At 62.4% G+C, this 49,564-nt stretch carries 35 protein-coding genes, 2 tRNA genes and 1 riboswitch (1 of these 38 only partly in view); of the genes, 27 read left to right on the forward strand and 10 right to left on the reverse strand.

Features of this window, described 5'->3' with window-relative positions; translation table 11 throughout:
* Positions 1–507, forward strand: partial view of a peptide-methionine (S)-S-oxide reductase MsrA gene (gene msrA / locus F8O05_RS09695; RefSeq protein WP_158052525.1) — the 3' portion only. Its footprint begins 18 nt before the window's first position; only the last 507 of its 525 coding nucleotides appear in the window; its start codon lies beyond the left edge, outside the window; its stop codon occupies positions 505–507.
* A gap of 9 nt (positions 508–516) precedes the next feature.
* Here the strand turns inward: msrA and F8O05_RS09700 are convergent, their stop codons facing one another.
* Positions 517–1,983: a glutamate synthase subunit beta gene (locus tag F8O05_RS09700; RefSeq protein ID WP_158052527.1), complete on the reverse strand. Its 1,467-nt coding sequence runs from the start codon at positions 1,981–1,983 to the stop codon at positions 517–519.
* The gene (gene gltB / locus F8O05_RS09705) at positions 1,976–6,544 is read right to left on the reverse strand and encodes a glutamate synthase large subunit (RefSeq protein WP_225735833.1); all 4,569 of its coding nucleotides are present in this window, start codon (positions 6,542–6,544) and stop codon (positions 1,976–1,978) included. Before gltB ends, F8O05_RS09700 begins: the two co-directional genes overlap by 8 nt.
* A gap of 349 nt (positions 6,545–6,893) precedes the next feature.
* Between gltB and F8O05_RS09710 the strand changes: the two genes are divergently transcribed.
* The 9 genes from F8O05_RS09710 (at position 6,894) to F8O05_RS09750 (ending at position 16,244) form a co-directional block, all read left to right on the forward strand.
* A complete protein-coding gene (locus tag F8O05_RS09710) occupies positions 6,894–7,466 on the forward strand; it encodes a single-stranded DNA-binding protein (RefSeq protein ID WP_158052528.1) in 573 nt (190 codons plus the stop codon).
* 175 nt (positions 7,467–7,641) lie between these two features.
* Complete coding sequence (locus F8O05_RS09715; protein WP_158052529.1) at positions 7,642–8,139, forward strand: DUF6993 domain-containing protein; 498 nt, start codon at positions 7,642–7,644, stop codon at positions 8,137–8,139.
* A 73-nt stretch (positions 8,140–8,212) separates the two neighbouring features.
* Positions 8,213–9,895 (forward strand): energy-dependent translational throttle protein EttA, encoded by a 1,683-nt coding sequence (gene ettA / locus F8O05_RS09720; RefSeq protein ID WP_158052530.1) that lies wholly within the window; start codon positions 8,213–8,215, stop codon positions 9,893–9,895.
* A gap of 56 nt (positions 9,896–9,951) precedes the next feature.
* Positions 9,952–10,422: an acyl-CoA thioesterase gene (locus F8O05_RS09725; RefSeq protein ID WP_404811367.1), complete on the forward strand. Its 471-nt coding sequence runs from the start codon at positions 9,952–9,954 to the stop codon at positions 10,420–10,422.
* 2 nt (positions 10,423–10,424) lie between these two features.
* Positions 10,425–11,159, forward strand: a complete 735-nt coding sequence (locus F8O05_RS09730) for a hypothetical protein (RefSeq protein ID WP_158052533.1) — start codon at positions 10,425–10,427, stop codon at positions 11,157–11,159.
* Positions 11,160–11,256: 97 nt separating this feature from the next.
* On the forward strand, positions 11,257–12,603 hold the full coding sequence (gdhA, locus tag F8O05_RS09735; RefSeq protein WP_158052580.1) for an NADP-specific glutamate dehydrogenase: 1,347 nt from the start codon (positions 11,257–11,259) through the stop codon (positions 12,601–12,603).
* Positions 12,604–12,689: 86 nt separating this feature from the next.
* A riboswitch (TPP riboswitch) is annotated at positions 12,690–12,793 on the forward strand.
* Positions 12,794–12,838: 45 nt separating this feature from the next.
* Positions 12,839–13,885, forward strand: coding sequence for a thiamine ABC transporter substrate-binding protein (locus F8O05_RS09740; protein ID WP_158052534.1), 1,047 nt, complete (start codon positions 12,839–12,841; stop codon positions 13,883–13,885).
* Between the two features lie 17 nt (positions 13,886–13,902).
* Entirely contained in the window at positions 13,903–15,576 is a 1,674-nt protein-coding gene (locus F8O05_RS09745; protein WP_225735834.1) for an ABC transporter permease, read from the forward strand.
* Entirely contained in the window at positions 15,570–16,244 is a 675-nt protein-coding gene (locus F8O05_RS09750) for an ABC transporter ATP-binding protein (RefSeq protein WP_158052536.1), read from the forward strand. The genes F8O05_RS09745 and F8O05_RS09750 overlap by 7 nt, the downstream gene beginning before the upstream one ends.
* On the opposite strand, the gene F8O05_RS09755 is transcribed toward F8O05_RS09750, so the two are convergent.
* From F8O05_RS09755 to F8O05_RS09765, 3 genes are read right to left on the reverse strand one after another with little or no spacing between them, the layout of a single operon-like run.
* Positions 16,210–17,460 carry an MFS transporter gene (locus tag F8O05_RS09755; RefSeq protein WP_158052537.1) on the reverse strand — a complete coding sequence of 417 codons (1,251 nt, stop codon included), beginning with the start codon at positions 17,458–17,460 and terminating at the stop codon, positions 16,210–16,212. The two genes, F8O05_RS09750 and F8O05_RS09755, sit on opposite strands and share 35 nt — an antisense overlap.
* Positions 17,461–17,494: 34 nt before the next feature.
* Positions 17,495–17,902, reverse strand: a complete 408-nt coding sequence (locus F8O05_RS09760; RefSeq protein ID WP_158052538.1) for a globin — start codon at positions 17,900–17,902, stop codon at positions 17,495–17,497.
* A 9-nt stretch (positions 17,903–17,911) separates the two neighbouring features.
* Entirely contained in the window at positions 17,912–18,886 is a 975-nt protein-coding gene (locus F8O05_RS09765) for a mechanosensitive ion channel family protein (protein WP_158052539.1), read from the reverse strand.
* A gap of 169 nt (positions 18,887–19,055) precedes the next feature.
* Between F8O05_RS09765 and F8O05_RS09770 the strand changes: the two genes are divergently transcribed.
* Positions 19,056–19,235 carry a hypothetical protein gene (locus F8O05_RS09770; protein ID WP_158052540.1) on the forward strand — a complete coding sequence of 60 codons (180 nt, stop codon included), beginning with the start codon at positions 19,056–19,058 and terminating at the stop codon, positions 19,233–19,235.
* Positions 19,235–20,410, forward strand: a complete 1,176-nt coding sequence (locus F8O05_RS09775; RefSeq protein ID WP_158052541.1) for a YeiH family protein — start codon at positions 19,235–19,237, stop codon at positions 20,408–20,410. The genes F8O05_RS09770 and F8O05_RS09775 overlap by 1 nt, the downstream gene beginning before the upstream one ends.
* A gap of 138 nt (positions 20,411–20,548) precedes the next feature.
* Here F8O05_RS09775 and pepN read toward each other — a convergent pair whose 3' ends face one another.
* Positions 20,549–23,104 carry an aminopeptidase N gene (gene pepN / locus F8O05_RS09780; RefSeq protein ID WP_158052542.1) on the reverse strand — a complete coding sequence of 852 codons (2,556 nt, stop codon included), beginning with the start codon at positions 23,102–23,104 and terminating at the stop codon, positions 20,549–20,551.
* Between the two features lie 221 nt (positions 23,105–23,325).
* Here pepN and F8O05_RS09785 point away from each other — a divergent pair, with 221 nt between their 5' ends.
* Genes F8O05_RS09785 through F8O05_RS09805 form a run of 5 tightly spaced genes read left to right on the forward strand, consistent with a single transcriptional unit; the run spans position 23,326 to position 29,235 of the window.
* Positions 23,326–25,212 (forward strand): ABC transporter ATP-binding protein, encoded by a 1,887-nt coding sequence (locus F8O05_RS09785; RefSeq protein WP_318655821.1) that lies wholly within the window; start codon positions 23,326–23,328, stop codon positions 25,210–25,212.
* Positions 25,202–27,097: an ABC transporter ATP-binding protein gene (locus tag F8O05_RS09790; protein WP_225735835.1), complete on the forward strand. Its 1,896-nt coding sequence runs from the start codon at positions 25,202–25,204 to the stop codon at positions 27,095–27,097. The genes F8O05_RS09785 and F8O05_RS09790 overlap by 11 nt, the downstream gene beginning before the upstream one ends.
* Before the next feature lie 19 nt (positions 27,098–27,116).
* Complete coding sequence (locus F8O05_RS09795) at positions 27,117–27,734, forward strand: mycothiol-dependent nitroreductase Rv2466c family protein (RefSeq protein WP_158052543.1); 618 nt, start codon at positions 27,117–27,119, stop codon at positions 27,732–27,734.
* A complete protein-coding gene (locus F8O05_RS09800; protein ID WP_158052544.1) occupies positions 27,734–28,279 on the forward strand; it encodes a ribose-5-phosphate isomerase in 546 nt (181 codons plus the stop codon). Before F8O05_RS09795 ends, F8O05_RS09800 begins: the two co-directional genes overlap by 1 nt.
* Positions 28,280–28,281: 2 nt before the next feature.
* Positions 28,282–29,235, forward strand: a complete 954-nt coding sequence (locus tag F8O05_RS09805) for an Fpg/Nei family DNA glycosylase (RefSeq protein WP_158052545.1) — start codon at positions 28,282–28,284, stop codon at positions 29,233–29,235.
* Between the two features lie 4 nt (positions 29,236–29,239).
* Here the strand turns inward: F8O05_RS09805 and F8O05_RS09810 are convergent, their stop codons facing one another.
* Positions 29,240–34,180 (reverse strand): SCO7613 C-terminal domain-containing membrane protein, encoded by a 4,941-nt coding sequence (locus F8O05_RS09810; RefSeq protein WP_158052547.1) that lies wholly within the window; start codon positions 34,178–34,180, stop codon positions 29,240–29,242.
* 214 nt (positions 34,181–34,394) lie between these two features.
* Here F8O05_RS09810 and F8O05_RS09815 point away from each other — a divergent pair.
* The 9 genes from F8O05_RS09815 (at position 34,395) to F8O05_RS09860 (ending at position 47,262) form a co-directional block, all read left to right on the forward strand.
* Positions 34,395–34,465 (forward strand) — tRNA-Gly (locus F8O05_RS09815).
* A 199-nt stretch (positions 34,466–34,664) separates the two neighbouring features.
* Positions 34,665–35,834, forward strand: coding sequence for an acetyl-CoA C-acyltransferase (locus tag F8O05_RS09820; RefSeq protein ID WP_158052548.1), 1,170 nt, complete (start codon positions 34,665–34,667; stop codon positions 35,832–35,834).
* 312 nt (positions 35,835–36,146) lie between these two features.
* Positions 36,147–39,503, forward strand: coding sequence for a YncE family protein (locus F8O05_RS09825; protein WP_158052550.1), 3,357 nt, complete (start codon positions 36,147–36,149; stop codon positions 39,501–39,503).
* A gap of 156 nt (positions 39,504–39,659) precedes the next feature.
* The gene (locus F8O05_RS09830) at positions 39,660–40,670 is read left to right on the forward strand and encodes an ABC transporter substrate-binding protein (protein WP_225735836.1); all 1,011 of its coding nucleotides are present in this window, start codon (positions 39,660–39,662) and stop codon (positions 40,668–40,670) included.
* Positions 40,667–43,114: a hypothetical protein gene (locus F8O05_RS09840; protein ID WP_192497119.1), complete on the forward strand. Its 2,448-nt coding sequence runs from the start codon at positions 40,667–40,669 to the stop codon at positions 43,112–43,114. Before F8O05_RS09830 ends, F8O05_RS09840 begins: the two co-directional genes overlap by 4 nt.
* The gene (locus tag F8O05_RS09845) at positions 43,114–44,229 is read left to right on the forward strand and encodes a hypothetical protein (RefSeq protein WP_158052552.1); all 1,116 of its coding nucleotides are present in this window, start codon (positions 43,114–43,116) and stop codon (positions 44,227–44,229) included. Before F8O05_RS09840 ends, F8O05_RS09845 begins: the two co-directional genes overlap by 1 nt.
* The gene (locus F8O05_RS09850; RefSeq protein WP_225735837.1) at positions 44,226–45,233 is read left to right on the forward strand and encodes a FecCD family ABC transporter permease; all 1,008 of its coding nucleotides are present in this window, start codon (positions 44,226–44,228) and stop codon (positions 45,231–45,233) included. Before F8O05_RS09845 ends, F8O05_RS09850 begins: the two co-directional genes overlap by 4 nt.
* Before the next feature lie 53 nt (positions 45,234–45,286).
* A complete protein-coding gene (locus F8O05_RS09855; RefSeq protein ID WP_225735838.1) occupies positions 45,287–46,468 on the forward strand; it encodes a FecCD family ABC transporter permease in 1,182 nt (393 codons plus the stop codon).
* Positions 46,465–47,262, forward strand: a complete 798-nt coding sequence (locus F8O05_RS09860; RefSeq protein ID WP_158052554.1) for an ABC transporter ATP-binding protein — start codon at positions 46,465–46,467, stop codon at positions 47,260–47,262. Before F8O05_RS09855 ends, F8O05_RS09860 begins: the two co-directional genes overlap by 4 nt.
* Positions 47,263–47,266: 4 nt before the next feature.
* Here the strand turns inward: F8O05_RS09860 and F8O05_RS09865 are convergent, their stop codons facing one another.
* Complete coding sequence (locus F8O05_RS09865; protein ID WP_158052555.1) at positions 47,267–47,920, reverse strand: MBL fold metallo-hydrolase; 654 nt, start codon at positions 47,918–47,920, stop codon at positions 47,267–47,269.
* A gap of 178 nt (positions 47,921–48,098) precedes the next feature.
* On the opposite strand from F8O05_RS09865, the gene F8O05_RS09870 reads away from it, so the two are divergent.
* A tRNA-Pro gene (locus F8O05_RS09870) sits at positions 48,099–48,175 on the forward strand.
* A gap of 181 nt (positions 48,176–48,356) precedes the next feature.
* Here the strand turns inward: F8O05_RS09870 and F8O05_RS09875 are convergent.
* A complete protein-coding gene (locus F8O05_RS09875; protein ID WP_404811368.1) occupies positions 48,357–49,160 on the reverse strand; it encodes a transposase in 804 nt (267 codons plus the stop codon).
* A 20-nt stretch (positions 49,161–49,180) separates the two neighbouring features.
* Positions 49,181–49,483 (reverse strand): transposase-like zinc-binding domain-containing protein, encoded by a 303-nt coding sequence (locus F8O05_RS15370; RefSeq protein WP_449727775.1) that lies wholly within the window; start codon positions 49,481–49,483, stop codon positions 49,181–49,183.
* Between the last annotated feature and the right edge of the window lie 81 nt (positions 49,484–49,564).

Raw genomic sequence — 49,564 nt, forward strand, 5'->3', positions numbered from 1 at the left:
CTTGCTGGCGGCTGTTTCTGGTGTCTGGATGCCGCGTACCGCAACGTTCGAGGGGTGCAGGACGTCGTGTCTGGCTACACCGGGGGTGATGTCGCGAATCCCAACTACGAGCTCGTCTGCGCAGGTCGCACCGGGCATGCCGAAGCGGTTCGGGTTGACTTTGACGAAACCGTCGTCCCCGCTGAGGTCATCCTCGACATGTTCTTCACGATGCACGACCCGCGCCAGCTCAACCGGCAGGGCAATGACATTGGCACGCAGTACCGTTCCACGATGTTTCCGGCGGATGCCGAGCAGCGGGCACTCTTTGAAGCCGCACGGGACCGAGCGGAAGAGGCCTGGGGCGGTGGCGTAGTCACCACGATGCAGCCGCTGGAGGAATTCTGGGTCGCCGAAGAGGCTCATCAGGACTTCTTCGCGAAGAACCCAACGCAGGGCTATTGCCTCGCGGTCGCGGTGCCGAAGGTCAATAAGATCCGCGCTGGGTTCTCCGAGTACGTGTTGTAGGGACCTGAGCTACCCCCGCAGCGAAATCGCCATATCCGAAGCGGCAACCGGTGCCGGAAGCATCGAGCTACCCAGCAGATACTTCTCCACCGCCGCAGCGGCAGCGCGTCCCTCAGCGATCGCCCAAACAATCAGCGAGGCACCGCGGCCAGCATCCCCGGCCACGAAGACACCGGGGACGTTGGTCGCGTAATCGTCCTCGCGCGCGACGTTGCCACGCGCAGTGAACGCCACATCCAATTGCGAGGCGAGGGCATCCTGTTCGGGGCCCGTGAAACCCATCGATAGCAGCACGAGATCCGCCGGAATGGTCCGCTCGGTACCGGCCTTGGGCACCCGGCGCCCGTCTTCGAGGAAGTCAGTGTCCGCGAACTTCAGCGCAACCACGTGACCATCCGCATCCGAAACGAATTCGACCGTGGAGGCCTCGAAGAGCCGCTCACCACCCTCTTCGTGTGAGGTCTGCACTTCGAATACTCGCGGCGTCATCGGCCAGGGCTCACTCGGAGTGCGGTACTCCGGCGGCTTCTTGCCAATAGCAATGTTCGTGACGGATGCGGCACCCTGACGGTGCGCCGTGCCGATGCAGTCAGAGCCGGTGTCGCCGCCACCGATAACAATGACGTGCTTACCCTCCGCCGTGATCTGGCCGGGAACCTCGTCGCCCGCAACCGCATGGTTGGACTGCACGAGATATTCCATGGCCTGATGGACGCCCGCAAGGTCCCGCCCCGGCACATTGAGCTCGCGCCCGACCGGGGCGCCGGTAGCGATCACGATCGCGTCATAGCGACGCCGCAAATCCGACCAGCTGATATCGCGACCGATCTCAATCCCGGGACGGAACCGCGTGCCCTCTTCGCGCATCTGCTCGAGTCGTCGATCGAGCACGATCCGCTCCATTTTGAAGTCCGGAATCCCATAGCGCAGCAGCCCGCCAATGCGGTCATCCCGTTCGAATACGGCGACGGTGTGCCCCGCCCGGGTGAGCTGTTGTGCGGCCGCGAGCCCCGCCGGACCTGACCCGACCACAGCCACCGTTTTGCCGGTGAGTCGCTGGGGCGGATGAGGTTCGATCCAACCCTGCGCCACCGCTTCATCGGCAATCGACTGCTCGATGCGTTTGATGGTCACGGCCGGTTGCGAAATCCCGAGCACACAGGCTGACTCACAGGGTGCCGGGCACAGTCGCCCGGTGAATTCGGGGAAGTTATTAGTTGCATGCAGCCGCTCGGACGCCGTCCGCATATCCCCGCGGTAGGTCAGATCATTCCACTCGGGGATGATGTTCCCGAGCGGGCAGCCCTGGTGGCAGAATGGGATACCGCAGTCCATACAGCGGCTCGCCTGCGATTGCAGCTGCTTCTTGTCCTGCTGCTCATAGATTTCCTTGTAGTCCATGAGCCGCAGCGGCACCGGCCGTCGCGGTGGCAGTGCGCGTTCGCGCTCGTTGAGGAAGCCTCTCGGATCAGCCATGGGTTGCCTCCATAATTTCGTTCCAGGTTTCGTCGCCGTCGGGGTCGATACCCGCTTCGACGGCGTGCTGGCGGATGCTCGTAACCGTCGCGTAGTCGCGCGGCAGTACCTTGGTAAATTCGGTTCGGATGCGGTCAAAATCGGCGAGGATGCGTTGGCCGAGTTCGGAACCGGTCTGCTCGACGTGCTGGTGGATGAGATCCTCGAGTTCGTCAGCATCCGCATCGGAGAGCGGCTCGAGGCGCAGCTCGCCGGATTTCAGGGCGCTCGGGTTGATGAGCCCGGTGTCGAGGTTTCGGATATAGGCGATACCCCCGGACATCCCGGCCCCGAGGTTGCGCCCGGTTTCGCCGAGGATGACCGCGAGCCCGCCGGTCATGTATTCGAGAGCGTGATCGCCCACGCCTTCAACCACGGCGGTGGCGCCCGAATTGCGCACCAGGAATCGCTCTCCGACAACGCCGCTCAGGAACATGGTGCCGCTGGTTGCGCCGTAGCCGATGACGTTGCCGGCGATGACGTTCTCTGCCGCAGCAAAGGTGGCCTGTTCATCCGGTCGCAGCACGATCTGGCCGCCTGAGAGCCCCTTGCCGACATAGTCATTGGAGTCTCCGTAGAGCTTCAGCGTGACTCCCGAAGGCAGGAACGCACCGAGTGACTGGCCGGCGGTGCCGGTGAGGGTGATGTTAATCGTGTCGCGGGCGAGGCCGTGTTCGCCGGTGGCGACCGTCACTTCGTGCCCCAGCATGGTGCCCACCGCGCGGTCGGTGTTCTTTACCGGCAGGCTAATCTGCACGGGTTCACCCTCGCGAAGCGCGGGCTCCGAGAGCGCGATGAGCGTGCTGTCGAAGTGTTCGTCGAGTTCGTGATCCTGATCGCGCAGACGTCGACGCGGCGCATCCGCGGGAAGCTCCGGCCCCTGCAGGATGGCGTCCAGGTCGAGCCCGTCAGCCTTCCAGTGGCGTTTGGCCTCATCGGTATCGAGGAGGTCATCGCGGCCAATGATTTCGTCGAGGCTGCGATAGCCGAGCTCGGCGAGGTATTCGCGCACCTCCTGCGCAATGAACTCAAAGAAGTTCACGACGTGTTCGGCCTTACCGGTGAAGCGCTCACGTAGTTCGGGGTTTTGGGTGGCGACGCCCACAGGGCAGGTGTCCATGTGGCACACGCGCATCATGATGCAGCCTTCGACCACGAGCGCGGTGGTCGCGAAGCCGTATTCTTCGGCACCGAGGAGCGCCCCGATCACGACATCCCGGCCGGTTTTGAGCTGCCCATCCACCTGCACATTCACGCGATCACGCAGCCCGTTGATGCGCAGCGTCTGCTGCGTCTCGGCAAGACCGAGTTCCCACGGGGTACCGGCGTGCTTGAGCGAATTCAGCGGTGAGGCACCCGTGCCACCGTCGTGCCCCGAGACGAGAATCACGTCGGCGAGCGCCTTCGTGACCCCGGCAGCTACCGCACCGATCCCGTTTTCGGAGACCAGCTTCACGTGGATGCGTGCCTTCGGGTTCGCGCGCTTGAGGTCGAAGATGAGCTGCTTGAGATCCTCAATCGAGTAGATGTCGTGGTGGGGCGGGGGAGAGATGAGTCCAACACCGGCCGTTGCGTGACGGGTTTTCGCCACCCACGGGTACACCTTCTGCGGCGGCAGCTGCCCACCCTCACCGGGCTTCGCGCCCTGGGCGAGCTTGATCTGAATGTCATCGGCGTGGGTGAGATACATGCTCGTCACCCCAAATCGGCCCGAGGCAACCTGCTTGATGGCGCTGCGGCGCTCAGGGTCGAGGAGCCGATCGACGTCCTCGCCGCCCTCACCAGTATTCGACTTGGCGCCGAGCCGGTTCATCGCAATCGCGAGGGTCTCGTGTGCTTCCTTGGAGATCGAACCGTAGCTCATCGCGCCGGTCGAAAAACGCTTGACGATCTCAGAAACCGGTTCCACTTCATCCACCGAAATCGGTTGCCGATCGCTCGCAAACTTGAACAGGCCACGCAGGGTCGAGGTCTCCTCGGCCTGGCTGTCGACGCGGCGCGTGTAGTCCTTGAAGATGTCGTAGCGGCGCTCGCGGGTGGCGTGCTGGAGTCGGAAAACCGTGTCCGGGTTAAAGAGGTGCGTGGGGCCTTCGCGGCGCCACTGGTATTCACCGCCAATTTCGAGCGGTCGGTGCGGCGGTTCGCCACCGTCCACCGGGTAGGCCGCCTCGTGGCGTGCCTGCACCTCGACAGCGATGATGTCCAGATCAATACCGGAGATCTTCGAGGCAGTGCCGGTGAAGAACTCATCAATGATCTCCTGCGAGAGTCCGACCGCTTCAAAGGTCTGGGCGCCCGTGTAGCTCGCGATGATCGAAATGCCCATCTTGGACATGATCTTCAGCACGCCCTTGCCAAGAGCCTGTAGGTAGTTCTGCACGGCCTGCTCCGGGGTGATGCCCTCGATGCGACCGGAGGCCACCATGTCCTCGACCGACTCCATGGCGAGGTAGGGGTTGACGGCACTCGCGCCATACCCGAGCAGCACCGCAACGTGGTGCACTTCGCGGACCTCACCGGTCTCGATCACGAGCCCCACGCGCAGGCGGCGCTGCGTGCGGATCAGATGATGGTGCACCGCGCCGGTCATCAGCAGCGAGGGAATTGGTGCCCAGTCGCGATTCGAATCGCGGTCCGAGAGCACGATGAACTTCGCGCCGTTATCGATGGCCTTATCGGCTTCCGCACAGAGTTTTTCGAGCCCCTCTCGCAGACCCTCCACGCCACGATTCACGCGGTACAGACCGCTGAGCGTGACCGTCTCATCAATACCGGGTCGGGTTTCCAGGTGCTGCAGTTTCGCGAGCTCATCGTTATCGAGCACCGGGAAATCAACAATGATTTGCCGCGCGTGATCGGGACTGATGTGCAGCAGGTTTTCCTGCGGCCCGATGGAGGTGACCAGGCTCGTTACGACTTCCTCGCGAATCGCGTCCAACGGCGGGTTCGTCACCTGCGCAAAATTCTGCGTGAAGTAGTCGAACATGAGCCGCGGCCGGTTAGCGAGTACCGCAATCGGCGTATCGCTACCCATTGCCCCCAGCGGCTCGGCACCGGTGCGAGCCATGGGCTCGAGCAGGATGCGCAGCTCCTCTTCCGTATAGCCAAACGAGCGTTGGCGGCGCACCACCGAAGAGCGGGTGTGGCTCACGTGTTCGCGCTCGGGGAGCTCTTCCAAACGGATGCGACCCTCATCAAGCCAGTCACCCCAGGGTTGCAGCTCGGCGAGGTCGTGCTTGATCTCTTCGTCTTCCACGATGCGACCGACCTCGGTGTCGACCACGAAGACACGGCCCGGACGCAGCCGACCCTTGCGGACAATGCGCTCAGGGGCTGCTTCGAAGACACCAACCTCAGAACCAACAATGACCAGTCCGTCATCGGTGACCACGAAGCGACCGGGGCGTAGGCCATTGCGGTCGAGAGTGGCGACGAGGCGGCGACCGTCACTGAACGCCATCGAGGCGGGGCCATCCCAAGGCTCCATGACGAGCGAGTGGTATTCGAAGAAGTCGCGCACCTCGGCAGGCATATCGTCGCTGCGTTCCCAGGCCGCGGGCACCATCATATGGACGGCATGCACGAGCGAGCGGCCGGAAAGCGTGAGCAACTCCAGGACCTCGTCGAAGCTCGCCGAGTCGCTATTGCCCTCGGTGATAATTGGCAGCAGGTCGCTGACCTCGCCGAGATAGTGACTTTCCAACTGCGACTCTCGGGCACGCATCCAATTTCGATTGCCGCGGACGGTATTGATCTCGCCGTTGTGCGCCATCATGCGCATGGGCTGGGCGAGCGACCAAGACGGGAAGGTGTTCGTCGAGTAGCGCGAGTGCACGATCGCGAGCTTCGAGGCGAAGCGAGGATCGGACAGGTCGGGGTAGAAGGGCTGCAGCTGCAGCGTGGTGACCATGCCCTTATACGTGATCGTGCGACTGCTGAGCGAGCAAAAGTATGCGCCGAGCTGGTGCTCTAGGCGCTTGCGTAGGCGGTAGGCCTGGCGGTCCAGGACGATGCCCTTGCGGGGATTGCCGCGATAATTCTGGCGTTCGGAACGGATGAACAGCTGCTCAATGACCGGCATCGCTTCGCGTGCGAGCGGCCCCAGCTGCTCGACGTCGACGGGGACTTTGCGCCAGCCAAGCACGCGCAGCTCTTCCTCCGCGCAGAGCGCTTCGATGCCCTCGCGCATTGCCGCCCGCTCGACGCTGTCGACGGGGAAGAACACATTGCCCACCGCATAGCGCTCTGCCGGTGGCAGTTCGAAGTCAACCACGGCGCGGAAGAATTCGTCCGGCACTTGGAGCAGGATGCCCGCGCCGTCACCGGTGCCCGCGTCGGACCCTACCGCACCGCGGTGTTCCATGTGCCGTAGTGCTTCCAGTGCGATCTCGACGACTTCGTGGCTCGGGTGGCCCTGCATGGTGGCAACCGAAGCAATACCGCAGGAATCGCGCTCGTTTGCAGGGTCATACATTCCGGCAGCAGCGGGAAGACTGTTGAAATGGTGCGCGAAAGCGTTCATTATTCCCCTAGTAGTTGTCATGAGCCCACGGTGGTGGACTTTTAGCGTAGAGGGTGAATTCCCATTTGAAAAGTCACATCTTTGTAGAGCTGTCCGCTAGGTGATAGTTCGGCAGGGTGTTTGAGTGCGAGTTTTTCCTGCTGTCCGGCACTTTTTTGTTGCCAGGGTGGCGTGCACGCGGCCTGTGGATTCGTAGATATTCACAGGTGAGCCGGTGGGATGAGCGCAAATCTGTGCGCGGTCCCAAACTGATGACGGGCTCCGGCGGGCAGCAAATCACGCACGGTGCGGTTCGCCGGAGCACCACCCATTAGCGAACACAGCAACACTCCTGAGAAAGGAGCCAACGATGACTGACTTCATTACCGTTACCGGCACGATCGGCACCGACCCAGACCATAAGGTGGTCGGCGATCAACTCAGCCGCACCACCTTCCGGCTTGCCTGTAGCGAACGGCGGCGCACAGCCGATGGCCAGGGTTGGGAGGACAGCCACACGAACTGGTACAGCGTGACCAGCTTCGGTCGCCTCGCTGCCAATGCGATTGCTTCAGTTGCGAAGGGGCAGCGAGTCATTGTGAGTGGCAAGCTGCGGATTCGCACCTACGCCCGCGAAGACGGGTCACAGGGCACGCAAGTCGAAATCATTGCCAACACCATTGGGCACGACCTGGCCTTCCAGATCTCCACCGCCGCAAAGTTCGGTTCTGGCGATCGCTCCAATGGTGGGGCGAATGGCACAGCGGAGGATCCCACGCCATCGAACGACTCCCTTGCAAGTGCGATGGGTGCCCCGTCATCGACGAGTGACGCGCCCTATCCGGGTGAGCAAGAAACTCGAAGCTACCTGCCAGAGGACGTGGAAGTTGATGGCGTCTCTGTTGACGAGGAGACCGGGGAGGTATTTGCGGCCACTCACTGATCCGTCCGCCGCTGCATTCCATTGCACGCCGCATAATTTGGAATGTGATCGTGCCAAGACACACTAAGTTTTCCCAACCGCCGGGTGCTCGGCCAAGCGAAGTCTCGCCAAAGCTGAGCACCCGGCGCAGACATCCAGCCTTGCGATCACTTCTTTCTCTTATGATTTGCAAGTTGTGTCTGCAAACGAAGGGAAGCCGGTGCGTCTGGTTCGAACACTCTCCGCCGTCGCCATGATCGCGGTTGCCGGAATGTCACTGACAGCCTGCTCCCTGTTCGACGGCGATTCGAGGCCCGGGCCCACCGATGGGGCAACCACCGCAGCAACTCCGACTCCGGAAGCAATTTTCGTGCCCGACGGTGGTGCCGAAGAGAATAAGGCCTACTTCGACAAGACCTTGCAGGATCTGCTCGATGCTAATCCGGAGGCGGGTTCGCATGAAATGGTCAATGCTCTCACCGAGGCCGGTTTTGACAAGTCGCAGATGGAAGTCACTCCCGATAAGACGGCCGTGGATTTGGACGCCGCCTTCGTCGTTGTTTCGGTAAAAATGCCCGACAATATGTGCCTCATTGGCCAGACCGGCACCCACGGATACGCATCGATGGTTGCGGAGCCGATGAAGAGTACCGATACCTGCCTCATCGGTAAGAACCAAGAGATCGACTGGTAAAGTCTGGGCAGGCCCGCGTTAGGGCCACATTGCTTTATCCACTCGCCCGGACTGGGCTCAAAGACTGGAAGTTATGGCTGAGTACATCTACCAAATGGTCCGTGCCCGAAAGAAGGTGGGCGACAAGCTCATCCTCGACGACGTGACGATGTCGTTCTTCCCCGGCGCCAAGATCGGTATGGTTGGCCCGAACGGTGCCGGTAAGTCGACCATCCTCAAAATCATGGCTGGACTCGACACCCCGTCTAACGGTGACGCAACCCTCACCCCGGGGTTCTCCGTGGGCATCCTGCTGCAGGAGCCGCCGCTGAACGAGGAAAAGACCGTTCGCGAGAACGTTGAAGAGGGTGTTGCTGAGATCAAGGGCAAGCTCGACCGCTTCAACGAGATCTCCGCCGCCATGGCCGATCCGGATGCCGACTTCGATGCGCTGATGGAAGAAATGGGCACCCTGCAGACCGCCATCGACGCGGCCGATGCTTGGGACCTCGACTCGCAGCTCGAACAGGCGATGGATGCACTGCGCTGCCCGCCCGCCGACGAGCCGGTCACGAACCTCTCCGGTGGTGAGCGTCGCCGCGTGGCGCTGTGCAAGCTGCTGCTCGAAAAGCCCGACCTGCTGCTCCTTGACGAGCCCACCAACCACCTTGACGCCGAGAGTGTGTTGTGGCTCGAGCAGCACCTGCAGAAGTACCCCGGCGCAGTCATTGCGATCACCCACGACCGGTACTTCCTCGACCACGTCGCACAGTGGATCGCTGAGGTCGACCGCGGTCGCCTCTACCCGTACGAAGGCAACTACTCTACCTACCTGGAGACCAAGGCACAGCGTCTCGAAGTGCAGGGTAAGAAGGATGCCAAGCTGCAGAAGCGACTCAAGGAAGAACTCGAGTGGGTTCGCTCGAACACCAAGGGTCGTCAGGCGAAGTCGAAGGCCCGTCTGGCCCGCTACGAGGAGATGGCTGCGGAAGCAGAGCGCACTCGGAAGCTTGACTTCGAAGAGATCCAGATCCCACCGGGGCCGCGCCTCGGCAGTATCGTGCTGGAGGCCAGCAACATCAAAAAGGGATTCGGGGACCGCGTCCTCTTCGACAACCTCTCCTTCTCGCTGCCGCGCAACGGCATCGTCGGCATCATTGGTCCGAACGGTGTGGGTAAATCCACCCTCTTCAAGACCATCGTGGGCATTGAGGAACTCGACGGCGGCGATCTGAAGATCGGTGAGACGGTCGAACTGTCCTACGTCGACCAGAGCCGCGCCGGTATCGACCCGGAGAAGAACGTCTGGGAAGTTGTCTCCGACGGTTTGGACTACATCCAGGTCGGCAAGGTGGAGATCCCCTCGCGCGCCTACGTTTCCTCCTTCGGGTTCAAGGGACCGGACCAGCAGAAGAAGTCGGGCGTACTCTCCGGTGGTGAGCGCAACCGTCTCAACCTCGCACTGACGCTGAAGCAGGGCGGCAACCTGCTGCTCCTTGACGAGCCGACTAACGACCTCGACGTTGAGACCCTTTCGAGCCTCGAGAACGCGCTGCTGGAATTCCCCGGTTGCGCCGTGGTGATTACCCACGACCGTTGGTTCCTCGACCGCGTGGCCACCCACATCCTCGCCTACGAGGGCACCGATGAGAACCCCTCGAACTGGTACTGGTACGAGGGTAACTTCGAAGGCTACGAGGCGAACAAGATTGAGCGTCTTGGGCCGGAAGCTGCGAAGCCTTCGCGAGTGACCTACCGAAAGCTCACGCGCGACTAATGCAGGTGGGCTGGGTCTCCGGGGAAAAAGATGGCGAGCGTCGTTACCACGTATCGATGCCGGTTCGTTGGCGCGATCTCGACGCCTATAACCACGTGAACAACGCCACGATGCTGACGCTGCTCGAAGAAGCACGCACGATTGCATTTTGGAAGGTTCACCCGGATGATCCCAGCCCCCAGCGGCCAATGGCCGTGGTGGACGCACAGGCGAATTCGGCGACGAATACGCTGATCTCACGGCAAGAGGCCGAATATAAAGTCCCGATTCCATACGGCCACGAGCCCCTCGATATCCAAATCTGGCTCAGCGAGATAGCTGCCGCCTCGGTCGAGGTCTCCTATGAGGTGTGGAATCCCGTGAACTCACCTAAACGGATCCTGCACACGCTCGCACGCACGACCATCGTCTTTGTTGACACCGCAACCGGTAGGCCCCGTCGCGTCAGTGAATCCGAACGCGCTGCCTGGCAACCATTCCTCGGCGCGCCCTCGCGGATGCGCGTCGATCGACAGCGGCGAGACTAGCCATGCCCGCCATGCTCACGCTTGCGAACCCGCAGGTTCGCGAGGATCTCGCCACCTTCCTCGGCAGAGCGGGCCGCATCGAAGACTCCGGTCTGCGCCTCCAGGAAGTACCCGGCGGGGTTGCCTGCTGGGTACCGGTATTGCGCCCGGCGGGGCTCCTCACCGATTCGCCACTCGTAGTCGGGGTTCGCGGCATCCCTGCGCGGATTGAAAGCACCGAGGCCGATGATTTCGTGGGCGACCGCGTCGATATCCTCGTGCCAATGCGGGGAATGCTCGATCGTCTCGCGCGCACACCGAACAGCGAGCAGGAGGCACTTCGTCTCGCGCTGCCCGTTGAACGACCTCACGAGTCGTGGACGGGTGTGACTCCGCCGCTGTCGGGGTGGCAGCCCACCGCGGAACTCTCGAGCGACATCCTCATCCACGTTGCCGAAGACGGCATCGCCGAAGTGGGGGAGCGGGCCGGAGGCGGGCTGGGACAACTCCTCGCCGAAGAAATTCGCACCAACACGTGGACTCGCGCGCTGCCGGAAATGGCGCGTAAGAAGGCCCCTTCCATAACTTCCCCGAGCGACCATGCCATTGCACCTACGCCTCTTCCACCCGCCGGGGCAGCATTCGCCGCGCATGCGCTCGGCTTCCTGAAATCCGGCGAGACCGGGCAACTTTCTGAAGCGCCAGGGTGGTGGCGCATCGCCTTCCCCGCAGGGCAAGTTCTGATTCGTCGACGATAGATCGCAAAAAAGGTGCGAACTTCTCATGATGCGGACTACTATTCAATTCGGTGGCTGAACACAACGGCCCAGAAAGGAAATCCCTCCTGTGACTTCAATGCACTCGACTATTGAGAACCTGAAGCGTGAAATCTTTGCCCGCAACTCCGGAGAACCGGAATTCCAGCAGGCAGTCGCGGAAGTTCTCGACTCGCTGGCTCCCGTTCTTGAGCGCCACCCCGAGTACCTGGATCAGGACATCGTGCACCGCCTCGCGGAGCCCGAGCGTCAGATTATCTTCCGAGTGCCCTGGATCGACTCTGAGGGCAAGGTCAACATCAACCGCGGCTTCCGCGTGGAATACAACTCTGCGCTCGGCCCCTACAAGGGCGGTCTGCGGTTCCACCCGACGGTGAACCTCAGCATCGTGAAGTTCCTCGGCTTCGAGCAGATCTTCAAGAACGCCCTCACCGGTCTACCGATCGGTGGCGGTAAGGGTGGCTCGGACTTCGACCCCCGCGGTCGCTCGGACCGCGACATCATGACCTTCTGCCAATCCTTCATGACTGAGCTCTCGCGCCACATCGGTGAGTACACCGATGTTCCCGCCGGTGACATCGGTGTCGGCACCCGCGAAATCGGCTACCTCTTCGGGCAGTACAAGCGCATCCAGAACCGCTTCGAAGCCGGTGTCCTCACCGGTAAGGGCCTGTCCTGGGGTGGCTCGCTGGTTCGCCCGGAGGCAACCGGTTACGGCACCATCTTCTTTGCCCGCGAAATGTATGGCACGCGCAACGAGTCCTTCGAAGACAAGACCGTGTCGGTCTCAGGCTCGGGCAACGTCGCGATCTACGCCATCGAGAAGGCTCAGCAGCTCGGTGCGAAGGTCGTCACCGCATCCGACTCCTCGGGTGTCATCTACGACCCCGATGGAATCGACCTGGACCTCCTCAAGCAGGTCAAGCTCGAAGAGCGCGGTCGCATCCGCGAGTACGCCGACCGTCGCAGCAACCGCGTGGAATTCCACGAGAAGCTCGCCGACGTGTGGCAGATCCCCGTCGACGTTGCCCTACCCTGTGCCACCGAGAACGAACTCGACCTCGAGTCGGCTCAGGCGCTCATCAAGAACGGTGTGCAGGTTGTCGCCGAAGGTGCGAACATGCCCTGTACCGCGGATGCCGCAACGCTCCTGCGCGAGACCGACTCGGTACTCTTCGGCCCAGCAAAGGCCGTGAACTCCGGCGGTGTCGCCACCAGCGCCCTCGAAATGCAGCAGAACGCTTCGCGTGACTCCTGGTCCTTCGAATACACCGAAGCTCGTCTCGACGAGATCATGGTGTCGGTACACGAGCGCTGCCGTGCCACAGCAGCCGACTACGGTGCACCAAACGACTACGTGCTCGGCGCCAACATCGCCGGCTTCACGAAGGTCGTTGAAGCGATGATCGCCCAGGGCGTCGTCTAAGCCCCAAGGCAACCCCATACTCGGGCCCCGACATGTGCAGCAAACCTGCGCATGCCGGGGCCCGAGTCATTCATTGCTAAGCTGGTGACTCACGACAGGGGAGCGCCCACCGGCGCTGAGAGTGCGCGCAGCCGCAGACCCTCGAACCTGCCCGGTTAGCACCGGCGAAGGAAGTCGAGATTCTCTCCTTGTATCGCCCAAGCGATGCAAGCCCTCCATACCCTATGGAGGACAGATGAAACGTCGCATCACCATGACCGCAACGATCGCCGCGGCAGCGCTCACCATGACCGGCTGCTCGGCAGTGGATCAAGTCGACAGCACCGGCAGCACCGAAAGCGCCGGCGGCACGGTGACCATCCTGACCCACGATTCCTTCGTGATCACCGATGAGCAGATCGCCGCCTTTGAAGAACAGAGCGGGTACACGCTGCAAACCACCGCTCCCGGGGATGCGGGCGTGATCACCAACCAGCTGATTCTCTCCGGCGATGCCCCCACCGTCGACGGCGTCTACGGCATCGAAAACTACTCCACGCAAACCCTGCTCGACGCCGGCGTGCTCGCGAGCTACACCTCACCGAACCTGCCGGAATCCGCCACGGACCTCGCAATCGAGGGTACCTTCACCCCGATCGACCAGGGCCAGGTCTGCGTCAACATCGACCACGCCTGGTTCGAAGAAAACGGCGTGGCCGAACCGACCACGCTGGATGACCTCACGAAGCCCGAGTATGCATCCCTGCTGGTAACCATGAACCCCGCAACCTCCTCGCCGGGTCTGGCCTTCCTCGTCGCAACCGTGACCGAACAGGGCGATGACTGGCAGAGCTACTGGCAGTCACTGCTCGAGGGCGGCACCAAGGTTGTCTCCGGTTGGTCGGATGCTTATTTCGTTGACTTCTCGGGCGCCGAAGGCCAGGGCGACTACCCGCTCGTGCTGAGCTACTCATCCTCGCCTGCCGAGGCTGACGGCCAGACTGGCGTGCTCGAGGCAAGCTGCACCCCGCAGGTGGAGTACGCAGCCGTCGTGGAAGGCGCGGCCAACCCCGAAGGCGCGCAAGCGTTTATTGACTTCCTGCTGGGCGAAGACTTCCAGTCGGGTGTGGCCGAAAACATGTACATGTACCCGGTGGACTCGGAAATCGCGCTCCCCGAAACCTGGGCACAGCACGCGACGCTCGTCGAAAACCCGATTCAGCCGGACCTCGCGCAGGTCGCGCAGAACCGCGACACATGGATCGCTGACTGGACCGAGCTCTTCGAAAACCACAGCAACTAACCTCGCTGGCACAGCAGTTGCAGACCACCACGCGCGCGACCGGCGCGCTCGGAAAGATCGCTTGGACGGCGGCGGCCGCAGTGCCGCTCGCCTTCCTCGCGATCTTCTTTGTGTGGCCGGTCGGCGCGATTATTACGCGCGGCTTCGTTCAGGATGGCAGCCTCAGCCTCGCGATCTTCGGCGAGGTCCTCGGCGAGACGCGCACCTGGCGGATTGTCGCGCAAACCCTGTGGATGGCCGTTGCCGGAACGCTGGGCTCGGTGATCCTCGGTATCCCGGGCGCATACATCCTCTATCGCTGTCGGTTCCCGGGCCGGGGGATTCTGCGCGGCATCGCGACCGTGCCCTTCGTGCTGCCCACCGTGGTGGTGGGCGTCGCGTTCCGCGCGCTATTAGCCGACCGCGGCCCGCTGGGTTTCCTCGGCCTCGACGGCACCACCACCGCGGTCATCCTCGCGATGATCTTCTTCAACTACTCGATCGTGGTTCGTCAGGTCGGGACCCTCTGGGCGAGCCTCGACCCGCGCATGCCGGAAGCGGCCCGTTCTCTCGGCGCATCCCCGCTGCGAGCATTCCGCACCGTGACGCTGCCGCAGCTTGGCCCAGCTATCGCCTCGGCTGCGAGCCTGGTCTTTTTGTATTGCTCAACCGCGTTCGGCATCGTGATTACCCTCGGGCAGCCCGGCTACGGCACGCTCGAGACCGAAATCTATCTGCAAACTCGGGTGTTCCTGAACCTGCCGGGCGCCGCGGTGCTTTCAATCCTGCAGTTCATCATCGTGCTGATCGCAGTAGTGGTCTCCAATCGCGCTCGCCGCGGTACCGAAACCTCGCTCAAGCTCGGTGAGGCGAAGGATGCGCGGCTCGGCCGGGGCGATCTGTGGCCAGCCGTCGTGACTTTCGTGACCATTGCCACGCTGATCATCGCGCCGCTACTGGCACTGGTGCTGCGCTCCCTGCAGCGCGGCGGGGAGTGGAGCCTCGCGAACTACGCGCTGCTGACGACCAGTGGCTCGGGATTCTCGGGTGGTGCCACCGTCATCCAGGCGCTCGAGCACTCCCTCAAAATCGCGCTCGATGCGACCGTGATTGCGCTCGTAATTGCGGTGCCCCTCGCGCTGGTACTCTCGCGGCGCACCCGCAGTCGACGCTTTCAGCGCGCCCAACGGCTGATTGATGGCGCCGTGATGCTCCCGCTCGGGGTCTCCGCGGTGACGGTCGGATTCGGGTTCATCGTCTCGCTCCAAGCGACGGTGCCGCAATTAGCGATGTCAGGGCTGCTCGTGCCGCTCGCACAGGCCGTGGTGGCGCTGCCGCTCGTGGTGCGCTCGCTCGTGCCGGTACTTCGCGCAATTGACCCGCGGCTGCGGGAAGCCGCCGCGACCCTCGGGGCATCCCCCTCGCGCATCCTGCTCACAGTCGATGGACCGTTCCTTGCGCGCGGACTCGGCCTTGCCGCCGGGTTCGCCTTCGCGGTATCGCTCGGGGAGTTTGGCGCGACCAGCTTCCTCGCCCGACCCGACTATGTGACACTGCCGGTGCTCATTGTGCGGCTGCTTTCACGCCCCGGCGCGGATAATTATGGAATGGCGCTCGCCGCCGCAGTGCTCCTCGCCGCCGTCACGGCCCTCGTGATGACCGTGTGCGAGAAACTGCGCCCGCGTGGCGCCGGAGAGGTAACCGGATGGTAGACCCGAAACTGACTGCCCCAGCGCTCGAATTGCGTTCGGTGGGGATCGCGTTCGAAGACGAATACGAGTGGATTAAAGACGCCAACCTGCGCGTGGCAGACGGCGAAGTGGTGGCACTGTTGGGCCCCTCGGGTTCGGGAAAATCAACGCTGCTGCGTGGCATCGCCGGGCTCGAGTCGCAGACTGCGGGGGAGATCTGGATGCGCGGCCAGCTGATGAACGGTGTTCCCACGCACAAACGCAATTGCGGGATGGTCTTCCAAGACGGCCAGCTCTTCCCGCATCGAAACGTGCGCCGCAATGTCGCCTATGGACTTGAGGCGGCGGGTTGGTCGAAGTCGGCTATTGCCGAGCGGGTGGATGCGATGCTAGAGCTCGTGGGACTCGCGGGCTTCGGTGAGCGGGCGGTGCAAACCCTCTCGGGCGGGCAGGCGCAGCGGGTGGCGCTTGCCCGCTCGCTAGCCACGAAACCGCAGCTGCTGCTCTTGGATGAGCCGCTCTCGGCCCTCGACCGCGAGCTACGCGAACGCCTCGCGAAGGATCTGCGGCGCATCCTCACCCAGACTGGTTCGAGTGCGGTGCACGTAACCCACGATCTCGAGGAAGCGCGCACGATCGCCGACCGGACGGTGTTTATTGATCAGGGCCAGCTGCACGCGGAACCGTGACCTGCTCATAGTCATTCGGGCGCCCGATGAGATAGGCGGCGGGTAACGCGACCACGCAGGTGCCGATCAAGAACCACAGCGGTAGCACCCAGTCGCCGGTGGCGGCGTACACCATCGACACGATGAAGGGGCCGCCCGCGGCGAGCATGTATCCGAGGCCCTGCACAAAGCTGCTGAGCCGTGCGGCACCGAGGACTGTGGCGGCTTTCACTCCGACAAGCCCAAGCGACATCGAGAACAGCAACTGTCCCGCACCGATCAGGGTCACGGCCCAAAAACTCTGTAACCCGGGCACCAGCAGGATGAGCAAATAGCCGAGGACGAAACACGCTAGGCCGATGAACGCGGCCGGACGCACCCAGGTGCCGCGAGCCGCAATGAGCGGCGAAATGAAACCCACCGGGATGCCGACGAGCGCGAACCAACTTAGCTGCAGATTGGCTGTGGTCTGCGAGAGGCCATTGAATTCGACGAGGATCTGCGGGAGCCACGCAAATACCGAATAGGAATTCAGCGAGCACACCGAAAAGAGCATCATGATCGCCCAGGCAGTGCGGGAGCGGAATGGCGAAGCATCGCTCGGTTGGCTATTCGAATCGACCACCGTGATGGCGGCGGTTTCGGCGGGGGATGCGTAGCCGGCATTGCGGTCTGTGAACCACAGCGTGATCCACGGCACCATCGCGACCACAGCTAGGGCACCCCAGATCGCGAGCGAATAGCGCCAGCCTTGATCCATCGCGACCTGCGCGGCAAGTAGCGGCGGGGCAGATGCCGAGATCGCAATGATGACGATATACATCGACGTGACGATTCCGATCTTTTTCGGGAATCGCGCTTTGACAATCGGCGGCATCAGGATATTTCCCGTGCCGAGGGCAGCCAGCGCGAGTGCCGTCCCGAGGGTGATGCCCCACGCATCCATCGCCAGTGCACGGATCGCGAACCCGCACGTGGCGAGCGCCAGGCTCACGATGATGATGCCCTCGAGCGAGAACTTCCGCGTGAGCGGGCGGGCGATAAAACCGGCGGCGGCGAAACACAGCGGTGGGAGCATCCCAATCACACCCAGCGCGAGGCCAGGCAGCGGGAAGGACGCTTCTACGAATGAGACGATCGGGGAGAAGCTTGAAACCGGTGTGCGCAGGTTCAGCGCGAGCAGCGCAATGGCTATGAGACCGAGGATGCTGATCCCCAGCCGTGAACGACGAGACAAAGTACCTACGATTCTGGAACTTGCGATGTTGTAGCTAGGCCCGGCCGGGCGTGGGTTCGAAGGTGTTGACCATCGCAGTGGCGGCACGATCGAAATACGCGAGCATCTGCGTGCGCACAATCGGCGGGAATTCCATGGACTTCACGGCCGCGGTCATGTGCCGTAGCCAACGATCACGCGCATCCGGGTTCACGTGGAAGGGGACGTGGCGCATCCGTAACCGCGGGTGACCGCGCTGCTCCGAGTAGGTGCTCGGGCCGCCCCAGTACTGACCGAGGAAACGGCTCAACCGCCAGATTGCACCCTCGAGGTCGTCTTGGGGATACATCGGCCAGAGCACGGCATCGGTCTGGACATCGTCATAGAACCGTCGAACGAGTTCCTCAAACGTGTCCATGCCACCGACCTCGTCATACACGGTCAGCGCGGAGGAATCAGTCATGCCTCTACCTTAGGCCTCGCCTTCGTCGACACGGCGCTGCTCGTCGATCTTGCCGTCGATGCCGGTGGTCTGGCGGATGTCGATACCGTTTGGGCCATCAAAGACGATGGTGTTCATCGCCGGTAGGTCGATATGCTCGCGCTTGAGCGCATCCTGGATGCGCGCGCGCATTTCGCGCTCGACGCTCCAGCGGTCGCCCGGCGTGGTCTTCACCGCGAGACGCACAATGATCGCCTCCTTGGAGAGCGTCTGCAAGCCCCAAATGCTCGGCTCTTCAAGGAGCTTGAGCATCCAGTCTGGGTCCTCCGCGAGTTCCTTCGCTGCCTGCAGCATGGTGCGCTGGGCCTTATCTCGGTCGCTATCGAAGGGGATTGCCAGGTCGATGATGGCGCGGTTCCAACCCTGCGAGTTATTCCCCACGCGCTGGATTTCACCGTTTCGGACATACCAGAGCTGCCCGTACACATCGCGCACCTGGGTGACCCGGACGCCCACGGCTTCCACCACACCACTGGCATATTCCATGTCGACCTCGTCACCGACACCGATCTGGTCCTCAATCACCATAAAGAGGCCGTTGAGCACATCGCCGACGATCTTCTGCGCACCGAAACCGAGACCCGCACCGATCGCCGCCGAAAGCACCGTGAGCGACGACAGGAAGCTCGGGCTGATGATGCCAATGCTCCACATAAACGCGACGACCCAGATGATCACCTTGAGGATATTGGTCAGCACCTGGCCGATGGTGCGGGTGCGCTGCACGGTACGAACGGACGCGAGGGGGGACTTGAGCGCGAGCATCTGCGTGTCGGCAACGCCACGCTTCTTCTTGACACCCTCGACGATTTGGCCCACGGAGCGATTAATGATCCAGGCGAGGATGCGACTGACGAGCCAGGCGCCAATGAGCACGAGGGCGACCTGGAGGATGGGGAGAAAAGGACCGAGAAACTCGGCCACGGTATCGAAAAATTCCTGCATAGCGCCGTCGAGTGTATTGATACCGACCGAGTGGAAGCTGGTTCTTCCCCGTTTACTTGTGGGATGCTTAGCGTGGTTACAATGCCAACTTGTTGGGTCACCAATATTCCTTGTAACTGAGGCGCGAATCGGTGGCCGGACTCCCTACCCGCTGATTTTGAGGATGCATATGTCTCACTCGAACGCGCGAGATGGCGATTTCGTCGATATCCCGCCCCATGAAGTAGAAGCTCCAGACTCGCACGGCAAGTTTTCGCTCAATGAGGACTGGTGGGCCACGATCGTCGGTACGGCACTCGTACTGCTGTGCCTGGCAGGCGTAGTTCCGAACATCGGCGGGTGGTTCTAGTGGCACCACAATCGCAAACCGAATCCGCAGGCGCCACCACCAAACCGCAAGAAGGCGGCGCAGGGTGGTGGACGGTCGCTGGCCTGCTGCTCGTCGTCGCACTCGCGATCGTCGTGCAGGTTCTCACTTCGAATATGCCCGACTGGACGGCCGAGACCTGGTTCGGACCCCTCGCGAAATCGGTGGAGTTCCCCGTGTACGCCATCGCGATCGGCTTTGCCTTCAACGGCATCCTGTCCCTGGCGAAGGTGCGCGACAGGATGTCGGCAGGCTTTCGCACCGAGTTCTTTATCAAGATCGGCCTGGTGCTGCTTGGCACCACGGTAAACGTGAATGTCATTCTCGATCTCGGCCTGCCCGCGGTCATCCAAGCACTGCTGCTGATCACCGTGGTGTTCTTCTTCACGTGGTGGTTCGCGGGAATCGTCGGTCTTGCCCCGCACCTACGGGCACTGCTCGCTACGGCGCTTTCCATCTGTGGCGTCTCCGCGGCGGTTGCTGCCGCTGGCGCGGTGCACGCAAAGAAAGAGCAACTCGCCTATGTCGCGGGTCTGGTGATCGTGTTCGCCTTGCCAGCGATCTTCCTGTTGCCGTGGCTTGCGCAAGTAATGGGGCTCTCGCCAGTGGTCACCGGTGCCTGGATTGGCGGGAATATCGACACCACCGCCGCCGTGACGGCGGCCGGCGCGATGGCCAGCGAAGAGGTGTTGCAGTACGCCTCGGTGGTCAAAATGATCCAGAACGCGCTGATTGGTTTCGTCGCGGTGGCGCTTTCGATCTACTTCACCCTCAAAGTTGACCGTCCGGCGGATGCAGTCAGCAGCAAGGTTGTCGCGAAGGCCGGCTGGGGACAGGTCTGGCAGCGCTTTCCGAAGTTCGTGTTCGGCTTCCTCTTCGCCTCGGTCCTCGTCTCCACACTCGCGGCGATCTTCCCGGCAGCCTTGGCGGATGGCGCCTGGCTCGATAGCGGAGTGAATGCCGCGAAGTCGCTGCAAACCATGTTCTTCACAGTGGCGTTCGTGTCGATCGGGCTTGAGTTCCGATTCGGAGCGCTCAAGGAAGCCGGCTGGAAGCCGATCCTGGTGTTCTTTGCCGGGACCGTGATGAACCTCGTTGCGGGTCTACTGCTGTCCTGGCTGCTATTCGGCGTGCTCTTCGCCGGAAACTTCAGCTAATACGCTCACTGAGTAGCGCGTATCGAAGTGCCTGATAAGTAGGCGATTTCGATACGCGCTTCTTGTTCCCCTTCGATACGCTGCGCTACTCAGGGCCGCCCTTCGATACGCTGCGCTACTCAGGGAGCTAAAGAGGGGTTAGCTCTGGTCGGCGTCGCGCTGTTTGACGTAGAGCGCGCGAGCCGTGTCGTCGAGACCCTCGGCGATGAGCCGGCGCAGGGCATCCGGCGCATCCTGGTGCTGCTCGAGCCAGGCCGAGGCCGCATCCACAACCTCTTGCGAGACAATCGCGCGGGGGAAGAAGCCCTCGACGAGGTACTCCGCAATGTGGAAGCTGCGAGACTCCCAAATCGAGAGCAGACCGTCGAAGTACGGCGCAATGAAGGGCTTCAGCAGATCGGTGTCGTGGGTCTTCCAGAACCCTGCGAAGGTCGCGCGCACAATTTCATTCGCGGCGCCCGCGGTGGTCCACACCGAATCCCAGGCGGCCTGCTTGCCTGCGGCGGTGGGGATCGCGGCTCGGGCATGGGCTGCCGAGCGCTCGCCGTCGGAGGTGCGGTCCTCTTCGAGACGAGCGGCAATCTCCGCCTCACCGGCGCGGCCACCCGAGACGAGCGAGAACAACAGCTCCCAACCGAGGTCGGTGTCGATGTCAAGGCCCGGCAGTGTGCGAGTGCCCGTGAACAGGTCTGACACTGCCTGTAACTGCACATCGGTGCGCGCGAATTCCGCGAAGGTACGCACAAACGCGAACTGCGCATCCGACCCGTGTTCCGCCTCGGTCGCGAGGACGAGCAACTCATCAGCAACCACGTCGAGCACCTCGTCGCGATCCTCATCGCAGACATAGCGGTTCGCGGTGGTCGTGAGCTGGCCCAGCAGCTGTCGACGAGTGGTCGACTCGGTCTCGGGCGCAATGTGCTCGAGCAACAGTCGAACGAAATCGCGGGCGCGGAACTCTCCGTCACGGGTGGCATCCCAGATGCTGCCGAGCACGAGGCCGCGGGCCAGCGGGTCAGTGATGCGGCTCGCGTGACGCTTCGCGGTCTCGAGCGACTGTTCATCGAGGCGGATCTTCGCGTAGGCGAGGTCCTCGTCGTTGAGCAGAATGAGGTCTCCGCGCAGCTGGCCAACCAGTTCCGGTACCTCGGTGAATTCACCGTCCACGTCGAGCTCCACCTTGTGCACGCGCACCAGCTGCTCGGAATCATCCAGCGCGTAGATGCCGACCGCGAGACGGTGCGGGCGCAGGGTGGGGTAGTCCTGCGGGGCCGACTGGCTGATGCCGAAGGAGGTGAAACGACCCTCTGCATCCACCTCGAAGACGGGGCGGAGCGTGTTCACGCCCGCAGTCTGCAGCCACTTGGCCGACCAGTCCTGCAGATCGCGACCGGAGGCGGCCTCGAGTTCGCTGAGTAGATCGTTCAGCTCGGTGTTGCCCCAGGCGTGCTTCTTGAAGTACTCGCCGACGCCCTTGAAGAAGGCCTCGCGGCCCACCCAGAAGAACAGCTGCTTGAGCACCGAGCCGCCCTTGGCGTAGGTGATGCCGTCGAAGTTTACGAGCACATCGTCGAGGTCACGGATCTCGGCGACGATCGGGTGGGTCGAGGGCAACTGGTCCTGCCGGTATGCCCAGGTCTTTTCACTTGCGAGGAAGGTGACCCAGTTGTTCTGCCACTCGGTGGCCTCGGCGGTCGCGATCGTCGAGATGAACTCGGCGAAGGACTCGTTGAGCCACAGATCGTTCCACCAGCGCATGGTGACGAGGTCGCCGAACCACATGTGACCGAGCTCGTGCAGGATCGTCACCACGCGACGCTCGCGGACGGCATCCGGTACGCGTGAACGGAATACGTAGTTTTCGGTGAAGGTTACGCAGCCCGCGTTCTCCATTGCGCCCATGTTGTATTCGGGGACGAAGAGCTGATCGTACTTCTCGAAGGGATAGGGCACGCCGAAGTGCGATTCGAAATATTCGAAGCCCTGTTTGGTGGTCGTGAAGATGTTTTCTGGGTCCATGTATTGCGCGAGCGAGGAACGCACAAACACGCCGAGGGGTATGGTCCGGCCATCGATCGAGGTGAGCTCGTCGCGGTATTCCACGTACGGCCCGGCAACAAGAGCGGTGATGTAGGTGGAGATCCGCGGGGTCGCAGGGAAGGCCCAGGTGGCAGACGTCTCGTCAACCGGTTGCGGCTCGGGAGTGGGCTGGTTCGAAACGACCTGCCAGTGCTTCGGTGCGGTGACTGTGAACGCGAAGGTCGCCTTCAGATCCGGCTGTTCGAAGCACGGGTACATGCGGCGGGCGTCGGGCACCTCAAACTGCGAGTAGAGGTACACCTCGCCATCGGCTGGGTCCACAAAACGGTGCAGACCCTCTCCGGTGTTCATGAAGAACATATTGGCGTCGATCACGAGGGTGTTTGTGGCTTCGAGACCGGGCAGGTGGATGCGCGAGTCGGCATAGACCTCAGCCGGGTCGAGCTCGCGGCCGTTGAGGGTGACCGCGTGAACCTCGCTCGCAATGGCGTCAATAAACGTGCTCGCACCTGCAGTGGCGGAGAACGTAACCGTTGTGATGCAGCGGAAGATCTCTTCGGACACCGTCAGATCGAGCTTGATGTCGTAGTGGTCGACCGCAATAAGGCCGCTGCGCTCCTGTGCTTCGGCGCGGGTCAGATTCTCTCCCGGCATGCTGCTCCTGTCTTGAATCAAAGCCGCGCAGAATGTGCGGCAACTCTCGCGAGCATAGTGCGCAAGGACCCTAGATCTCCAAGCGACATGGGGTTTGTGGAACGCGGCCGCGAGCCGTCGCAACGCTGCCAGCAGTTCACGCGGGGGCGTATTCTGGCTGATCGGAGAGAACGCGCGTGCGCACCAGCGGCACAGCGCGCATCCGAAGGGGGGAGTGTGGCGTGGTCAATTCGCTTCGCCGGGTGTGGACACTTGTCTATCCAATTCGCATTCGAGTGCTGTTCGGGATGCTCACCGCGATGGCGGCGACGCTCACGGCGCTCGCCATGCCGCAGGTGCTGTCCTGGCTCGTGAACGACGTGATCGCCGGCGGAGCTGCGATGACCGTGGTGCTATTGGCTGGTGTGATCGTGGCCGCCCTGGGCCTACTCGAAGCGGCCTTCCTCTACCTTCGCCGCACTTTCACGATCGAACCGGCGGCCGGCGTCGAATATGGCATGCGCATCCGCCTGTTCTCCCACCTGCAGCGGCTGCCACTGGCCTTCCACGACGCATGGGAATCCGGCCAGTTGCTATCGCGCACGATGACTGACCTCAATTTCCTGCGCCGCTGGCTCGGCTTCGGCCTGATCATGCTCTTCACGGACGTCGTGACGATTGTCGCGGGCATCGTGCTGATGTGGGGATCCGCGGGGATTCTGTCGTTGATTTATTTCTGTGGGGCATTGCCGTTGGTGGTGATGGTGTGGCAGTTCTCCTTACGCTTCCAACGGATTTCGCGCTTGAGCCAAGATCAGGCTGGCGACCTCGCCACGAATGTTGAGCAATCGGTCCACGGCATCCGCGTCATCAAAGCTTTCGGCCGTGCCGATGACGCCCTCGAACAGTATTCGGAACTCGCCGACACCGTGCGCAACACCGAAGTCCGCAAGGGCAGGCTGAGCGCCACCTTCGATTCGCTGCTGCTGCTCCTTCCCGAACTTGCACTCGGTGTGGCCCTGTTGGTGGGACTCTTCCATGTCGCGGACGGTCAAATCACCGTCGGCGGGCTCTCCGCATTTTTCGCGACGGCGATGATTCTCACCGGCCCCGTCACGATGCTCGGACAACAACTTGGCAATGCGGCCGCGGCCATCGCCGTGCTCAACCGCCACGACGAAGTCGCCAACGAAAAGCCCACGATCGTCGAGCCCGAGCACCCCGCGCCGTTTATCGCGGCGGATGCTAAGGGAGACCTGTCGTTTCGCGGGGTGGCCTTCCGCTATCAGGATGCGCCCGAGGGCAGCGAGACGCTTCGCGATATCACTCTCGATGTGCGCCGGGGTGAGACCCTCGCGATCGTCGGCGTGACTGGCTCAGGGAAGTCAACGCTGCTGCAACTTGTGCCGCGCCTGTATGACGCCACCGCGGGGACGGTGCTCGTCGACGGGCAGGACGTGCGAGCGCTACCGCTTGCTCAACTTCGTGCGGCAACCGCCATGGCGTTTGAGGATGCCACGCTCTTTTCCGGTTCGGTGCGAGAAAACGTGCTCCTCGGTGCCGACCCCGAACTCAGCGACACCGAGGCCGAGGCACTGCTCGATCTCGCGCTGCGCACCGCCGATGCTGGGTTCACCTACGACCTCCCCGAGGGGCTTGACACCAGAATCGGCGAGCAGGGGCTTTCACTCTCCGGCGGGCAACGACAGCGCATTGCGCTCGCCCGCGCAATTGCCGTCCGACCGAAAATTCTGCTGTTGGACGATCCGCTCTCGGCACTGGATACCGCCACCGAGGAACGGGTGACCGAGCGTCTGCGTGAAGTGCTTCGCGGCACCACCACCCTGGTGGTGGCACACCGCACCTCCACCGTGGCGCTCGCGGACCGCGTCGCGCTCCTCGACGACGGCCGAATCGTGGCGGTGGGCACGCACGCCAGCCTGATGCAATCCGACCCTCGCTACCGCTTCGTCATGGCGGATCTCCAGAGCGAACGGCTCGATGTGGAACGCCTTGCGGATCAAACCGGTGCGATCGAAATCACCGGCATTTCAGCAGCCGACCCCGGCGAGGAATCGACGAATCACGGGAAGCGTGACCTGCGAGGAGGCGCGAGCAATGACCTTTAGTCGCCCCGGTGGGCCGCCACCGATGAATAGCCAGGGACAGCCCAGCCAGGGTCAGCACCGCCGGGGTCAGCTCGATGGTGTGGAGGACACCGGCCTTGCGGCCGATCAGCTTAGTGATCAAGAACGCCGCAAACGATCCTTCGGGCTGCTTGCCGAGATTATGCGACCGGTGAAGTGGCAGTTCTCGAGTGCCGCCGTTTTCATCGTGATTCAACAGCTCGCGACGGTCGTGGGCCCGGCGCTGATCGCCTGGGCGATCGACACCGCGCTTCCCGACCTCATCGACGGGGATGCATCCCTCGCGATTCTCGCAGGCATCGCCTACCTCGCCACGGCAGTGCTCCGAGCTATCACCACCTATCTTGGAACTTGGCTCACCACCCTCGCGGGACAAAAAGTGCTGTACGGACTGCGGCGAAGGATCTTCAGTCACACGCAGCGGTTAAGTCTGGGTTTCCACGAGCGATACACCTCTGGCCGGGTGATCTCCCGTCAGACCAATGACACCGAATCCCTGCGGGAACTGTTGCAGACCGGGCTCGACGTCATCGTCGGCGCACCGCTGCTGATGGTGTTCACCGCAATCGCCATCCTGTCGATGGACTGGGTAACCGGCTTGCTGATGCTGTTGATGCTCATCCCCGGGGTATTTCTCACCCGCTGGTTCCAACGAAAGTCTGCAGAGGCCTACCGGGATATTCGCACCCACTCGGCTCGGCTCACGGTCGACTTTGTGGAGACCATGGGAGGGATCCGTGCGGTGCAGGGTTTCCGGCGCGAAACCGAAAACGACGAGCGGTTTGCGGCGGTGGGCCTTGACTATAAGAATGCGGCGCTGCGCTCGATTCGCATCTTCGGTATCTACCAGCCCTCCTTGAAAGTTCTCGGCAACCTGATTGTCGCCATTGTGCTCGTCGTCGGTGGTTGGCGGGTGCTGTCGGGACAGTTAGATGTTGGTGTGCTGCTCGCGCTAGTGTTGTACACGCGTCGCTTCTTCCAGCCCATCGATATGATCGCGAGTTTCTACAACTCGCTGCAGTCGGCGGTGGCCGCACTTGAGAAGATTGCTTCGCTGCTGGCCGAGGAACCCACGATTCGTGAGCCCGCGCATCCGGTTGCCTTACCAGCGGAATCGGAACTCGGTGGTGTGGGCGGGACCCTGGAATTCCACGGGGCGAGCTTCAAATATTCCGCGACCGGGCCGACCGTGCTGCACCCGCTTGAGCTGCGCATCCCGGGCGGGCAGACCATCGCACTGGTGGGGCAGACCGGCGCGGGCAAATCCACCGTCGCCAAGCTCGTCGCGAGGTTCTATGACGTCACTGACGGGCAGATCACCCTCGACGGTGTTGACCTGCGCTCGCTGACAAGTCAGTCGCTGCGGGACGCGGTGGTGATGGTGACGCAAGAGTCGTACCTGTTCTCCGGCACGATTGCCGAAAATATCGCCATTGGTCGCCCCAACGCGACGCGGGAAGAAATCGAGGCGGCCGCTCGCACCATCGGTGCGGATGCGTTCATCCGCAGGCTGCCGCAGGGGTACGACACCGATGTGCAGACCCGCGGCGGTCGGCTTTCGGCGGGGCAACGCCAACTGGTGTCCTTTGCGCGCGCCTTTCTTGCCGACCCGCGGGTGCTCATCCTGGATGAAGCGACCAGTTCGCTTGACCAGCCCAGCGAACGCGCGGTGCAGGACGGGCTCACCACCCTCCTCGGTGACCGGACCGCGCTGATCATCGCGCACCGACTGGCCACCGTGATGGTCGCTGACCGGGTGCTCGTGATGCACGACGGCCGAGTGGTGGAGGACGGTACTCCTGCGGAATTGATCGCGGCCGGTGGACGCTTCGCGCAGCTGCACCGTGCTTGGCGGGAGTCGATTTAAACGCGCTAGCCTGGTGTTCATGGCTGAAAACACCGTGACTAAGGTCGATTTCTGGTTTGATCCCGCCTGCCCCTGGGCTTGGATGACTTCCCGCTGGGTTGATGAGGTGGCTACACTTCGCGACAATGTCGAGGTCGAATGGCACATCATGTCGCTCGCAATCCTTAACGAAAACCGCGAGATGGATGACGCTCACCGCGCATCCCACCAGCGTTCGCTGCGTGCCTGCAAAGTTGCCGCCGGTGTTATCGCGGAACTCGGCAATGACAAAGTAAAAGCCTTTTACGACGAGATCGGCACTCGCAACCACCCGGAAAAGCGGGCCAAGGAAGAAGGCGTGCTGGAGGAAGCCATGGCGGCTGCCGGAATTGACGAGTCCTATCTGACTCGTGCGGATGCTGGTGAGTTTGACGCGCAGTTGCGTGAGTCACACGATGACGGCATCGGACGTGTCGGCCAGGATGTTGGTACCCCGATTATTGCGGTCAACGGTGTCGCGTTCTTCGGCCCGGTTATTTCTCCCGCACCCAAGGGTGACATGGCGTTGCAGCTCTTCGACGGCGTCGTCGCGGCGGCCGGTTACGATGGCTTTTTCGAGCTAAAGCGCAGTCGCACGCGCGGACCGGAGTTCAACTAATGCGCATCCACATCGCCACTGACCACGCAGGTCTGGAATTCTCGCAGCAGCTGCAGGAGCACCTCGCCGCTGCCGGCCACGAGGTCATTGACCACGGCCCTCAGGAATACGACCCGGTTGACGACTACCCCTCGTTCTGCATTAACGCGGCGCAGGCCGTAGCGAATGACTGGGCTGCTGGCACCGAGTCGCTCGGGGTTGTCTTCGGCGGCTCCGGTAACGGCGAGCAAATTGCCGCCAACAAGGTGGCGGGTGTCCGTGCCGCGCTGGTGTGGAATGACGCCACCGCAACGCTCGCGCGCGAACACAACAATGCCAATGTGATTTCCATCGGTGCCCGGCAGCACGATGTGACCGAAGCTATTCGCTTCATTGACCTGTTCATTGCCGAACCGTTCCCCGGTGATGAACGCCACGTCCGCCGCATTTCCCAGCTGGCCGAGTACGAGCGCACCGAGAAGATTGCCGGTAAGGATGTGCTGGCCGCTTCGGGTGCGCAGGTGCCCGTGCAGCTGGCGACCGCGGTGAGCTCCGAGGACAAGTAGGGATGCCTGAAGGGCATTCCGTACACCGCATCGCCCGTCAATTCCAAACGAATTTCGTTGGCCAGATCTGCGAGGCTTCCAGTCCGCAGGGACGGTTCTCGGACGGTGCCGCGGTGCTGACCGGACGGGTGATGGATGAGTGCTTTGCCGTCGGCAAGCACATGTTCGCGCGTTTTGAAGGTGACTTTTGGTTGCGGGTGCATCTCGGCATTTACGGTGCCTGGGACTTTACCGGACAGGTGCACTCCACCCTTGGACAGACGGGGGAATACTCCCGTCCCACGGTCGAGGACTCTCGCGGTGAAAACTCGCTCACCTCTATCGGTGCACCGCGGCTGGCGCGTGTGCGGATGGCGGAACAGGAGTCCGAAAGCGATGTCGCCGACCAGTGGCCTCCCGAACCTGTCGGCGCCGTGCGCTTGCGGCTGTTGACTGCGACCACCTGCGGTGACCTGCGCGGGCCGACTGCCTGCGAAGTGCTGGAACAGTCGGGGGTGAATAAGGTCCTTGACCGCTTGGGTCCCGACCCGTTGATCGTCGACTATGACGATGGCGAGCGCGCATTCATCGAGAAGGTTCAGCGGCGGGCGACACCGATTGGCCAACTGCTGATGGATCAGTCGGTGGTGGCCGGAATCGGCAATATTTACCGGGCGGAAATGCTCTATCGGGCGGGCCTCGACCCGTATACGCCGGGCAAATTGGTCACCACGGATACGCTGCGCGAAATGTGGGCGGACTGGTGGAAGCTCCTGCGCATCGGCGTTGAAGTCGGCCAGATGATGACGATCGACGGCCTCGAAGGTGAAGCCTACGAGCGCGCCCTGCGGCATCGAGAGGACCGCCACTGGGTGTACGGTCGCGCAGGTGAGCCGTGTCGCACCTGCGGGACGCCCATCATGCTCGCGGAAATGCAGAACCGCAAACTTTACTGGTGCCCCAGCTGCCAGAAGTAGTGCACTACCGCAACTGCGAGATTGAGGTCACCACCGCCTTCGCGTTCTTGATTCGTGATTCGTAGGTCGCCGCGACAAAGATCAGCAGCGCACCGGCCGCCCCGAGCCAGATCCACCAGGGCACCGAGAGCTCGGGCAGCATCCACCGAATAGCTACGATCAGGTGTGCGACGGCGGCGATTGTGCCGAGGACCAGTGGCGCCTGCAGCTTGCCGAGCGCTCCCACGAGCACCGCGGTGAGAACGAGCAGCGTGTAGATCCCGATTCGTGCCGCGGTCGGGTCATTGGCTTCGTAGAACCACAGCGGGAGCAGCATGATGACCAAGCCCGGGCCGAGGGCGGGGAAGCTGCGTAGGGCGGGGCGCGAGCGCATCCAGAGCGCCCCGACCGCGGTGAGAGCGAGCCCGAAGGCGAGGAAATACACGTCGCCCGGAGTATCGGATTCTTTGACGATCGCGGCGATGAACGTCACAACCGCGGCAATGCCGCTACCGACCGCAAACAGTTGCAGCGGGAAATGCAGCTCCGGTCGTTTCGTCTCGGTGAACCAAAATCCAGCGATTGCTCCGACACTGAGACAGAGCATCACGATCATGATGACCGCGAAGGTATTTCCAGTGATCACCGAGGCCGCGGCCACCGCAACCCCTGCGAACCACAGCGGGGCTGCCAGCGCATAGGCTCCGGCCTCGAACTTGCTCATAGTGCGGGCTTGTTTGCCACTGAGCGCACCAATGATTGCCATGCACAGCAGGAGCGCGCAACCGGGTGCCGCGACAAACAGCACGGAAGCGTTTGGCGAATCTGGCCACAGCAGGATTGCCGAGGACACCAGCGCAAGCGCCATGCCAGCCCCGCGCAGGAATCCCGCCAGCGTGTGGCGGATTGCAAAACCGTAGATCACCAGTGAGATACCCACGATGAGCCAGGTGAACGGCCACACTCGAATCCTTGCATCCGTCACCGCCAGCGCTGTCGCCACGGGCAGGAGCGCACTTACTCCGGCTGCTGCCAATGCCGACACTTCGAGACGGTTGCGCTGGAGTGCCACGGCGAGGGCGGCGGCGACTGCGATCACGGCCGCGACCGTGGGCATCCACCAGGACCACGCCACTGGGACGGTGATCAGCCCTGCCCATGCGGTCACCGGCACCACCACCATGGACAACACACGGTAGGCGGTTCGGTGCCGTTCGCTCGTGGGATGCGTGGGCATTGATTGTGCGCTTCGTCGGCTGCTCATGAACAGCAGCAACGCCAAGGCGAGCCCGGCGAGCGTCGTGCCGGTGGATAGTGCGGGGTACGCGAGATGCTGATCAAGAGTGGCCGCGTAGAGTGCGCTGATCGCGGCAACGAGGACTGCGCCGGCAGCGAGCGCCCGCAGAATGAATGCGATGAGGGGTGCCCATTCGGATGCATCCGCGGCTGTGGGTTTCGGCGTCAAGACGAGGGCGATGGCGATTGCCCAGGCCGCAAGCGCGATCTCGATCGACAGCGGGGGCAGCATGAGTGCTGCGAAGCCGCTCATTGCGAGCGTGGCGATGCTGAGCAATGTGAGTATCTGCGTGGGGGTGAACGCAGGGACCCCGCCTTGTGCTGGTGTCGCTGCGGACGAGGACACTCCGCGCGAGACCAGTGCGAGTCCGAGCCAGATGGCAACGCCAATGCCCGCGGCAAGCGCATACCCGGTGGCCGTGGGGGCGAGGGGGCCTGCATCCGCAAGGGTCTCGAGGAGGTCGCTCACTGCTGTGATGAGCGACATCGCCCCAAGCGGTGCCAGCAGCGTCACTAGCAGTAGGCGTGCGGTTGCCAGGGCCGGGTTGCCTTGCCAGAACGCGCAGAGTGTGGCTATTGCCAGCGCGAGCACCGCGACGATTGTGCTTACCGGCCACGTGAGGCCATCGAATACTTGCTCTCGGCTGCCGAGTAGGGAAGCGAGGGGGATCGCGGTGCCGAGTGCGAGCATCCCACCGAGCGGCCAATGGCCGTGATCGATCCGTGCCGCTGACCCCGAAACACCGAAGACGAGTGCGCTCACCAAGAGCGAGAGTGCGATGGGTGCGGTGACGAGCACCGGCCACGGAGCTTCGACAAGACGCTGCACGAGGACCGGGCCGAAAAGCGCGAGGAAACCGGCGGCGATCCAGGGGAAGGTACCCCGGAATTTGCCGCGGTGTGGTGCTCCTGCTGAACGCACCGTTACGGTGAGGGGCACCGCAATAGCCAATGCGAGGGCGAGGACTGCCCAATACGTGAGCCGCTCATTGGAGAGTAACTCGAAGCCAAGCAGATTCATCATGGCAAGGAATGCGGCCACAACCGCGATGCAGTCCGTAGCGCGAGTCCACACACCCGGTACGGATCGCTGCCGCAAGAGAGTCAGGAGCGCGGTGGCCAATAGTGCGCCGGTCACCAGTGCCCAGACGAACAAGACCTCGTAGATCGCCGCTCCGGTGATCCGAGCGAGCAATTGCACAAAGGGGCTCATCACGATGTAGCCGAGGGGCATGGCAGCGGTCAGTGCCACCGAGTGCGTAATGAGATCACAGTTCTCAAACCGAGTCGATCGGACACTTACCAAGAGCAGTGCCCCGAGTGCGATCAAAGCGATGACCATGCTGAGAATGAGGGGCCAGACGTCCCCGCTGAGCGGCCCACCTGGATCAGCCAGGGCGAGGGGAATTTGCTGCGCCGCGGTGATGAAAAGCAAGCTGGAAGCCGTCCAGGCCAGCACCCGACGATCGGTCACGTCGAGCTTCCTGGCACTGACCGCAATCAGCAGCATCACGATGGGGAGAGCGGGTGCAAAGAGGACGGACGCATAGGGGAAGTCGATCGGTGCCCAGGCTACTGCGGTGGTGAGCGCGGCAAACAGCGCGGCCGCGAGCGTCATGAGGACGGGGCCGCGCGCACCGAGCAACAACCGGATCGCGAGGAAACCCAGGCCGATCGCCGCAAAGGCAAACATCACCAGTGGGCGGTGCAGGAAAGTGACTAGGGCAAGGCCTACTGCGGCGGTGGTGTATGCGGTCAAGATGACGGTTCGCAAAGGCGAAGGATTGTGGCGACAGAATGCGCCGATCGCGACCATGGTAGCGACCAGCAGCAGCCCGAGCACCACGAGTGATGCCCACAGCGGCAGGGCAATGGCCGTGACCGTGAGGCCGACCGCAATCACAATTGCGGCTGACATGAGCCTTCGCCCGGCGATGCTCGTCGCCTCTGGGAGCGTGCGGTAGACAAGGAATGCCACGGCGGCGGCGACAATAAGCGCGATGCCGGTACCGAAGACGGACCACTCGATGCTGTATTCCCAGAGGGTGGTTGACGTCGCGCGGTGCAGCGGAAGTTGCAAGATTGCCGCGCCGAGCCATAACGTCGGTGGCCCAATGATGACGGCGGTGGTGATGACGCCGCTGAGCCACCGCGTGCGATCGGCGCGGTTAGTGCGAAGATATCCGAAGTCCCAATACACCGCCGCCAGCGCAATTACGGGAAGTGCCTTCCAGACTTCGCCAAAGTAGACGGAGTTGGTGGCGGGGGCAAGAATTTCCATGGCCGCCACCAAGATCGCGGTGGCCCACAGCAAGGTTGTCAGGATCGTTGCCGAGATCCGCTGCCATTGGATGGGGGCCAGGGAATCGTGGTTGCGCAGTTGCTTCAAAAGCCACAGCAGGGCGGCGATGCCGATTCCGGCGGTCACGATGGCCACGATCGGCTCTTCAAGCGGGTGCGGAGCCGCAGTGAGTAACGCGTTCGAGCTGCCTGCATCATTGCCGGCGAAGGTTCGTCCCAGTGCTTGGAAGACCAGCGCCAGTGCACCAAGCTGGCCAATACCGAAAACGATGCCGACTTCCAGCGCATCGGGTCGGTCCGCTCGCTTGTGCAGGATGGGTGCCAATACCGAGGCGATTGCGAGGCCAGCGAGGGCGATCAACGTGGACGAGTGCTCGGTAAATACCCAGTCGAAAATCCACCGCAGCATCGCCACGATGCCGGGCCCGATGGTGAAGGTGCTCGCGATTCTTGGCGCCCGAAGGCTCGCGAGCTTGCCCCAACCGAGCAGGATGCCGGTCATCAGCAGAAGCCCAACACCCCAGAAAAGGTTGCCCTGGATTTGCTCGAGACCGAAGAGATTGAGAGAGCGGATGGCCCACAGGTCGAGGATTAGCAGGACCACGCCCAGGATGGCGATTCCCTCGGCAGTGGTAGTGAGTCGCCTGTGCTTCAGCCAGCTCGCGAGCGCAATGACCGCAGCGGTGACACCGGCGGTGATGAGCGATTTGACGACGAGATCGAAGAGCACGAACGCGACGGTGAGGAACACAATGGCCGCAATGCTGACGAAAGAGACGCCGAGGACGAGCAGCGTCAGCTGAATTCCGGAGCGCCGCGGTTTTGCGGGGGCCGTCGGTGCGGCAGTCGCGGGTACCTGAGATTGGGTTGCGTGGGCCGGGGCAGCTGGATGCGGGGCTATTTGAGGCTGTGCAAGTTCCTGGTGGGTAGCTTGCTGTGCCTGGACCGGCGTCGCTACGTACTGCGGCTGTGCTTCAGCCCAGGCCGACACGGGAGCCGATGTTGGTTCCGCCTGTGGCACCCGGTGATCTGCTGGTGCTGGCGGGGCCGGTTCCTCAGCGGCCGCGGGCGGTACCGGGGGAGCGGACGGCGTTTGTGCGTATTCCGTGACCTCATGCCTCGGCGACTCGTGCCATGCCTTGGCGACGAGATTGCCTCGGGCGACCAGCGCATCCGCCGCGATCGTAGATTGGGTGAAAACTTCGGCAAGCCGCGAGTCTTGCAGGTTCAGACCGCATGAGGGGCAGGCCTGCGCCCGGTGGGTCTGCGCGAAACACATCGGGCACTTGTCAGTTGACCGAAGGTCATCGAGCCCGGTCGGGAACCCGGGTACCCGAGCTGATTTAGCGGAGTGATCTTGCGAATTCACGGCGCCCTCTCTTCCGAAACGTCGCGGCCAACGACTTGTTCTAGGAAGATAAGCAGAAATCGCATCCGGGCCGGAGAGTTATGCACAGATTTGCATCCGGGGGATCACAAGGTTGAGCCGAATGGAATAGACGGAACCGTTTTTTAGGCTCCTGTACGCACGAACGGAAAACGTCCGCTACACTTGCTAAGTCCGCTTCGTGCGACACCTTTTCGGGGCTGTAGCTTAATGGTAAAGCCTCTGTCTTCCAAACAGATGACGCGAGTTCGATTCTCGTCAGCCCCTCGGAATATTGGCCCGACTTCTGCAACACAATGCGGAAGTCGGGCCAATTGCGTTGGTGCGCTTGCTGGTGAGGAACAACGTTGTTCCCCGCGTAACATCGCCGTTGCCGTGTTGGTGGGTGGCTGTATATGAGAGATGATGAACCTGCGTATGCGTCGTTGCTGCGTGCGAATCTGACTCGATATTTGAGGAGACCCCGTTGACCGTTCTTATCGCTGGCTATGCACGGACCCCGTTCACAAAATTCACCGGACAACTGTCGGCTCAGCCTGCGACGGTACTCGGTGCGCACGCAGTGAAAGCGGCTCTGAAGAACGCAGGGGTGGCACCGGAGCAGGTTGAGCGGGTCGTGGTGGGGCAGGTGCTGCAGGCGGGTGCCGGTCAGAACCCCGCGCGTCAAACAGCTATCGGAGCTGGGATACCAATGCAGGTTCCGGCTGTCACGGTGAACGCGGTATGTCTCTCCGGAGCAGAAGCCGTGGCAGATGCCACACGCCTGATTAACAGTGGCGAGGCTGAGATCGCGGTTGCGGTGGGGCAGGAGTCGATGTCGCTCGCGCCGCACGTGGTGCAAATGCGTGCCGGTACGAAGTACGGTCCGGTCACAATGCTCGACACCGCAGACCACGATGGTTTGACGGACGCATTTGACGGTGTCGCTATGGGTAAGCTCACCGAAGAAGGCAATCCGGCCCGCTCGCTCACTCGTGAGCAGCAGGACGAAGTTGCCGCTGCATCCCACCAGCGAGCCGCCCAATCGACCGCATTCTTTGCGGAAGAAATTGCGCCATTTACGGTGACCTCCCGCCGGGGCGACACGGTGGTGGATGCGGATGACGGCATTCGCGCGGACACCACGGTTGAATCGCTCGGCAAATTGCGACCGGCCTTCGAGAAAGACGGCACGATTACCGCGGGGAACGCCTCGCAGATCACGGACGGCGCTGCAGCCTTGGTCCTCGTGAGTGAGAAAGCTGCTGCCGAGCTCGGACTGAAGCCCCTCGCAAAGGTTGAAGCGCACGCGCTGGTCGCGGGGCCTGACACGAGCCTTCACAATCAGCCGGCAAACGCCATCGAAGCGGCGCTTGCCAAGATCGGCGCGACTGCGGCGGAACTGGTGGTGGCTGAGATCAATGAGGCTTTCGCCGCGGTCGCCGTGGCGTCAACCGATCAGCTCGGTATTGACCCGAGCATTGTGAACCCGCACGGTGGCGCGATTGCGCTAGGGCACCCGATCGGCGCTTCGGGTGCCCGCCTGGTGGGCACGCTCGCACGGCAGCTCGTGGAGCGCGGTGCCGGCGCACTCGGTGCCGCGGCACTGTGCGGTGGCGGCGGGCAGGGGAGCGCGATTATCTTGCGAGCTCTCTAGTAATTTTCAATAGCGTGGCCTCCCTGGGAATTCACTCCGGGGAGGCCGCGCTTTTCTGTGCCCGAGGCGATGAATAAACCCTGGTCACAACCCAAAGCAGGGTCAAGGGTGACCATTAAGTTTGAAAATAGCGCAATCGTTACGCAATTTAAGCCAAAAAGTTAGGTAAGGCTTTCCTTCGCAACAAATGTGCGATAAAACCTTTCATAGCTAACTCATAGCTTAGCCTCACCTAACTCCTAGGTGATCGCAAGTCGGACAGCACCGCTGTATGCCGACCAAGTGGATTATCGACACTCAAGGAATCGAACTATGAAGCGATCGGATGCGATCGGACGCAGTTGCTCACTGCGGTCGTCGTGGACCAAGCGGGGACTTGCCGTCACCGCTGTGGCCGCCGTTGCCACTACCAGTGCCTTCGCCGCCAACCCGGCAATGGCAGATGAAGCTGACTGGACCTACGATGTGACGTCGCTCGAAACCGGCGTCAACAACGGGTACCAGCTCGCCTACGACGACGACAATGACAAGGTCTACTTCACCGACGCCGCATGGCGCTCGGAGACCCGAGTGGAAGGCACCGCGGACAGCGAACCCCTCGACTGGAGCAATGTCGAAGACGATGTCACGAGCCAGTCCAGCATGCGCACCACCTTCTCGCCCTACGGCGTTGCGGTGGATGGCAAGCTCGATGGCGGCACGATCGTGACCACCACCGCTCGCGCTCGCGATGGCCAGTACGGCGGTGCCGTGGTGATCTATACCGCTTCCCAGGGTGCACCGACCAATGAGGACCGTGTCTACCAGTGGGAAGACGGCACCCCAATCTTCTCGGGCGTTCGCCGCATTGCGGTGGATGAGACCAACCACCTCGCCTATGTCACGAACCTTGGTAACTCCCGCGGCAGTGGCCCTGACGGTTGGATCACGGTGCTTGACCTGACCAAGCGCGGCCACGAGTCGGTGGTTGCCCAGATCACCGTTCCGGATGCATCCGGAGCGGTTGGTGTGGCCGTGGATGAAGCCAACAACAAGATCTACGTCGGTGGTTACGCTGGCGGTCTCTACATGATCGACGGTAACGCGATCGACACCTCGAACCCGAAGAGCTTTGACCTCAACAACGGCGCCATCACCAAGCTTGAAGATGCTGGTGTCGGTGAGAACCCGCGTCCGACCTACAACGCAGACCTCAAGCGCCTCTATGTCTCCGAGTGGGCTTCGCCGACGGCGAAGATCACGGTGGTGGATGCAGACCCCGCTTCCTCGACCTACGGGGAACAGATCGACCAGATCGAAACCGGCCCGAGCAATGCCGTTGAAGTCGATGGCGAACTGGGCATCCTCTACTCGGCAAACCTGGGTGACCAGGAAGTTGTCGCCTTCGATACTGAGACCCACGAGGAACTCTTCACCGTTCCGACCTCGGGTAACGCGTTGAACCTCGGCATCAACCCCGACAACAACGACGTCTGGGTCTCGAACTTCTCCAACTCGGGCAAGACTGACGTCATTTCGGTCAGCGAAGCCACCGGTGAGACGGAAGAGCCGACCGAGCCCGAGACCGTCGAAACGCCCTATGGCTCTGGGGACACCATTGCCTACGTGAACCACCCCTCCGAGTGGGTCGAGGGCACGACACTCAAGCTTTCCGGAACGAACTGGAAGCACCCGGATGGCACCGGCTCCACCATTGCGTTGAAGCTCAACGCCGGCAGCATTGCTCCGAAGACTCCGATCGGTGGTGACGTTCCGGATGACGTTTGGGCACTGATTGAAGCCGATGATGACGGTACCTGGACTGCTGAGATCCCCTTCCCGAGCAGCGAGAACACGAACGCTGACGTATCCGGTCTTGTTGCTGGTGGCGAAATCAAGTTCGCGTTCTTGACCGGCTCGATGAAGCCTGGCGACGCTATCCGTGGCGGACAACTCCCAATCAGCATCGGAGCCGCACCGGCTGCCGAGGAAGAAGCACCGTCCGAGGCCGACCCGGCTGCGGAGTACGACTGGACCGTGAACACCTACGACACCGGTGTCACCAACGGGTACCAGCTCGCATACGACGACGACAACGACCGCGTGTACTTCTCGGACGCTCAGTGGCGCTCGGAAACCCGCGACGCGGACACCGGTGAGATCACCGTCACGCAGGAAGCTACCGGCAAGATCGTTGAATTCAACGCGAACTCCTACGAGCTCGTCGCGAACCACGACTACACCGGCCTGTACCGCAACGATGACTCCTACACCATCAACGTCACCCAGGAAGCATCGGGCAAGGTTGTCGAGTTTGACGCGAACGCAAAGTCGCTCACGCAGAACCACGACTACACCGGCCTCACCCGCAACGACGGTTCGGGCCTGACCGACGCTGACCCCTTCGACTGGAGCAACGTCGAAGACGATGTCACCAGCCAGTCCAGCATGCGCACCACCTTCTCGCCCTACGGTATTGCGGTGGATGGCAAGCTTGACGGCGGCACGATCGTGACCACCACCGCGCGCGCTCGCGATGGCCAGTACGGCGGTGCAGTTGTTGTCTACAGCGCGCAGGACGGCGCACCGACTGACGCAGACCGCATCTTCGAATGGGAAGACGGCAGCCAGATCTTCTCGGGGGTTCGCCGCATCGCGGTCGACGAGACCAACCACCTCGCGTACATCACGAACCTTGGCAACTCGCGCGGCAATGGCCCCGACGGTTGGATCACGGTGCTTGACCTGACCAAGCGTGGTGCCGAATCGGTTCTCGCACAGATCACCGTTCCGGATGCAGCCGGTGCAGTCGGCGTCGCAGTCGATGAAGCGAACAACCTCATCTACGTCGGTGGTTACGCTGGCGGACTGTACGTGATCGACGGTAACGCGATCGACACCTCGGACCCGCGCAGCTTTGACCTCAACAACGGCGCCATCACCAAGCTTGAAGATGCTGGTGTCGGTGAGAACCCGCGTCCGACCTACAACGCAGACCTCAAGCGCCTCTACGTTTCGCAGTGGGCTTCGCCCCAGGCAGCCATCAGCGTCGTTGACGCTGACCCTGAGTCGGACACCTACGGCCTGCAGATCGAAGAGATCATCACCGGCCCGAGTAACGCGGTTGAGGTCGATGGCGAATACGGCATCCTCTACTCGGCCAACCTGGGTGACCAGGAAGTCGTAGCCTTCGACACCGAAACCCACGAAGTACTCTTCACCGTTCCGACCTCGGGTAACGCGCTGAACATCGGCATCAACCCCGACACCCACGACGTCTGGGTTTCGAACTTCTCCAACTCGGGTATCACCGACATCATCTCGGTGAAGCCTGCTGGTGAAGAAGAGCCGGGCAAGGGCGACGAAAACGGTGACGAAAACGGCGCTGAGAACGGTAACGAAGACGGCGCCGAGACCGGCGACGAAAACGGTGCCGCTGACGGTGCAACTCCGGTTCCGACGACCCCGTCGGAGAATGACGGTGACGACGCCGCAGCCAACGGTTCGGGTTCCGGCAGCAACGGTTCGGGCGACAAGGGCTCGACTGACGCTGGCAACAAGGACAAGGACGGCAACCTCGCCTCCACCGGTGCGGAAATGCTGCCGGCAATCGGCATCCTCTCGGCACTGCTCATCGCTGGTGCAGCGCTGCTCACCTGGGGTCGCAAGCGTGGCCTTGAACAGGAGTAATCCCAACTCCTGAGCGATAACACCCTCTGGGCGGAGCGAATCACTTGCTTCGCCCAGAGCGGTGTCCACTCCACATCACATTTGCGAAGCCCTTGCGTTTCGCCTTCCTCCCGAAATACCCCCATTCATCTCCCGCAGCATTGAGAGGTCGTTCGCGTGACTCGTATCCGTAGCCTGCAGCCGGTAGCGCTGCTGTTGCTCATCACCAGCCTCATCGCGGCATTGCTTTCTGGCTGCTCTGCGTCACCGACGAACTTCACGGAATCAGCACCCGGCGCGGTCCGCACCGTGATCGATGCCGAGGGCACCGAAGTGCAGGTTCCCGAGGTTCCCGAACGAATCGTTACTCTCAGCGAACCCACGCTGGATGGTGTGCTCGCGCTGGGGGTCACCCCGGTCGGCACTGTCACCGGTCGCGGTCAGAGCGCCGTGCCGAATTATCTTGCCGACGTAGCCGCCGATATCCCCATTCTGGGCAGCGTTGCCCAACCAAACTTTGAAGCGATCGGCCAAGCCGCGCCCGACCTCATCCTCGTGGATGGGACGAGCATTAACAACAACCCGCCGGTAATCGAAGCGCTGCGTGAGATTGCCCCGGTGGTGTACACCGGGTTTGCTGGCGGTGACTGGCGCCTCAACTTTGAATTAGTTGCCGAAGCGCTCGGCATGGAATCCGAAGGCCAAGCGGTCATCCAGGCATATGACGACCGAGTAGCAGAACTCCGCGAAGACCTCGGCGAATACGAGGGTTCGACCTTCTCGATCGTGCGCTGGCAGGGCGGTTCTGCCGCACTCATTCTGAACGAACTACCGCCGGGGGTGGCGCTGCTCGACCTTGGGCTCGCGCGGCCTGAAAATCAGGACCGCATCGGTCGCGGTCACTCGGAACCGGTGTCGCTCGAGAATTTGCAGGAAATCGACGCGGACTACATCTTCTTTGGCACACTCGGTGGCTCGAGTGTCGACAACCCGAATGCGGGCGGCTCCGCCGATATTTCCGGAGCAGAGGATGCGCTCGAAAATGCGGTCTCGACGCCAGGGTTTACCTCGTTGAACGCGTACCAGAACGACAACATCATCCTCGTTGACGGTTCCTCGTGGACCTCCACGGGTGGCCCCATTCTTATGAACTCGCTCATCGAAGACGTTGCGGAGGCACTCCTATGATTCGTCGATTTGCCGCAGGCGTCCTTGCTCTTGTGCTTGGCGCCGGAGTCCTCATAGAGGGTGTTTCACAGTCGGCAACCGCTGCCGAGGACGCACAGATTTCTCTGGAACCGGTCGTCTACGGCGAACCGATCGTGTTGACCGGTACCGGCTGGGTAGATAATTCCGGTACCGCAGGCAGCGTGATGTCGGTGCTCTTGGATGCTGCTCGCTCCGGCGACCCAAACACAGTGTCCACGAAGCTCGATATTGTCGACCCCACGACTGGGAATGTGAGCTCGGATAAGCGACTGCACGCCCTTATCCAGGCGGATGCTGATGGCAGTTGGCAGATTGAGATCCCGTACCCGACCGCGGAAAATTCCTCGGCAGGTGACACCACGCCTGCTTGGGAAGTCGGTACCACGCACCAGATCCGAGTACTGTCCGGATCACTCGGACCAAATGACCCGATTCGCTCAGTCGCTACGGACTTCACCGTCCACGCGGAGCTTCCGACGGACCCAGAACCCGTACCTGAACCTGAACCCGAGCCGGAACCGGAACCGGATCCCGATGCGCCGGAATGGTCACACGTGCGGATCGACGCCAATGACGGTGCAGTCGCGTGGGTCTCTTCGGAAGTAGCGGCGGGGGACAACTCGACCATCCGTGTCCGCGGCAAGGGCTGGACCACGACCGACGGAACCGGTGCATCCACCGTGGCACTGAAGCTCAATAATTCGGCCGACGGTGGGCAGCACACGCACAGCGGCTCCGACATTATTCAACACCCTTCGGCGTCCGGGGATGCCACTATCTGGGCGCTCCTCGCGCCGAGCAACCCGAGTAACCATCCCTATGTGGTGACGATTGCCGCCGATGGCAACTTCGACATCGAGATTCCCGCTCCCACGGGGCTGAGCGCGGGGGACTATCTCTCGGTGCTCTTCCAATCCGGTCGCTTCGACGACACCGACATTCAGCGCACCGCAACCACCTCGCTGATCACTGTGGGTGGTGTGCCCTATGAGGATGAGGGCGGCAGCAGCGGTGAGCAGGCGACATGTAAAACTGAGGTAAATCCGTCAATTGAAATCGTTAGCGAGACGGTTCCGCTTGGTGGCGAGCTCCACGTTCGTGGCGAAGGTTGGTGCCACCCCGAGCCGAACAGTGGCGGCTCAGTGGTCGCGTTCAAGATCGATGAGGGCGGTTATAGCCACCTGCCCGAAAACGCTGTCCACCAGAACCTCACCATTTGGGCCATCATCGAGGCGGATGCGGAAGACGGTACTTTCGACAGCTACATTCAGCTGCCCGATGGCACCGACGTTACCTCCACTCCGGCCTTCACTATGGGCGCGCACACGCTGCGGCTACTGACCGGTTCACTCAAGACTGGCGACCAAGTCCGCACGCTCAAATCGGAAGAATTTGTGGTCGGTGAATACCAGCCGCTCGGCACCCCCGATCCGCTCGACACCTCGAGCCTCAAGACCAGCAACAACGGCGACATTTCCCTCGACCGGTCGGCGACCCAGTGGGTTGTGACGATTCCCGGCGCGGCGGAAGGCGACTGGGTTTACCCGAATCTCTACGCCGGCGCCTCCCAGCGTGCTCCTTGGGGTGCGGAATGGTTCCGGGCGGATGCGCAGGGTCGCGTCACACTCCCCATTGACGGTATTACTCTGCCCACCGGGGATCTCACCTTCACTGTGCAATCCGGTAATCAGGGGGAACGTGGGGAGCTCCTCGGCTGGCTCAAGGTGACCATCGAGGCCCCCACGGTGGCGGAGGAGAAGCCATCGGCGGTACAGCAGACGACCAATACATCCAACGAGGGAAGTGCAACGACCGCCTCGAACAGCGGCTCCGGCAGCGGCAGCAGCGCGAGCGGGTCGAGCAGCGCGGGTTCCTCCGCAGGCGGAGCAGCGACGGGGCCACAGATCCGTGCCGTGCCGTCCTTTATTCCAGAAGCTCCGGTGGAACGCAGCAATGCACTGCGCTCCATGAACCCCGGCAACGTGACGCTGAAGGTCGAAGAAGGCATTGCCACAATCACCGCGCCGAATGGTGCAGCTGGCACATACGTGTACCTCTATATCTATCCGGGCCAGATTCCGGTGGGTTGGGTGCTGCTCGATGAGACCCAGAGCATCACGCTCGATGTGAGCGCGCTACCACCGGGTGCCTACCGAGTGAGCCTCCAAGACGAAGCAGGCGAATTCCTCGGTTGGGCAGCGATGAAGGTCGACGGCGATGTGCCGGTGACTGAGTTTGCGGCGTTGAGCCCGTCGGCTGACGGCACGGTCACACTTGCCGAGCCGGCTGCTTCCGACGCGGTCACCGGCTGGCAGCCAAACAACCTCGACTTCCTGCTCATCGCCCTGGGCGTCATGCTCTTTGGCGGCACAACCGCGACCGTGATCGCCCTCTCGCAACCCGCATCCCGAAAGGAAAACTGATGCGTTCAACGCCGAAGCACGGCAGGCTCGCCGTGGTCATGACTGCCACCGCGGCACTGTGCGCTGCACTGTTCACACCGACGGCTGCGAACGCACTGCCGCCGGACGGCCCCAGCCCCGACACCCCGGGTACTTGGTCGAGCGTTTCACCGCGCCAGGTCGCGGCCGGGCAGACGATTAATTTCTCGGTGGGTGGTTTCCCCGCGGGGGAGATCGTGCACATCAAAGTCAACGACGGTAACCCCGACGTGTGCTCGGCTTCGGCCACGCACGGGGCCTGCGTCATTCACACGCAGGTCATTGGTTCCAATGGCGAGGCGCACGGATCGCTCGTGGTCCCCAGCGACCTAGCGCCGGGGAGCTACTGGCTGCGCTTCCTCGCATCCGAGTACGTAGACCCGAACAATCCCTCCGCGGGAACCCGCGGCTACACGAATCGGGGCAATAGCGACTTCACCATCGTGAGCGGTTCCTCCGGTTCCAACTCTGGCAGCTCCAATTCCGGCAGTAATTCCGGCAGCGGTGGTTCTGGGGGTAACTCCGGCGGTACGAACAGCGGCGGCTCCGGCGGTGGATCGAGCACAGCGGTGGTGCCCGACGTTGGCGGCGAGAGCTCCGAGTCGACCGAGGAAGGCGGCGACACTTCGAACCAGTCCCTCGACGAAGAATCGCTGGTGGCGCCGACTGCACCGCCGACAATTCCCGAGCTCGCGGAAGATGTTCCGCTGTTCGCGACAACTGCCGACGGCGAAAACGTGAAGGCCAAACTCGGCGTCGATCGTTTCGGGCAGTGGGTATACGCGGTGCACCTCCCGGCGGCCGGAGACCCCGTCGGTATGGGCTGGGTAGCCGTCGACAGCGACGGTCAAGTGACTGTGCCGACACCTCCAGACGGTGCCATCTACTTCCTCGACGCCAGCGGTGAAGTGCTCGGCAAGATCGTCGCCAGTGACACGGCCGCGCAAGTGGCCTCGGGCGATGGCACGAATGCGCAGGTCGCGGATGACGCAAACTTCCCACTTCTGGGCGTCTCGGCACTTGGCCTCGCGGTGCTCTTGAGTCTCGGCGCGATTATTTTCGTGGTGCTTCGGCGCAGGAAGCGTGATGCTGCGTGAGTGACGGGTTCCGACGAACGGGCATGTTCGTCGGGCTCCTCGCATTCCTGACGCTCTGCTGCGCGATGAGCCTGAGCATCGGCTCGAACTCCTCGATTACACCGACGATGACCTGGGAATTGCTGTGGCACCCCGACGGGTCTTTTGAATCGGAAGTGGTCTCGGGGCAGCGTGTGCCGCGCACGCTCTTGCTGATCCTGGTGGGTGCGGCGCTTGGCGTTGCCGGGATGCTCATCCAGTCACTGACCCGAAACCCGATTGCCGACCCGGGCATCCTTGGTCTCAACGCGGGAGCCTCGCTCGTTGTGGTGCTCGCGGTGGCAATCACCGGGGTCGTGAGCGTGTGGTTCTATGTGTGGTTCGCGTTCGTGGGCGCGGCCGTAGTGGGTGTCATCGTGTATGTGCTCGGCGGCATCGGTGCAGGCGGTAGCGCGAGCCCTGCCCGACTCGCACTTGCTGGTATCGCCGTGAACATGGCGATCACCGCGATCGTGCAGACCGTGATTCTCACGAACCAGAACACCTACAACGAGTTCCGATTCTGGGCGGCGGGTTCGGCGGAAGGTCGCGGCTGGCCGGTGTTTTTTGCGGTCGTGGGGTTCATTCTGGTCGGACTGCTCGGTGCGGCGATGCTGACGCCAGCACTCAACGCGCTCGCCCTCGGTGCAGATACCGCGGCAGGCCTTGGCGTCCCGGTGGCGCTTGTACGGGGACTCGTGCTCGCATGCATCACCGTGCTGGCTGGTGCGGCCACCGCGGCCTTCGGACCGATTTCCTTCATCGGTCTCGTCGTGCCCTATATTGCGCGGGCCTTCGGCGGGGGAGATCAGCGGATCACGCTGCCCTTTGCGATCGTGGTCGGCCCCATCGTGATGCTCATCGCAGACGTACTTGGCCGGGTGCTCGCATTCGAGGGCGAAGTGCAGGTCGGTATCGTGGCGGCGCTCATCGGTGGACCGTTCTTCGTGGCCATCGTTCGTCGACGCAGGATCGAGGCACTGTGACCCGTCCCAATCAACCGGTGAGGGCCAATCAACCGGTGCAGGCCATTCATCCGGTGCAAACCGATCAATCGGTGCAAGCCAGCCAGCCGGTGAAGACCAGTCGGTCGGTGCAAATCAGCCAAGCGGAACGGACCAGTCAACCGGCGCGAACGAGTCGACTGACGCGAGTCGAACTGCAACAGCGCCCAACCGCATCCATGTCCCGCCGCTATCTCGTTGCCCGCGTGGGCGACTTTTCGATGCGCTTGCCCCGTCGCGGGCTGATCGCAACGCTCGGCATAGCGCTCGCCGCCCTTGCCGGTGCCTTCGCGATGCTCCTCATCGGCGACTACCCGATGAGTCCGGCGCAGGTATTCGGCTCGCTGCTCGGCGTCGGTGAGGATGCACTGGCCAGCTATTTCGTGACAGAACTTCGACTGCCCCGCGCGATCACCGCGCTCGCGGTGGGTGCCGCCCTCGGCTTGAGTGGTGGCATCTTCCAATCGATCTCGAATAACCCGTTGGGAAGCCCCGATGTCATCGGGTTCACCACCGGGTCAGCCACTGGCGCACTCATCGCAATCATCGTGATCGGTGGGGGACCGGCAACCACGGCCAGCGGCGCGCTGATCGGCGGCTTCGCCACGGCGATCGTCGTGTACCTGCTCGCCTGGCGGCAAGGACTCACCGGTACCCGGCTCGTGCTCGTGGGCATCGGCACTGCCGCTGTGCTGAGCGGTCTCAATAGCTTGCTGATTACTCGCGCCTCGCTGGATGCCGCGCAAACCGCGGCGCAATGGCTAGCCGGCTCGCTGAACGCTTCAACCTCCGTTGAAGCGTGGCTCGTGACCGGGTGCCTGGGAGTGCTGGTACCGAGCGCACTGGTGCTCGGTAGACCGCTGCGGATGCTTACCTTTGGCGACGACATCGCCATCGGTGCAGGAGTGGCTACCGAACGGGTGAGATTGTGGCTCGTGGTGATCGGTGTCTGCCTCGTTTCGGTGGCGACCGCCGCCGCTGGCCCGATCGCCTTCGTGGCGCTGGCTGCACCGCAACTCGCGGCTCGACTCAGCCGTGCCGAGATCGGTCTTGGTAGCTCCGCGCTCATGGGCGCATTCCTGGTGGTGGCGAGCGACATCGTCGCCCAGCGATTGTTCGCACCCACCCAGCTTCCCGTGGGCGTCGTCACCGGCGCCCTCGGCGGTATTTACCTGATTTGGCTCCTCGCGATGCAGTGGAGAAGGAGAACAGCATGAACCGGCCCGCGATTCGAGCACGCAATTTGGTTGTCGAGTACGGCACCCGCAGGGTCCTGGACAATGTCGACGTCGACATCACCGAGGGCTCCCTTTCGGTAATCATCGGCCCGAACGCCTGCGGTAAATCGACACTGTTACGGGCCCTCGCAAGGATGCTCCTGAGTCGTTCGGGATCGATCGAGCTTTTCGGGCGCCCAATTGAAGGGGAATCGCGCAAGTCGATTGCTCGGCAACTGAGCATGCTGCCGCAGTCTCCCTCGGCGCCCGAGGGGATCGTGGTCGAGGATCTCGTCGCGCGCGGTCGCTATCCACACCAGGGCTTGCTGCGACAGTGGAGCAAACAGGACGAGATCGCTGTTGAAGAGGCGATGGCAGCCGCAAACGTGCTCGAGTTGCGTGAGCGCGATGTCTCCGCGCTCTCCGGCGGTCAACGTCAACGAGTCTGGATTGCGATGACACTCGCGCAACAGACGCCGATCGTCCTGCTCGACGAGCCCACCACCTATTTGGATCTCTCACACCAACTCGATGTGCTCGACCTCGCCCGCGACCTGCAAGCGGCAGGGAAAACTGTCGTGGTGGTGCTGCACGAACTGAACCTGGCCTTCCGCTACGCCTCTGAGGTGATCGTGATGCGCGAAGGTGGCATTGTGGTGCAGGGCCGACCCGAAGACGTGGTCTCCGCAGCCCTCATCGAGGATGTGTATTCGGTGTCCTGTCAGGTCGTCCAGGATCCAGAGTCGGGCACGCCATTGGTGGTGCCCAAAGAACGGTCGCTCACGGGACGCTAGGCGATTAGGTCCACAGCGATTCGTCGTAGCCGAGGCGTCGATAGGCGCGGTTTTCGATGAGCCGCTGCAGCGCCCCATCGGTGATGCCGATACCTTCCGGGGACAGGATGGCATCGTGAATCGGTACGATGTCGGCGCTTGGGTGGGCCCGTACGAAGTCGATGGTTTCGGCGAGTTTCAGCCAGGGTGCTGCGATTGGGGTGAAGAGCACCCGCACGTTCGCGGGGTCGGGTGCCGTGGTAAATGAGTCACCCGGATGGAAGAGTTCGTTATCGATGAGGTAGGCGTTGTTCTGCAGCACCGGCATCCCCGGATAGACGGCGGCATGGGAGCCGCCAAACGCGGTGATGCTGAAGCCTGCAGCGGTGAAGGTATCTCCGGGTTCGGCGGGATGCAAGTGCGCCTCGGGAATGCCCGCTTCGGCGAGGAGCTCAATTACTTCCTGCGGCCCCCAGACCTGCGCATCGCTACCGTCAAGCGCCTCCGGCACGATGTGGTCGGGATGCTTGTGGGTTACCAAGACCGCGTTTGCATCGCGAAGCAGCTTGTGGCTGCTGAGGTTCCCCGGATCAATCACGAGTAAGAGATCATCTTTTTCGATCGCGAGGGATGAATGCCCCATGTGCGTAATCTTCGTCTCACCAGCAAATCCGGTCACGATGGTCCCCTTTGTCCCACTGCCACAACATGTTTTGCCCACGGTAGGCCGCCCACGTGGAAGTCTCCTCGATGCCGGTGAGCAGCGAAAACAATCGAATCTTGCGCGACTTTTCCGGTGTGGTGCAACGCACCGCAAAATCCGGGCTACACTTGCTCAGGTTGGTTTCAATCAACACCGGGAATTAGCTCAGCTTGGTAGAGCGCTCGCTTTGGGAGCGAGAAGTCGCAGGTTCAAATCCTGTATTCCCGACCATGTGAAGTCGCGGGACATCGTTCACTCGATGTCCCGCGACTTTCTTTGTTTTGGCGCGCGTGTCGGGTTATAGGCCAAAAAGTGTGTATGGCTCCGGGTGTGTCACCCTCGGCCGGCCCATCCTTCGCGGAGCCAGAGTCCTTGGGTTAGAGGCCAAAAAGTGTGTATGGGTTCGGGTGTGTCACCCTCGGCCGGCCCATCCCTGGCGGAGCCAGAGGCGTTCAGCAGCGTCGAGGCCTTTGTCGTAGAACACGGGCCCAATTGATTCCTCTGCCACGAATGTCGGCTCTGGGTTAGCGGGTTGTTGCTTCGCGAAATCCAGCGCTTGCTCGAGTGGGATTTCGTGCAGGGTGAGGAACCATTCCGCGGCGCGTTTCATGTGCGCTTCGCTCATTCCACGGTGCGCGCGTAGCGCGGTGCGGATGCCGTTATTGATGCCACCTTCGAGAGCGCTGGTGGTGCGGGCGGTGTGGTGTTCCAGATGGGTGAACAGGTGGCCTTTGGTGTTGAGGTTGTGGAGCAGGTTCCAGGCCTTGCGGAGTCGGTCGTGGGTGTACCACCATTGCCCGTTCCGGGAATAGGTGCGTTCTTTGGTGAGGGGTCCGTGGGCTTGCCACCACGCGTCGAGGTGTTGTTGCCACACGATCGCGTCGTCGATCGTGTGCACGTCCGAGAGGTCAAGTGAGAGCTGTCGTAAGCGGCGTCCAACGAGGGTGCGTGGGTTCAACGTGAGGGAGCGACGGATGCCCATTTGGACGTGGAACAGACAGCGCTGGATTCGGGTGTCGGGCCAAACCCGGCGTAGGGCGGCGTGGATCCCGGCGCCGCCGTCGCAGATCACGACAGTGGGCGCGGGGATGCGTTCAAGCAGGGCTTGCCAGGCGGCTTTGGATTCTCTGGCGCACCATTGCCAAGCCAGAACCTGCTGTTCTTGGGTGATTGCGATCAGCAGGCACCAGGAGCCGATGTAGATCCCGTCGAGCATGATCTGGTGGTGCCGAGTTTCTACGGGAGGGTGGGTTCGAGGTCCCAGCACCACGCAGTATTGCGGCGAAGGGAACGACCAGTTGCCGTGTTCGTGTATTCGGCTTGAGAGCGTTTGCCAAGCAGCCAGATTAGAAAGAGTCGGAGCTGGTTTCTGCGGACCAGGTCGGTGCGTTTACGGGTGGTGCTGGCGCCGCAGTGTTTGCAGCGCCAGCGTTGTGTTCCCGCGGTGGTGGTTCCGTTTTTGACGAGGCGGTGGCCGCATACCAGACAAGTGGTGTCAAGCCCCGGGTTTGGTAGAGGGTCTCTTTCTTGGTTTTCTATGCGGCCAGGACCATTGGCTGGTGGAGGTCGTGGGCCTCGACCGGAGTTAAGTAATCAATCCCGGAATGCAGGCGGCGCCGG

The sequence above is a fragment of the Gulosibacter chungangensis genome, assembly GCF_008831155.1.
In the GTDB taxonomy this organism is placed as follows: Bacteria; Actinomycetota; Actinomycetes; order Actinomycetales; family Microbacteriaceae; genus Gulosibacter; species Gulosibacter chungangensis.

Bases quoted from the DNA above. Each gene is read 5' to 3' on its own strand.
- F8O05_RS09700 (WP_158052527.1), bottom strand. From the start codon at position 1,983: ATGGCTGATCCGAGAGGCTTCCTCAACGAGCGCGAACGCGCACTGCCA.
- gltB (WP_225735833.1), bottom strand. From the start codon at position 6,544: ATGAACGCTTTCGCGCACCATTTCAACAGTCTTCCCGCTGCTGCCGGA.
- F8O05_RS09710 (WP_158052528.1), top strand. From the start codon at position 6,894: ATGACTGACTTCATTACCGTTACCGGCACGATCGGCACCGACCCAGAC.
- ettA (WP_158052530.1), top strand. From the start codon at position 8,213: ATGGCTGAGTACATCTACCAAATGGTCCGTGCCCGAAAGAAGGTGGGC.
- F8O05_RS09725 (WP_404811367.1), top strand. From the start codon at position 9,952: ATGCCGGTTCGTTGGCGCGATCTCGACGCCTATAACCACGTGAACAAC.
- F8O05_RS09730 (WP_158052533.1), top strand. From the start codon at position 10,425: ATGCCCGCCATGCTCACGCTTGCGAACCCGCAGGTTCGCGAGGATCTC.
- gdhA (WP_158052580.1), top strand. From the start codon at position 11,257: ATGCACTCGACTATTGAGAACCTGAAGCGTGAAATCTTTGCCCGCAAC.
- F8O05_RS09740 (WP_158052534.1), top strand. From the start codon at position 12,839: ATGAAACGTCGCATCACCATGACCGCAACGATCGCCGCGGCAGCGCTC.
- F8O05_RS09750 (WP_158052536.1), top strand. From the start codon at position 15,570: ATGGTAGACCCGAAACTGACTGCCCCAGCGCTCGAATTGCGTTCGGTG.
- F8O05_RS09760 (WP_158052538.1), bottom strand. From the start codon at position 17,902: ATGACTGATTCCTCCGCGCTGACCGTGTATGACGAGGTCGGTGGCATG.
- F8O05_RS09765 (WP_158052539.1), bottom strand. From the start codon at position 18,886: ATGCAGGAATTTTTCGATACCGTGGCCGAGTTTCTCGGTCCTTTTCTC.
- F8O05_RS09770 (WP_158052540.1), top strand. From the start codon at position 19,056: ATGTCTCACTCGAACGCGCGAGATGGCGATTTCGTCGATATCCCGCCC.
- pepN (WP_158052542.1), bottom strand. From the start codon at position 23,104: ATGCCGGGAGAGAATCTGACCCGCGCCGAAGCACAGGAGCGCAGCGGC.
- F8O05_RS09790 (WP_225735835.1), top strand. From the start codon at position 25,202: ATGACCTTTAGTCGCCCCGGTGGGCCGCCACCGATGAATAGCCAGGGA.
- F8O05_RS09795 (WP_158052543.1), top strand. From the start codon at position 27,117: ATGGCTGAAAACACCGTGACTAAGGTCGATTTCTGGTTTGATCCCGCC.
- F8O05_RS09800 (WP_158052544.1), top strand. From the start codon at position 27,734: ATGCGCATCCACATCGCCACTGACCACGCAGGTCTGGAATTCTCGCAG.
- F8O05_RS09805 (WP_158052545.1), top strand. From the start codon at position 28,282: ATGCCTGAAGGGCATTCCGTACACCGCATCGCCCGTCAATTCCAAACG.
- F8O05_RS09825 (WP_158052550.1), top strand. From the start codon at position 36,147: ATGAAGCGATCGGATGCGATCGGACGCAGTTGCTCACTGCGGTCGTCG.
- F8O05_RS09840 (WP_192497119.1), top strand. From the start codon at position 40,667: ATGATTCGTCGATTTGCCGCAGGCGTCCTTGCTCTTGTGCTTGGCGCC.
- F8O05_RS09845 (WP_158052552.1), top strand. From the start codon at position 43,114: ATGCGTTCAACGCCGAAGCACGGCAGGCTCGCCGTGGTCATGACTGCC.
- F8O05_RS09860 (WP_158052554.1), top strand. From the start codon at position 46,465: ATGAACCGGCCCGCGATTCGAGCACGCAATTTGGTTGTCGAGTACGGC.
- F8O05_RS09875 (WP_404811368.1), bottom strand. From the start codon at position 49,160: ATGCTCGACGGGATCTACATCGGCTCCTGGTGCCTGCTGATCGCAATC.